This window comes from Flavobacterium sp. XS2P24 (genome assembly GCF_030010285.1).
Lineage (GTDB): Bacteria > Bacteroidota > Bacteroidia > Flavobacteriales > Flavobacteriaceae > Flavobacterium > Flavobacterium algoritolerans.
Genome location: NZ_JASCRU010000008.1, coordinates 1 through 57,671 on the forward strand (window position 1 = coordinate 1; position 57,671 = coordinate 57,671).

At 34.4% G+C, this 57,671-nt stretch carries 53 protein-coding genes (1 of these 53 running past the window's edge); 28 read left to right on the plus strand and 25 right to left on the minus strand.

Annotation, left to right across the window (positions count from 1 at the left end; translation table 11 throughout):
• Nucleotides 1-161 precede the first annotated feature (161 nt).
• Complete coding sequence (locus QLS31_RS07745; RefSeq protein ID WP_099714209.1) at nucleotides 162-911, minus strand: uroporphyrinogen-III synthase; 750 nt, start codon at nucleotides 909-911, stop codon at nucleotides 162-164.
• Between the two features lie 12 nt (nucleotides 912-923).
• Complete coding sequence (locus tag QLS31_RS07750) at nucleotides 924-1,595, minus strand: DUF4271 domain-containing protein (RefSeq protein ID WP_282743364.1); 672 nt, start codon at nucleotides 1,593-1,595, stop codon at nucleotides 924-926.
• 104 nt (nucleotides 1,596-1,699) lie between these two features.
• Between QLS31_RS07750 and QLS31_RS07755 the strand changes: the two genes are divergently transcribed.
• From QLS31_RS07755 to QLS31_RS07765, 3 genes are read left to right on the plus strand one after another with little or no spacing between them, the layout of a single operon-like run.
• Nucleotides 1,700-2,425: a polyprenol monophosphomannose synthase gene (locus QLS31_RS07755; RefSeq protein WP_282743462.1), complete on the plus strand. Its 726-nt coding sequence runs from the start codon at nucleotides 1,700-1,702 to the stop codon at nucleotides 2,423-2,425.
• A gap of 12 nt (nucleotides 2,426-2,437) precedes the next feature.
• Nucleotides 2,438-3,778 carry a dihydroorotase gene (locus QLS31_RS07760; protein ID WP_282743365.1) on the plus strand — a complete coding sequence of 447 codons (1,341 nt, stop codon included), beginning with the start codon at nucleotides 2,438-2,440 and terminating at the stop codon, nucleotides 3,776-3,778.
• 10 nt (nucleotides 3,779-3,788) lie between these two features.
• On the plus strand, nucleotides 3,789-4,214 hold the full coding sequence (locus QLS31_RS07765) for a DUF4296 domain-containing protein (RefSeq protein ID WP_282743367.1): 426 nt from the start codon (nucleotides 3,789-3,791) through the stop codon (nucleotides 4,212-4,214).
• A 9-nt stretch (nucleotides 4,215-4,223) separates the two neighbouring features.
• Here the strand turns inward: QLS31_RS07765 and QLS31_RS07770 are convergent, their stop codons facing one another.
• Complete coding sequence (locus QLS31_RS07770; protein ID WP_282743369.1) at nucleotides 4,224-5,225, minus strand: NAD-dependent epimerase/dehydratase family protein; 1,002 nt, start codon at nucleotides 5,223-5,225, stop codon at nucleotides 4,224-4,226.
• Nucleotides 5,226-5,318: 93 nt separating this feature from the next.
• Here QLS31_RS07770 and tyrS point away from each other — a divergent pair, with 93 nt between their 5' ends.
• Complete coding sequence (tyrS, locus tag QLS31_RS07775; protein ID WP_282715113.1) at nucleotides 5,319-6,617, plus strand: tyrosine--tRNA ligase; 1,299 nt, start codon at nucleotides 5,319-5,321, stop codon at nucleotides 6,615-6,617.
• Between the two features lie 59 nt (nucleotides 6,618-6,676).
• Here tyrS and QLS31_RS07780 read toward each other — a convergent pair whose 3' ends face one another.
• The 4 genes from QLS31_RS07780 to QLS31_RS07795 all read right to left on the minus strand — a co-directional run bounded on the left by QLS31_RS07780 (nucleotide 6,677) and on the right by QLS31_RS07795 (nucleotide 12,425).
• On the minus strand, nucleotides 6,677-7,657 hold the full coding sequence (locus tag QLS31_RS07780; RefSeq protein WP_282743371.1) for an acyl transferase: 981 nt from the start codon (nucleotides 7,655-7,657) through the stop codon (nucleotides 6,677-6,679).
• A 149-nt stretch (nucleotides 7,658-7,806) separates the two neighbouring features.
• A complete protein-coding gene (locus QLS31_RS07785; RefSeq protein WP_099714215.1) occupies nucleotides 7,807-8,145 on the minus strand; it encodes a T9SS type A sorting domain-containing protein in 339 nt (112 codons plus the stop codon).
• Nucleotides 8,146-8,250: 105 nt separating this feature from the next.
• Nucleotides 8,251-9,462 (minus strand): hypothetical protein, encoded by a 1,212-nt coding sequence (locus QLS31_RS07790; protein ID WP_282743373.1) that lies wholly within the window; start codon nucleotides 9,460-9,462, stop codon nucleotides 8,251-8,253.
• Nucleotides 9,463-9,644: 182 nt separating this feature from the next.
• Nucleotides 9,645-12,425: a TonB-dependent receptor gene (locus QLS31_RS07795; RefSeq protein WP_282743374.1), complete on the minus strand. Its 2,781-nt coding sequence runs from the start codon at nucleotides 12,423-12,425 to the stop codon at nucleotides 9,645-9,647.
• A gap of 177 nt (nucleotides 12,426-12,602) precedes the next feature.
• Here QLS31_RS07795 and QLS31_RS07800 point away from each other — a divergent pair, with 177 nt between their 5' ends.
• The 8 genes from QLS31_RS07800 to phoU all read left to right on the plus strand — a co-directional run bounded on the left by QLS31_RS07800 (nucleotide 12,603) and on the right by phoU (nucleotide 20,724).
• Entirely contained in the window at nucleotides 12,603-13,286 is a 684-nt protein-coding gene (locus tag QLS31_RS07800) for a response regulator transcription factor (protein WP_099714218.1), read from the plus strand.
• Nucleotides 13,287-14,342, plus strand: coding sequence for an ATP-binding protein (locus QLS31_RS07805; RefSeq protein WP_282743375.1), 1,056 nt, complete (start codon nucleotides 13,287-13,289; stop codon nucleotides 14,340-14,342).
• A 225-nt stretch (nucleotides 14,343-14,567) separates the two neighbouring features.
• The gene (locus QLS31_RS07810; RefSeq protein ID WP_282743377.1) at nucleotides 14,568-15,917 is read left to right on the plus strand and encodes a porin; all 1,350 of its coding nucleotides are present in this window, start codon (nucleotides 14,568-14,570) and stop codon (nucleotides 15,915-15,917) included.
• 136 nt (nucleotides 15,918-16,053) lie between these two features.
• Entirely contained in the window at nucleotides 16,054-16,923 is an 870-nt protein-coding gene (locus QLS31_RS07815; RefSeq protein ID WP_282743379.1) for a phosphate ABC transporter substrate-binding protein, read from the plus strand.
• A 207-nt stretch (nucleotides 16,924-17,130) separates the two neighbouring features.
• Nucleotides 17,131-18,339, plus strand: a complete 1,209-nt coding sequence (pstC, locus tag QLS31_RS07820) for a phosphate ABC transporter permease subunit PstC (protein WP_282743381.1) — start codon at nucleotides 17,131-17,133, stop codon at nucleotides 18,337-18,339.
• Between the two features lie 3 nt (nucleotides 18,340-18,342).
• Nucleotides 18,343-19,221: a phosphate ABC transporter permease PstA gene (gene pstA / locus QLS31_RS07825; protein WP_282743382.1), complete on the plus strand. Its 879-nt coding sequence runs from the start codon at nucleotides 18,343-18,345 to the stop codon at nucleotides 19,219-19,221.
• A 1-nt stretch (nucleotide 19,222) separates the two neighbouring features.
• Nucleotides 19,223-19,975 (plus strand): phosphate ABC transporter ATP-binding protein PstB, encoded by a 753-nt coding sequence (pstB, locus tag QLS31_RS07830; RefSeq protein WP_282743385.1) that lies wholly within the window; start codon nucleotides 19,223-19,225, stop codon nucleotides 19,973-19,975.
• A gap of 59 nt (nucleotides 19,976-20,034) precedes the next feature.
• Nucleotides 20,035-20,724 carry a phosphate signaling complex protein PhoU gene (phoU, locus tag QLS31_RS07835; RefSeq protein ID WP_282743386.1) on the plus strand — a complete coding sequence of 230 codons (690 nt, stop codon included), beginning with the start codon at nucleotides 20,035-20,037 and terminating at the stop codon, nucleotides 20,722-20,724.
• A 137-nt stretch (nucleotides 20,725-20,861) separates the two neighbouring features.
• Here the strand turns inward: phoU and QLS31_RS07840 are convergent, their stop codons facing one another.
• From QLS31_RS07840 to QLS31_RS07860, 5 genes are all read right to left on the minus strand, one after another.
• Nucleotides 20,862-21,932, minus strand: a complete 1,071-nt coding sequence (locus QLS31_RS07840) for a glycosyltransferase (protein ID WP_282743387.1) — start codon at nucleotides 21,930-21,932, stop codon at nucleotides 20,862-20,864.
• Between the two features lie 199 nt (nucleotides 21,933-22,131).
• Complete coding sequence (locus tag QLS31_RS07845; protein ID WP_282743388.1) at nucleotides 22,132-22,821, minus strand: hypothetical protein; 690 nt, start codon at nucleotides 22,819-22,821, stop codon at nucleotides 22,132-22,134.
• A gap of 92 nt (nucleotides 22,822-22,913) precedes the next feature.
• A complete protein-coding gene (locus tag QLS31_RS07850) occupies nucleotides 22,914-26,357 on the minus strand; it encodes a hypothetical protein (protein ID WP_282743389.1) in 3,444 nt (1,147 codons plus the stop codon).
• A gap of 194 nt (nucleotides 26,358-26,551) precedes the next feature.
• On the minus strand, nucleotides 26,552-27,808 hold the full coding sequence (locus QLS31_RS07855; RefSeq protein WP_282743390.1) for an aspartate kinase: 1,257 nt from the start codon (nucleotides 27,806-27,808) through the stop codon (nucleotides 26,552-26,554).
• A 29-nt stretch (nucleotides 27,809-27,837) separates the two neighbouring features.
• Entirely contained in the window at nucleotides 27,838-28,317 is a 480-nt protein-coding gene (locus QLS31_RS07860; RefSeq protein WP_282710934.1) for a GNAT family N-acetyltransferase, read from the minus strand.
• Nucleotides 28,318-28,487: 170 nt separating this feature from the next.
• Between QLS31_RS07860 and fbp the strand changes: the two genes are divergently transcribed.
• A complete protein-coding gene (fbp, locus tag QLS31_RS07865; RefSeq protein WP_099714225.1) occupies nucleotides 28,488-29,507 on the plus strand; it encodes a class 1 fructose-bisphosphatase in 1,020 nt (339 codons plus the stop codon).
• 59 nt (nucleotides 29,508-29,566) lie between these two features.
• Here fbp and QLS31_RS07870 read toward each other — a convergent pair whose 3' ends face one another.
• Nucleotides 29,567-29,998, minus strand: a complete 432-nt coding sequence (locus QLS31_RS07870) for a TerB family tellurite resistance protein (protein WP_099714226.1) — start codon at nucleotides 29,996-29,998, stop codon at nucleotides 29,567-29,569.
• Between the two features lie 179 nt (nucleotides 29,999-30,177).
• On the opposite strand from QLS31_RS07870, the gene QLS31_RS07875 reads away from it, so the two are divergent.
• From QLS31_RS07875 to QLS31_RS07885, 3 genes are read left to right on the plus strand one after another with little or no spacing between them, the layout of a single operon-like run.
• The gene (locus QLS31_RS07875; protein WP_282710932.1) at nucleotides 30,178-30,771 is read left to right on the plus strand and encodes a HupE/UreJ family protein; all 594 of its coding nucleotides are present in this window, start codon (nucleotides 30,178-30,180) and stop codon (nucleotides 30,769-30,771) included.
• A 3-nt stretch (nucleotides 30,772-30,774) separates the two neighbouring features.
• Nucleotides 30,775-31,206 carry a dCMP deaminase family protein gene (locus QLS31_RS07880; protein WP_099714228.1) on the plus strand — a complete coding sequence of 144 codons (432 nt, stop codon included), beginning with the start codon at nucleotides 30,775-30,777 and terminating at the stop codon, nucleotides 31,204-31,206.
• A gap of 13 nt (nucleotides 31,207-31,219) precedes the next feature.
• Nucleotides 31,220-32,791, plus strand: a complete 1,572-nt coding sequence (locus tag QLS31_RS07885) for a S41 family peptidase (protein ID WP_282743392.1) — start codon at nucleotides 31,220-31,222, stop codon at nucleotides 32,789-32,791.
• A 29-nt stretch (nucleotides 32,792-32,820) separates the two neighbouring features.
• Here the strand turns inward: QLS31_RS07885 and QLS31_RS07890 are convergent, their stop codons facing one another.
• The 4 genes from QLS31_RS07890 to QLS31_RS07905 all read right to left on the minus strand — a co-directional run bounded on the left by QLS31_RS07890 (nucleotide 32,821) and on the right by QLS31_RS07905 (nucleotide 35,145).
• Nucleotides 32,821-33,570: a lysophospholipid acyltransferase family protein gene (locus QLS31_RS07890; RefSeq protein WP_282743393.1), complete on the minus strand. Its 750-nt coding sequence runs from the start codon at nucleotides 33,568-33,570 to the stop codon at nucleotides 32,821-32,823.
• A 66-nt stretch (nucleotides 33,571-33,636) separates the two neighbouring features.
• On the minus strand, nucleotides 33,637-34,242 hold the full coding sequence (locus tag QLS31_RS07895) for an FAD-dependent oxidoreductase (protein WP_282743394.1): 606 nt from the start codon (nucleotides 34,240-34,242) through the stop codon (nucleotides 33,637-33,639).
• Between the two features lie 2 nt (nucleotides 34,243-34,244).
• Entirely contained in the window at nucleotides 34,245-34,448 is a 204-nt protein-coding gene (locus tag QLS31_RS07900) for a hypothetical protein (RefSeq protein ID WP_099714232.1), read from the minus strand.
• A 118-nt stretch (nucleotides 34,449-34,566) separates the two neighbouring features.
• Nucleotides 34,567-35,145 (minus strand): MarC family protein, encoded by a 579-nt coding sequence (locus QLS31_RS07905; protein ID WP_099714233.1) that lies wholly within the window; start codon nucleotides 35,143-35,145, stop codon nucleotides 34,567-34,569.
• Between the two features lie 270 nt (nucleotides 35,146-35,415).
• Between QLS31_RS07905 and QLS31_RS07910 the strand changes: the two genes are divergently transcribed.
• The 5 genes from QLS31_RS07910 to QLS31_RS07930 all read left to right on the plus strand — a co-directional run bounded on the left by QLS31_RS07910 (nucleotide 35,416) and on the right by QLS31_RS07930 (nucleotide 42,094).
• A complete protein-coding gene (locus tag QLS31_RS07910; protein ID WP_282743395.1) occupies nucleotides 35,416-35,982 on the plus strand; it encodes a DUF3109 family protein in 567 nt (188 codons plus the stop codon).
• Between the two features lie 263 nt (nucleotides 35,983-36,245).
• Complete coding sequence (locus QLS31_RS07915; protein ID WP_121342926.1) at nucleotides 36,246-37,223, plus strand: ribonucleotide-diphosphate reductase subunit beta; 978 nt, start codon at nucleotides 36,246-36,248, stop codon at nucleotides 37,221-37,223.
• A gap of 179 nt (nucleotides 37,224-37,402) precedes the next feature.
• Entirely contained in the window at nucleotides 37,403-39,817 is a 2,415-nt protein-coding gene (locus QLS31_RS07920) for a ribonucleoside-diphosphate reductase subunit alpha (protein WP_099716250.1), read from the plus strand.
• A 322-nt stretch (nucleotides 39,818-40,139) separates the two neighbouring features.
• Nucleotides 40,140-40,631 carry an RDD family protein gene (locus QLS31_RS07925; RefSeq protein ID WP_282743399.1) on the plus strand — a complete coding sequence of 164 codons (492 nt, stop codon included), beginning with the start codon at nucleotides 40,140-40,142 and terminating at the stop codon, nucleotides 40,629-40,631.
• A gap of 116 nt (nucleotides 40,632-40,747) precedes the next feature.
• Complete coding sequence (locus QLS31_RS07930; protein WP_282710919.1) at nucleotides 40,748-42,094, plus strand: deoxyguanosinetriphosphate triphosphohydrolase; 1,347 nt, start codon at nucleotides 40,748-40,750, stop codon at nucleotides 42,092-42,094.
• Nucleotides 42,095-42,097: 3 nt separating this feature from the next.
• Here the strand turns inward: QLS31_RS07930 and QLS31_RS07935 are convergent, their stop codons facing one another.
• The 3 genes from QLS31_RS07935 to QLS31_RS07945 all read right to left on the minus strand — a co-directional run bounded on the left by QLS31_RS07935 (nucleotide 42,098) and on the right by QLS31_RS07945 (nucleotide 45,988).
• The gene (locus QLS31_RS07935) at nucleotides 42,098-43,132 is read right to left on the minus strand and encodes a DUF3078 domain-containing protein (RefSeq protein ID WP_282743401.1); all 1,035 of its coding nucleotides are present in this window, start codon (nucleotides 43,130-43,132) and stop codon (nucleotides 42,098-42,100) included.
• 38 nt (nucleotides 43,133-43,170) lie between these two features.
• Nucleotides 43,171-44,952, minus strand: a complete 1,782-nt coding sequence (locus QLS31_RS07940) for a 1-deoxy-D-xylulose-5-phosphate synthase (RefSeq protein WP_282743402.1) — start codon at nucleotides 44,950-44,952, stop codon at nucleotides 43,171-43,173.
• 184 nt (nucleotides 44,953-45,136) lie between these two features.
• Nucleotides 45,137-45,988, minus strand: coding sequence for an energy transducer TonB (locus tag QLS31_RS07945; RefSeq protein ID WP_282743404.1), 852 nt, complete (start codon nucleotides 45,986-45,988; stop codon nucleotides 45,137-45,139).
• A 59-nt stretch (nucleotides 45,989-46,047) separates the two neighbouring features.
• Here QLS31_RS07945 and QLS31_RS07950 point away from each other — a divergent pair, with 59 nt between their 5' ends.
• The gene (locus tag QLS31_RS07950; RefSeq protein WP_113664969.1) at nucleotides 46,048-46,491 is read left to right on the plus strand and encodes a nucleoside deaminase; all 444 of its coding nucleotides are present in this window, start codon (nucleotides 46,048-46,050) and stop codon (nucleotides 46,489-46,491) included.
• A 193-nt stretch (nucleotides 46,492-46,684) separates the two neighbouring features.
• On the opposite strand, the gene QLS31_RS07955 is transcribed toward QLS31_RS07950, so the two are convergent.
• Complete coding sequence (locus QLS31_RS07955; protein WP_282743406.1) at nucleotides 46,685-48,229, minus strand: ribonuclease E/G; 1,545 nt, start codon at nucleotides 48,227-48,229, stop codon at nucleotides 46,685-46,687.
• Between the two features lie 316 nt (nucleotides 48,230-48,545).
• On the minus strand, nucleotides 48,546-48,836 hold the full coding sequence (locus QLS31_RS07960; protein ID WP_066080765.1) for an HU family DNA-binding protein: 291 nt from the start codon (nucleotides 48,834-48,836) through the stop codon (nucleotides 48,546-48,548).
• A 133-nt stretch (nucleotides 48,837-48,969) separates the two neighbouring features.
• Here QLS31_RS07960 and mutY point away from each other — a divergent pair, with 133 nt between their 5' ends.
• From mutY to gldD, 4 genes are read left to right on the plus strand one after another with little or no spacing between them, the layout of a single operon-like run.
• Nucleotides 48,970-50,007, plus strand: a complete 1,038-nt coding sequence (mutY, locus tag QLS31_RS07965) for an A/G-specific adenine glycosylase (protein ID WP_282743408.1) — start codon at nucleotides 48,970-48,972, stop codon at nucleotides 50,005-50,007.
• Nucleotides 50,008-50,052: 45 nt separating this feature from the next.
• Nucleotides 50,053-50,493, plus strand: coding sequence for a single-stranded DNA-binding protein (gene ssb, locus QLS31_RS07970; protein WP_099714247.1), 441 nt, complete (start codon nucleotides 50,053-50,055; stop codon nucleotides 50,491-50,493).
• A 23-nt stretch (nucleotides 50,494-50,516) separates the two neighbouring features.
• Complete coding sequence (locus QLS31_RS07975; RefSeq protein ID WP_282743409.1) at nucleotides 50,517-51,812, plus strand: gliding motility-associated protein GldE; 1,296 nt, start codon at nucleotides 50,517-50,519, stop codon at nucleotides 51,810-51,812.
• A gap of 6 nt (nucleotides 51,813-51,818) precedes the next feature.
• A complete protein-coding gene (gene gldD, locus QLS31_RS07980; protein ID WP_121342914.1) occupies nucleotides 51,819-52,382 on the plus strand; it encodes a gliding motility lipoprotein GldD in 564 nt (187 codons plus the stop codon).
• A 62-nt stretch (nucleotides 52,383-52,444) separates the two neighbouring features.
• Here gldD and QLS31_RS07985 read toward each other — a convergent pair whose 3' ends face one another.
• The gene (locus QLS31_RS07985) at nucleotides 52,445-52,822 is read right to left on the minus strand and encodes a heavy metal-associated domain-containing protein (RefSeq protein WP_282743411.1); all 378 of its coding nucleotides are present in this window, start codon (nucleotides 52,820-52,822) and stop codon (nucleotides 52,445-52,447) included.
• A 109-nt stretch (nucleotides 52,823-52,931) separates the two neighbouring features.
• Between QLS31_RS07985 and QLS31_RS07990 the strand changes: the two genes are divergently transcribed.
• Nucleotides 52,932-53,798: a DMT family transporter gene (locus QLS31_RS07990; RefSeq protein ID WP_282743414.1), complete on the plus strand. Its 867-nt coding sequence runs from the start codon at nucleotides 52,932-52,934 to the stop codon at nucleotides 53,796-53,798.
• A gap of 127 nt (nucleotides 53,799-53,925) precedes the next feature.
• Here QLS31_RS07990 and QLS31_RS07995 read toward each other — a convergent pair whose 3' ends face one another.
• Nucleotides 53,926-55,974, minus strand: a complete 2,049-nt coding sequence (locus tag QLS31_RS07995) for a pitrilysin family protein (protein WP_282743417.1) — start codon at nucleotides 55,972-55,974, stop codon at nucleotides 53,926-53,928.
• 13 nt (nucleotides 55,975-55,987) lie between these two features.
• The gene (locus tag QLS31_RS08000) at nucleotides 55,988-57,313 is read right to left on the minus strand and encodes a pitrilysin family protein (protein ID WP_282743418.1); all 1,326 of its coding nucleotides are present in this window, start codon (nucleotides 57,311-57,313) and stop codon (nucleotides 55,988-55,990) included.
• A 233-nt stretch (nucleotides 57,314-57,546) separates the two neighbouring features.
• On the opposite strand from QLS31_RS08000, the gene rplU reads away from it, so the two are divergent.
• On the plus strand, nucleotides 57,547-57,671 hold the start of the coding sequence (gene rplU, locus QLS31_RS08005) for a 50S ribosomal protein L21 (protein ID WP_282743419.1). It continues 511 nt past the right edge of the window; 125 of the gene's 636 nt are visible here — the first part of the coding sequence; it begins with the start codon at nucleotides 57,547-57,549; its stop codon lies off the right edge, out of view.

The window sequence follows — 57,671 nt, forward strand, 5'->3', positions numbered from 1 at the left end:
TGTGAAATGTTGTTTTAAAACTAATTCTACACATTCTAACTTAAATGCATAATCATACTTTACTTTTTTTTCCATAAAAATGCCCCAAATAGTGTCTAACTTTTTGGGGCATGTTCACGGATTGCGAATGGCTTTTTTATTTTATTTTGAAAAGTAATTTTTTATTTTCCTTTATTAGCTTCAATAATGTATTTTTCCAAAGCCATTGTCATAGAAGGTGTTGCTGGTGTTGGTGCAAGAATATCTACTCTTAATCCATGGTCCAACGCTTCTTTTTGAGTAGTGCTTCCAAAAACTGCAATTCGAGTATTGTTTTGTTCGAAATCTGGGAAATTCATAAACAATGATTTTATTCCGGTTGGGCTAAAGAAAGCCAAAACATCATAATATACATCGGCTAAATCAGATAAATCACTCATTACCGTTCTGTAAAAAACAGCTGGAGTCCAGTCTACTTTTAATGCGTTTAGCGTTATTGGCGCATCGGCATTCAATTGGTCTGAAGCAGGCAATAAGAATTTTTCGTCTTTGTATTTTTTTATCAGCGGAGATAAATCAGCAAAATCTTTTGGTCCAACGTAGATTTTACGTTTTCTATACACTACGTATTTTTGCAGGTAAAAAGCAATAGCTTCTGATTGGCAGAAATATTTTAATCCTTCTGGAACTTTATAACGCATTTCATCAGCCACTCTGAAAAAATGATCTACGGCATTTTTACTCGTTAAAATAATTGCGGTGTAATGATTAAGATCGATTTTTTGAAGTCTAATCTCTTTTGCATTAACTCCTTCTACATGAATAAAAGGTCTGAAATCAATTTTTACTTTATGCTTTTGTTGAAGTTCAAAGTAAGGGGAATTCTCCACTTTAGGCTCAGGCTGTGACACCAAAATTGTTTTCACTTTCATATTTAACGGTTTCTAAGCACTCCCTTTTGTAAACCAATAATACATAAAATAATAGGGTGCTATTTCAAGAGCGCAAAGATATAAAATAAAATAAAACAACTTACCGAATATTATATTTTGATAATTTTTTATTGAAATCAAATAAGTTAAAATATTAATTATCAATATTATAGCAATAATTAGCAATGGAATATTTCTTGAAAATGAGTCGTAATAAAACAAAATAATATTCAACGGCAGTATGATTAGTCCAATATAGGTTCTATAAGTTACCTTTTGGAGGTTAAACTGCTCCATAAATTCTTCAATATTGAAGGATGTGGCTATTATTTTCTCAATCAAATATTTAGATAAAACAAAGAAAGTTAGGAAGGTAAAAATTTGAATGTAAAGGATCCAATCTGTCTTTGAAGCATGGCCAAAATAACTTAGCGAAATTTGGATGAAGAAAGCAAGTGAAATGACTTGGACAAAAAACAAGGAAATGGTAAAACCGCTTTTTAGGTGGCTGCTGTCTCTGTACACTTTGTTGTATTTATTGGAAAAAATTAAATTAGCAAAATCACCAAATCTGTTTTCGAAAACAGATTTTGTAACAGCAATAATAGCAAATGACAGAACAAAAAGCACGGTTGCCCAGTCTTTGCTCTCAGTTATTCTTGGATGAAGTATATTTTCGATCATAACGATGCAAAATTACTAATTTTTATATCATTCTTTTTATTATAATTTTATTAAGGATGAAATGGCATAAAAAGTTTACTTTTGCGGTGAAATTAGTCAAAAATATGAATGATTGTATTGTTATAATTCCTACCTATAACGAAATTGAAAATATAGAAAGCATTATTCGATCGGTGTTTTCGCAGCATAAATCTTTTCATGTTCTTATTATTGATGATAATTCACCGGATCATACTGCTGATAAGGTTGTTTTACTTCAGTCTGAATTTGGAGGGAGATTGTTTTTGGAAAAAAGAGAAAAAAAATCGGGTCTAGGAACGGCTTATGTTCATGGATTTAGATGGGCATTAGCGCATCAATATGATTTCATTTTTGAAATGGATGCTGATTTCTCCCATAATCCAAATGATTTAGAGAAATTATACAATGCGTGTCATTTTGGCGATGCTGATTTAGCGATTGGTTCGCGTTATGTTACCGGAGTAAATGTGGTAAACTGGCCGTTGAGCCGTGTATTGATGTCTTATTTTGCATCAGTTTATGTACGAATGATTACCGGAATGAAAATTCATGATGCTACAGCAGGTTTTGTTTGTTACAAAAGACAAGTGCTCGAAGAGATCAATTTAGATAAAATAAAATTTGTTGGATATGCTTTTCAAATTGAAATGAAATACAGAACGTATTGTAAAAAATTTCAAATTGCTGAGGTTCCCATCATTTTTACCGATAGAACAAGAGGGCAATCAAAAATGAGTAATTCGATAATTATTGAAGCCGTTTTTGGAGTTATTGCACTTAGATTAAAAAGATTAGTCAACACATTATAAGAAAAAGACAGGATGAACAGGGTTTTAATTAAGAATGCCAAAATAGTAAATGAAGGGGTGATTTTTGAGGGCGATGTATTAATTGAAAATGACTTAATTGTTGAGATTTCAGAAAGTATTAGTGCAAAATCCTCTCAATGTAAAATCATTGATGCCGAAGGGAATTATTTGATTCCGGGTGCAATTGATGATCAAGTGCATTTTAGAGAACCAGGACTTACGCACAAAGGAGACATCGAATCAGAATCCAGAGCAGCGGTTGCAGGAGGAATTACTTCATATATCGAACAACCGAATACGGTTCCTAATGCGGTTACCCAAGAAATATTAGAGCAAAAATACGAGTTGGCTGCCGAAAAATCGTATGCGAATTATTCTTTTATGATGGGCGCAACCAACGATAACTTGGAAGAAGTTTTAAAAACAAATCCAAAGAATGTTGCCGGAATAAAAATATTTTTAGGTTCCTCAACAGGGAATATGTTGGTAGATAATGAAGCTACTTTAGAGAAAATATTTTCGAGTACACCCATGCTTATTGCGGTGCATTGTGAAGATGAAGCGACTATCAAAAATAATTTAGAGAAATACAAAGCAGAGTTTGGAGAGGACGTTCCTGTTACGGTTCATCACCTTATCAGAAGCGAGGAAGCGTGTTATATTTCGTCTTCCAAAGCGGTTGCGCTGGCTAAAAAAACAGGGGCTCGCTTGCATATTTTTCATCTTTCGACTGCCAAAGAAATGGATTTGTTTACAAACAAAATTCCTTTGGAAAATAAGAAAATCACTGCCGAAGTTTGCGTGCATCATTTATGGTTTACCAATGATGATTATGCTACTAAAGGCAATCTTATAAAATGGAATCCAGCTGTAAAAACAGCGAATGACAGAAAAGTACTTTGGGAAGCATTGCTGGATGACAGAATTGATGTGGTCGCAACGGATCACGCGCCACATACTTTAGAAGAAAAAAAACAATCGTATTTGAATGCGCCTTCTGGTGGGCCATTAGTGCAACATGCTGTTGTAGCTATGTTTGAAGCGCATCACCAAGGAAAAATAAGCATTGAAAAAATTGTGGAGAAAATGTGCCACAATCCTGCGAAAATTTTCAAAATAGAAAAACGTGGTTTTATCAAAGAAGGCTACTATGCGGATTTGGTAATTGTAAATTCAGGTTTGCCTTGGAGCGTAAAAAAAGAAAATATTTTGGCTAAATGTGGTTGGTCTCCATTTGAAGGTTTTACGTTTAAATCCAGAATTACCCATACTTTTGTAAACGGGCAATTGGTTTATACTGCTTTTAAAGTAAAAGATATTCGTGCAGGAAAACGTTTATTATTTGATAGATAAAATTTTGTAAATGAGAAAAATCATAGCATTTTTAACGATTGTAGCACTGTTTGTAAGCTGTAAAGAAGAAGTGGTGAACAAGCCGAAACGACTTATAGAGAAAGACGTTATGGTGAATATTATGTATGATTTATCTATTTTGGAAGCCATAAGAAATCAAAATCCGGCGTCTTTGGATACCTTTAAAATAAATTCGAGAGACTATATTTTTAAAAAATATAAAATTGACAGTGTTCAATTTGCTAAAAGCAATGTTTATTATGCCTCTGATTATAATGAATACAAGAGCATGTTTGAACAAATGGGAAAGCGATTGGAAGCAAATACAAAGAGTGTGGATTCTTTGGTCAAATTGAAAAAAAAGAAAAAGAATCCTATTGTTGACAAAAAGCAAAAACAAGCTGCAATCAGCAGGGATACTACAAAGTTAGACTAAGAAAAGAACTTATAGATTAGAGATTTCTTTGATGTATTGGTGAATATTTATAAAATCAGTTTTCAAGGTGTCTTTAATCTTTTGGTTCGAAAATATAGTTGTCGAGTACGAAGCTTTAGCAGTTGTTTGAGACAGTTTTCTCTTTTGTTGCAACACATTCGAAACAAACCAATCCAATCTCCAAAGCATTTCCATAAAAAAGGGTTTTGCGTGAATTTCAGGTTTTTTAACACCCAATGCATCAGCCATAGAATTCAGAATGTCACGGAAAACACTATTTTCGGCAATCAAGGTGAAGCGTTCATTTTTAATTTCGCTTTGCATTAATTGATGTGCCATTCTAACAACATCACTAACGGCAACAAATCCTGTTGAACCCAGCGTGTAAAATTTTAATCCGTTTTTTACTTTCGTAAAAAGTTGTCCACTTCCTTGCTCTCTAAAACCGGGGCCGAGAATAACGCCTGGATTTACAATTATTACCGATAATCCTTCTTGTTGCCCACGCCAAATTTCCATTTCGGCACCATATTTAGAAATGGCATAATCATTATGTGGTTTTTCTGGATTCCATTCGGTTTCCTCGGTAATGAATTTTTCATGAGGCAGTAAATCGCCCAAAGTAGCAATAGAACTTACAAAACACAGTTTTTTTATTTCATAAGCAATGCAGAAATTCACAATATTCGCGGTGCCTTCAATGTTTGTTTTTCGCAATGCATCTTCATCTTTTGGGTCAAAAGAAATTAAAGCGGCACAATGATACACGGTGTCAATATTTTGAAAGGCGATTTCTAACGAAGGAACTTCGGTAATATCAGCGGGAACCCATTCAATTTGGTCGAACAGCGATTCCTTTTTATAGGTAGCGAATAGGGATTTGGTTTTCTTCATCGAAGCGAGACTTCGATAAATGGCGCGTACTTTTTCACTCCCGATACTTCGGGATTCAATTAAATGAAGTAATAAATGTGCGCCTACTAAACCAGTTCCTCCTGTAACTAAAATCATTTTGTAAAGATAATTAGATTGTTCGATTTTTAGACCGATAGATTTTCAAATTATGCAATTAAAGCTATCTTTGTGAAAATTGATTTTTATAAAATGAAAAATATTATTTCCGAATTACAATGGCGCGGTCTAGTTCACGACATTATGCCTGGAACTGAAGAGCAACTTCTAAAAGAAATGACAACGACTTATATAGGATTTGATCCAACATCGGATTCCTTACATATTGGAAGCTTAGTGCCTATAATACTTTTGGTTCACTTGAAAAATTTTGGACATAAACCTATCGCATTAGTTGGTGGAGCTACAGGAATGATTGGTGATCCATCAGGAAAATCGGATGAGAGAAATCTCTTGGATGAAGCGACTTTGAATCATAATGTAGAGGGAATAAAAAGTGTTTTATCTCGTTTTTTAGATTTTAATTCGAATGAAATAAATGCGCCAGTTCTGGTAAATAATTACGATTGGATGAAGAATTTGTCATTCATTAATTTTGCTCGTGATGTGGGTAAACGAATCACAGTGAATTACATGATGGCCAAAGATTCTGTAAAGAAAAGATTGTCGGGTGAAGGCGAAGGAATGTCTTTTACGGAATTTACGTACCAATTAATTCAAGGGTATGATTTTTACCATCTGCACAAAGAATACAATTGTTTGTTGCAAATGGGGGGTTCTGACCAATGGGGGAATATTACAACAGGAACAGAATTAGTTCGTCGTATGAATGTAGGTGAAGAGGCTAAAGCATACGCAATGACTTGTCCTTTGATAACAAAAGCGGATGGTTCTAAATTTGGAAAATCCGAAGGAGGAAATGTTTGGTTAACCGCTGATAAAACTTCGGTTTATAAATTTTACCAGTTTTGGTTGAATACGACCGATGTTGATGCAGAAAAATACATTAAGATTTTTACTTTCTTAGATGCGGCAACAATAGATGCGTTAATAGAAGAGCATAAAACGGCTCCACATTTAAGAGCTTTACAAAGAAAATTGGCCGAAGAGCTTACGGTTTTTGTTCATTCAAAAGAAGATTTAGAAAATGCGATAAAAGCATCGAATATTTTGTTTGGGAATTCGACTTCGGATGATTTGAAACAATTGGGTGAAGCAACTTTCTTAGATGTTTTTGATGGTGTTCCTCAAGCGGAAATCAGCAGAACCGAAATCGAAGCAGGAATTGATATCGTTACTGTTTTGAATGAAAAAACAGGTTTTATGAAATCGAATGGAGAAGCAAGACGCGCTTTGACAGCTAATTCTATTTCAGTGAATAAAGAAAAAGTTGCCGAGGATTTTGTGCTTTCAACAAAAGATTTAATCAATAATCAGTTTGTATTGTTGCAAAGTGGAAAGAAAAATTATTTTGTGGTGAGAGTGGTTTAATAGCTTATTTGTTTATTCGTTGATTTGGTTAACCGAATCAACAAATTACCAAATAGACTTTAAAGAACCATCAAGTTACAACCTCTAATATCAGAATTATCAAAACGTCCCAATACCTCGAAAGAGTTGTTGGGATTTTTTTTGCCCAAATCCTGCGTAGCAATAAACGAACAAGAATTAATGTTGGCCAAATCAATCACGTTGATTCCGCCTGTTTTTCCGTCTTGAATGTAGGTTAAAGCATCTTCTGTGTCACGAACGAGGATTTGTATCCAAGAAGGGTATTCAAATACGCCGTTTCCTAAAGAATAGGCTTGCGAAAGCAATTCGGTCATTCCATATTCAGAATGTATGGCAGAAACGCCAAATCCTTTACACAATTGTTCGTGTAATTCTTCCCGAATCATTTCTTTGCGTTTGCCTTTCATACCGCCAGTTTCCATGATAATGGTATGCTGCAGTTGAAACTCATGTTTTTCAATTAAATCCAATAAAGCAAAAGTAACACCAATCAGAATGACATTTTGACCGGCTTGGTCTAAAGCTATGAGTTTGGCAATCAGTTCGTCATGATTGTGCAGGTAAAAACCACTATCAGGATGATTGGAAAGTTCAATTAAATCCTTGACCATGTAAATTAAGGAAGAACCTTCTCGTTCTAGATAGGATGGAAGCAAGGCTAAAACAACATAATCTTCGATATTGCCATAGAATTCTGAAAATCCTTTGCGGTAGCTTTCTTCATATAAGGTAACATCGGTAACCAGATGTTTGCTGGTAATCATTCCGGTTGTTCCGCTGCTGGTAAAAGTTTCCTGAATTGGATTAGTATTGGAAACCACTTCATGACTCTTAAAGAACTGAATCGGTAAAAAGGGAATCTGCTGTAATGACTTTACTTTATGAGGATCTGTTTTTAAAAATTTACAAAACTCTTGATAGACCAAGTTGTTTTCGTATTGGAAACGAAACACTTTCAAGGCGATTTTCTCAAACTGTTTTTGACTGGAAATAGCAAATATATCGGAGGATGTAATCAAGAATTTTTTTTGCAAAAGTAATCAAAAATTTTAAGGCAAGCTCATTTACAAAAGTGCAATAGTATGTTTTTGGACTCGCCTACATTAGAATTCGGCATAAAAAAAAGCCCCAATAGGAATTGGAGCTTTTGTATTTAAATGTTGACGTATTATCTTATAATTAGTTTTCTGGTCGCAGATGCCTCTTTTTCATTAATCTTTATGATGTAAACACCGGAAGTTAGATTAGAGACATTAAGCTCTCTGGAACTAAGCATTGTTTGAAGCACTTTTTTTCCTAAAACATCAAAGATAATGATTTCTTTATCTAAGTCATTTTTTGAAGTAATGTAGACTTTCCCATTACTCACAGGGTTCGGGTACAAGTTTAAACCTTCGATAACGGCGGTTTCTTGTGTTTTTGGTTGTTGCTTAGTTTCCTGAGCATTAGTGCTCATAGAAAATAAAAAAACCAATAAAAGGGTAGTATAAAAGTAGTTTTTTGCCATCGGATTAGATTGAATAGTAAATATACAAAAAATAATTCAAAAAGCGTACCAAAAAAAACATCCTGAAAACTCAGGATGTTTGATATAAATATATGCGGGTGTTTTTTATAAATTCGATAGTAAATTAACACCATCTACAATAGCCCATGCTCCAGGAGTCAATACTGCTCCAGATGCTGTTGTGCTTGTTGTGAAGTTTGCAGGTAAGAATGAAACTGTAAAAGCTGCACCAGCGCCCCATTGAGCTGTATGAGTGTCTGAAATTTTTACATTTAACATTTTTATTTTACCAGTAAGAACTTGATTTGTGTTTGTAGCAGCATCTTGTATTCTAACGGCAACCGCATTTACTGTTGTAGTTCCTGAAACTGCAGTATTTGTGTATCCTGAAATTACTACATTAGAATATTCTCCGTTTCCTTCTTTTTTGAATTGGATTGCATCTATTTCAAGTGGGTTACCAGCCTCAGTTGCTGTACCGGCAGCTCTTCTTAAAGTAATATTAGATACTTTTGGGAAGAAAGTATTGTTCACACTTTTAGCTTCGATTTCCATTCCAAAATTTCCAGCTCCAGTTTGATAAGCATACCAGTTAGTGTTTGCTTGACCTTGCCATCCATCTTGCCAGTCAAAAGAATCATCTGTGTTTCCGTAAGAAATAAGGTTTTTGGCACTTACTGTTCCTCCGTAAAATTCAAAACCGTCATCAGCTCCTTTGTAAGCAACAAGATTTTCTAATACTGTTCCAGAACCTACTGAATAGAATGAGAAACCATTCATCTCAGAATTTCCGTCAAGGATTTTTTTACCTGCATATTCTACTCGTACATATTTCAAAGAACCACCATTATGAGCAGCATTTGTACCACCGTAAACTATATTTGTTCCGTCTTCAGAAGTTGCAGTTGTAATAGCACTTCCGTCAGCTGCTTTTCCAGAAACGATAGGAGCATCACCAAACATGATTATACCTCCCCAAGAACCTGCAGTTTTAGATTTTTCAGTAAATACAACAGGTTCTGCTGCAGTTCCAGAAATATTTAATTTTCCGCCTTTTTCTACTAATAAAGCATCTGTACCGTCAGCTACATCAGCAGTAATTACTGAACCAGCTTCAAAAGTTAATGTAACATCGCTTTTTACTCTTACTGTACCTTTAATAGTATAAACACCTTTTGTGTAGGTTTTTGTTGCTGTGATATCTCCTGTGATTTCACCCGTTGCAGTTGGTGGAGTTGTTACTACATCGTCATCACTTGAAGTACAACTTGTAAAAACCAAGCTCAATAATGCAAGACTGAATACTAATTTTTTCATTTTTAATGATTTTAAAATTATAAGTTTTTTTTGTTAATTATTTATTTCAAAAGTACTTCCGAGCTTCTGAAATTTAGTTATGTAATTGTTATTAAAGTATTATATAACAATGAATTTGATGTAAAGTTTATGTTACTTACGTAAACAAAAAAAGAGCTATTAAAGCTCTTTTTTTGTTGTTTTTAAAACGTGTATCCTATGTTAAAGGAGAACCCGACACCTTTTTTGAATTCTCTTAAAATTAGCGAGTCTTCTGTAATGTTTAAAGTGCTTTTGCTTCCCAACTCTTTTTTATAACTTGGATTTAAGATGTTGTCTACTCCAAATTTAAGTTCGATACTTTTTGAAATTGAGTTAGTCCAAACAAAATCTAATTTACTGAAAGATTTCTCGTAGATATGATCAATTCCTGAAGAACCTACAGCGAAAATACGGTCTCCATAAACATTATATACTAAGGTCATAGAGTTTTTCCAATCTTTATTAAGGATGAAGTCATACTTTAAATCAGAATTGATTAACCAGTTTGAAGCACCTTGCAGCTTACGATTTGTGCTGTTTTCTAATTCATTCCCTTGTTTCTTAATGTCAATTTTAACATCAGTACTCATCAATGACGTATTGAAACCTAAAGAGAAATTAGAAAGAGATTTACTGATTCTGCTCAATTGGAAAAGCATTTCTATTTCGGCACCATAAATAACCGCTTGCTCTGAGTTTTTGAAAGTTGTGATTTGTCCACCGCTATTTGCAGTTGGTTTGAAAACTCTTTCAATAGGATCGTTAATCATTTTTCCAAATACTCCTACAGCAAATAATTCTTTACTGTTAGGAAACAATTCATATTTGAAATCAACATTATAGTTTTCACTGTCTTTCAAATCTGGGTTTCCACTTTCTGAAGTTCCATCGGCATTGATGTAATTTATTGGTAACAACTCCATCGCAACTGGACGAGTTATTGTTTTTGCCAATGATACTCTCAAATTACTGTTTTCATTCAAAATACGTTTCGCATTTATAGATGGTAAGATATCAAGTTTGTCATCTGTCTTTTTGCGGTAAGCGCTTCCAAAAGGATCACCTTGTTGTCTGTATTTTATGGTACGAGTAGAACTTTCACCTCTAATACCAGCATTCAAATCCCATTTTTCTCCAAGATTCATGAACAAATTGAAGTAACCTGCATTAACAAACTGATTCAATTTTACTTTATAATCTCCGTTAGATTCTTCCTGAACATAAACAATTCCGTTGTTGATATCTTCGTTGATGTTTTGGCTTATAGTACTTAAATCAGCAGTATAGTTTTTCTCCAAATTTCTTCTTCCTGAGAAGAAACGGTATGAAGATTCCATGTCGTTCAGCGAACTGTTGTATCCAATAGATAATTTATTAGAATCTTCCTTATCTCCAAATTTTAAATTATATTCTAAAAGTGAAGAGTAATAGAAGTTTCCTTTTACATCAAGAAATTGACGGTTCAAGTTATTACCACCATAAGACATATTTATTTGGCTGTCACTTACTTTTACACCAGTGATAAATTTTCTGTCAGGTTGTTGAAAAGAAGTTTTCACATAAGAACCTCCAGCTTTTATGCTGTGTTTTCCGTCTTCGGTTAATTTATAATCACCGTACAATTGTGAGTTCCAATAGTTAGATTCTTCGTATTGATTTAATCTAATAAGGTTGTTTGTCTGATTTGCCAAACTGTTTGTGTACCCTAATTGGTCTTGAATTTTGCTTTCAGTCGCTTTAATCAAGAACGTATTGAAGCTTAAATTAAAACGATCTGTCTTGTACTTCAATCCTGCTAAACCAGAAAAAGTAGTTTGGTAGCTGTATTGCGTATTGTATAAATTATTGTCGTAGTTCCCTTGTCCAAGATTGAAAGTTCTGTCAACACCTTCTCTGTATGAGTATTTGTTGTCAAAGTTGAAAGACATGATGTAACTAATGTTTCTTTCGTTTTTAAGATTGAATTTTTGAGCATGTAAAAATCCAATACTAGAATTCAAAGGACTTTTTGTATTGTTAACATCCCATGATTTTTTACCAAATCCATTTTCGTATTCAGCAGGAGAAAGTTTTTGTCCACTTGGAACTGATCCAAAAATACCAGGAAGTGCTCTGTCATTACCAATCAGTCCTAAAGTTCCCTTTGTAGAATTTGCATCATCAGAAAGTAAAAAGTCTTGAAGATTATTGTTAGTCGTATATCCAAAACCAATATTCAATTTAGTAATGTTTTTTGGTTGAGGTGTTTCGATATTAACGGTTGCTCCGGCAAAATCTCCAGAAATGTTAGTATTGAAAGTTTTGTAGATATTTAATACTCCCACAACATCAGTAGGGAATAAATCTAATGGAATGATTTTTTTGAAAGGACTGTTTGATGGTGATTGTAAGTCGTTTATCAATAAGTTATTGTAACGGTCTTCTAATCCTCTGATGAATAAACCTCTTCCGTCAACTTTAGTGATTCCGGTAATTTTTGTCAAACCTTCCTCAACATCGCTAACTCCTTTACGAGCCATTTCTTGAGCACCGATACTTTGTTTAATTACGACCGCTTGTTTTTGGTCTAATAAAAGAGCTGTTTCCTTTTCTCTGCTTGCTGTGTTTCTTACAACAACATCTTTCAGGGTATAGCTACCAGAACCTAGTGCTCTGTTAATAGTTACTGTTTCATCAGCAACCACTGTCACAGGAATTTCTACAGATTCATACCCTACAAAACTAAGTTGTAAAGTATAGCTTCCAGGTAGTATAGTTATGGTATATTTACCATCAATATCAGTATTAGTTCCTATATTTGTTCCTTTAATAAGAACGTTAGCAAAAGGTAAAGACTGATTATTAGCATCTTTGTCTGTTAAGATTCCAGAAATCGTTCCTTTATTCTGTGAAAAAGAAATAACTGTTATTAATAACGTGAAAAATAGTAACTTGAATTTCATTTGGTTTTAATTTTTTTGCAAAGTAACGCCTGAAATGTAAAATGTAAGTTACTGGCTTGTTATGGTTATGTTTTGTTTTGGGTCCTAAAATCACCCCAATATTAAATTATGGTTAACACCATTTGAATATCCCATTTATTATTACATTTACAATTCAAAAACAATTTTTGGCGCTTTATGAAGAAGAAAAACACGAAGATTTTATTAGTAGATGATGAACCGGATATCCTAGAAATAGTAGGGTATAACCTCTCTCAAGAGGGGTATCAAATCGTTACGGCAGCAAATGGTAGAGAGGCAATAGCGAAAGCTAAAAAAGAAATGCCAGACCTTATTATAATGGATGTAATGATGCCGGAAATGGATGGAATGGAAGCTTGCGAAAACATTAGAAAGATTCCTGAACTCAGTAATGTAATCATCACTTTTTTGACTGCCAGAAGTGAAGACTATTCTCAAGTTGCAGGTTTTGATGCCGGTGCAGATGATTACATCACAAAGCCTATTAAACCTAAATTATTAGTCAGTAAAGTAAAAGCATTATTACGCCGATTAAAAGAAAAGGAGCAAAACAGCGAAACACTTAATGTAGGCGGAATCGAAATAAATCGCGAAGAATATAAAATCGTTAAGGATAATATTGAAATTGCATTGCCTAGAAAAGAGTTTGAATTATTCTACCTGCTTGCTTCAAAACCTGGAAAAGTATTCAAACGTGACGAGATTCTCGACAAAGTCTGGGGAAATGAAGTAGTTGTTGGTGGAAGAACAATTGATGTTCACATCAGAAAACTAAGAGAGAAAATAGGAGAAGAATTGTTTAAAACAATAAAAGGAGTAGGCTATAAGTTTGAAGTGTAAATGACAATAAATTTTAAAAAAACATATCGTTTTGCCGTAAAGTCAGCGCTTTACATCACTCTTTTTTCTACAGGATTAGTTGGTTTCCTCACGTATTTATTTTTCACTTTCTCGTATCGCATTTGTTTAATTTTTGCCATTGCGATTGCTGCATTTTCATTTTTGGTCATACAGTATCGAGTAGAGCGATTTATCTATAAAAAAGTTAAAAAAATATACGATGACGTTTCTTTATTAGAGTCAAGTACTTTTAGAAACCAGCCCATTACAACCGATATGGCGACGCTTACACGCGAAGTGAAAAAGTTTGCCACCGATAAAAAGTTAGAAATCGAAACTTTAAAAGTTCGTGAAGAATATAGAAGAGAGTTTCTTGGGAATGTTTCTCATGAGCTCAAAACGCCACTTTTTATGGTTCAAGGATATTTGTCAACCTTGCTCGACGGAGCAATGAGCGATAAAACAATCCGAAAAAAATATTTAGAACGCGCCGAAAAAGGAGTAGAACGATTGATTTATATCGTACAAGATTTAGACATGATTTCTAAACTGGAAATTGGAGATTTGAACTTAGAAATTGCCGAATTTGACATTGTGAAATTAGTTCAAAATGTCTTTGATTTGCTCGAAATGAAAGCTTCTAAGAAAGATATCCTGTTGATGTTTGACATGAAATACAACAAACCGGTCATGGTGGTTGGGGATCAGGAAAAAATACAACAAGTAGTGATGAATCTTGTTGTAAACTCAATCAAATACGGAAAAGTAAAAGGTTCTACTGAGGTAAGTATTGAAGATTTGACTGATGAAAAAGTCATTGTTCGAATCACGGATAATGGAGAAGGAATAGAGAAAAAAAATATCCCAAGACTTTTTGAGCGTTTTTACAGAGTTGATAAGAGCGGAGCAAGAACCGAAGGCGGTTCAGGTTTAGGTTTATCCATTGTAAAACATATTATTGAAGCGCATGATGAGAAAATTTATGTAAATAGTAAATTTGGAATTGGATCTGAATTTTCTTTTACAATTGAAAAAACAAATAAACGCAGTGAGTAAAGTTTAGAGTCAAAATATCATTTTAAAGTTAGGTAATTTTTAATATAACATGAAGGCTTTTATTTGGTACAAAAAAGATATATTTGTAACTATTTAATATACAGGTAATTAATTTTTATTCATAACGATTTATTAACATTAGTTTTTTATTAAATTAACAATTACGTAATGTTTAATTAACATTACGCAATCACCTTTGGGGTACTAAATAAACAACATTTAATCGTGAAAAAAATAGTAATAATTATTGCAAATATATTTGTAGTAAATGTAGCAGTTGCACAAGTTACTCCTGTTTTGGAAAGTTCTAAAAAAACAGAAATCCCTCAACAAACAGTTCCTTTAAGTAAAGAGGAGCTTACTAAATCCATAGTTCATGTTTTGGACTCCATCAAGAAAGTAAAGGATGCGCAGGAAAAAAGTAAGGAGAAAAAAGAACAATGGTATGATAAAATCGGCATAAGAGGTTATGTTCAGGTAAGATACAATGGCTTATTTTCTTCTAATGATAAAGTTTCCTGTGATCAATGTGATAAGTCTTGGGGCACAACTTCAACAGTCATTGATGCAAAATCGAATAACGGTCTTTTTATAAGACGAGCCCGTATCGTATTTTCCGGACAAATACATCCTAATGTATATTTTTACATACAACCGGACTTTGCAAGTTCTCCGACATCTGGAGTTAATAATTTTGCTCAAATTAGAGATGCGTATTTTGATTTGTCATTTGATGCAAAGAAAGAGTTTCGTTTAAGAATTGGACAAAGTAAAGTGCCTTATGGATTTGAAAATTTGCAATCCAGTCAAAACCGTTTGACATTAGATCGTAATGATGGTTTAAATAGTGCTGTGGTAAACGAAAGAGATTTAGGAGTTTTTTTTTACTGGGCTCCAAGTAAAATCAGAGATCGTTTTGCAATGTTGGTAAAAGATGGATACAAAGGTTCTGGAGATTATGGAGTATTTGCATTTGGTGCTTATAATGGACAAACAGCCAACAAGTTAGAAGCAAATAGAAACTTACACGTAGTGACAAGAGTAAGTTATCCTTTTGAGGTTGGAGGTCAAATTATTGAGCCAGGTTTACAGGCCTATACTGGAAAATGGGCTTTTACTAATGAACTTTCAACAGGAGTGACAACGCAGGATAAACTATATACAGTCGACCAAAGGGTTGCAGCTTCTTTCATTCTTTACCCTAAACCATTTGGAGTTCAGGCAGAATATAATTTCGGAAAAGGACCTCGCTATGATAAAACGACTAATACGGTAGAATCTTCGGATTTAGAAGGCGGTTATGTTACCTTAAACTATAAATGGGATTTGCCTAAACAGCAATATATTTATCCTTTTGTCAAATTTCAATATTATGATGGCGGAAAGAAATTTGAGAAAGATGCCAGAAGTTATGTAGTAAGAGATTATGAACTTGGAATTGAATGGCAGCCTATTAAAGCATTTGAATTAGTAGCAGAATGGGTGATTGCTGATAGAACGTTTGAAGACAGCGCGCTTCCAAATAACAGACAACGAGGTAATTTATTGCGATTACAGGCTCAATTCAACTTTTAATAAATTGTTATCATTTATTTTGGATGGATTAAATAATTATTAAAACAAGCTAAATAATAAAGATAGTATAATACTGGCTTAACATATTGTTAATGTAACGCATGTACTTTTGTACAAATTTATAAATAACCATAAAATGACTATCAAAACGAAATTATTCTTAATGTTGCCTTTAATTGGAATGTTAAGTTGCGGTAAAGCAAAAAATGAAGATAAGGGAACTGAAGATAAAGTAACAGCTACAACATCAGTTACAATCAAAGGAAGTGATACTGTTTTGCCATTGGCACAGAAAGAGGCTGAGGAAATGATGAAAACAAATCCCGAAGTTAGTCTTACTATAGTAGGAGGAGGAACCGGAGTTGGTGTTACCGCTCTTTTAGACGGAACCACGGATATTGCAATGGCCTCCAGAGATTTAAAAACAGAAGAAAAATTAAAATTTTCTGAAGCCAAAAAAGAAATCGAAAAAGTTACTGTTGCCTTTGATGCTTTAGCGGTTATTGTTAATCCGGCTAATAAAGTAGGTCAGTTAACACGTGAGCAATTGGAGAAAATTTATACAGGACAAATCAAGAACTGGAAAGAAGTAGGTGGTGAAGATGCGAAAATTGTAGCGTATTCAAGAGAATCTTCTTCAGGAACGTATGAATTCTTTAAAGAAGAAGTAATGGATAAAAAAAATTACGCGTCTGATATCTTGAGTATGCCAGCAACAGGAGCTATTGTTCAAGCAGTAAGTCAAACAAAAGGGGCTATCGGATATGTTGGATTAGCTTACGAAACTAAAGAAGTGAAACAACTTTCTGTTTCGTATGACCAAGGAAAAACCTTTGTTGCGCCTAGCGTAGCTTCGGCTAAAAATAAAAGCTACCCAATTTCAAGACCATTATTCTATATTTTTGATAAGGTAAATGCTGCAAAAGTAAAAGCGGTAGTGGATTTTGCTTTGTCACCAGAAGGACAAAAAATTGTTTCTGAGGTGGGTTACGTGCCATTAAATTAACATAGGTTATTATTAAATCAAAAGGCTGCCTTGTTTAAGGTAGCCTTTTTTAGTTGTTTCATTTTTAGCAACTTGAGTTTGATTAAAGATATGAAGGCAATTTTTCGTACCTTACATACTTAACTTTAAATTAACGCAAGGTTAATATGTAAAATACATTCGTAACATTAGCCTAACGTAATTTTGCTGTAAAATAAATCACCAAGTTTGAAAACAAATTTTAAAAAAATAAAGGAAAAAATAATTGAAACCATATTAATGCTAAGTAGTGCTGCTACTAGCATTACTGTTGTTTTGATTGTCTTTTTTCTATTTATTGAAGGCGCGGGAGTTTTTACCAAAAAACCTATTGAAGAAGGTTTTTTGTTGGCAGTACATTCGACTAATTCAATACAAAAATTAGAACCTTCTCAGGTAAAAGATATTTTCGATCAAAAAATCACCAATTGGCAACAGGTAGGCGGAAAAAGCGAACTCATCGTTTTATTTAGAACCGAAGATATTACGGAATTTTATTCTGAAGCCGAATTAGGTGAAAACTTCGAACATTTTCCTGCGAAAATAGATGAATATATTTCGAAAACGCCCGGCGTAATTGCCTTTTTTTCGGATAAATACAAAGCGAAGAATTTTCATGGGAAAGAATTAGAAATCAACAAAATTAAAATTTTTGAATTTCTTTCCGGAGAGGAATGGTTTCCAACCGCACAACCCATTGCGCAAATGGGAGTTAAGGCATTGATTTATGGTACGTTATGGGTCAGTTTTGGAGCGATACTGTTAGCATTGCCAATTGGCTTGGCGGCAGCTATTTATCTGAGTGAAATAGCCAGAAAAAGAACGCGTAATATTTTAAAACCACTCATCGAGTTGTTGGCGGGAATTCCATCGGTAGTGTATGGTTTTTTCGGATTAGTGGTTATAGTACCTTTAATTCAAAGTGTTTTCGGATTGCCCGTCGGAGAAACAGGATTGGCGGGAAGTATTGTTTTGGCTATTATGGCATTGCCAACGATTATCACCATTTCCGAAGATGCGATGCGAACAACTCCTCGCGCTATGAAAGAAGCCAGCTTGGCTCTAGGAGCGAGTCATTGGCAAACAATATATAAAGTGGTAATTCCCTATTCGGCTTCCGGAATTACTGCAGGAGCCATTTTAGGAATTGGGCGTGCTATTGGTGAAACGATGGCAGTTTTAATGGTAACGGGTAATGCGGCAATAATTCCGCATACACTTTTAGCACCACTAAGAACCATTCCCGCTACCATTGCGGCCGAATTGGGTGAAGCCGCAAATGGCGGGCTGCATTATCAATCGTTATTTGCGCTTGGATGTATTTTATTCCTAATTACTTTTTGCATCAATATGTTGGTGGAATTGGTTACTAATAGAAATTCCCATAAAAAACATTAAAAGATGAATAAAGAAATGCGTTTAGCAAAACAAAAAAGAAGAAGCCAGAAAATTGCTTTTGGGATATTTCAATTTACCAGCTATACCGTTGTAGCGCTGTTATTTGTGATATTATCCTTCATAGTAATAAAAGGTATTAGCGTTATCAGTTGGGAGTTTATTTTAGAAATGCCAAAAGAGGGTATGACTCAAGGCGGAATTTTTCCGGCGATAGTAGGAACACTTTGTTTGGTTTTTGGCAGTATGATTTTCGCCTTCCCTGTGGGTGTTTTGGCCGCTATTTACATGAATGAATATGTGAAAGATGGCTGGATGAAAAAAATTATCAAGCAAATGACAAATAACCTTGCCGGAGTTCCTTCGATTGTCTTTGGGCTTTTTGGGATGGCCTTGTTTGTTAATAAATTGGAATTTGGAGATTCTCTTTTGGCAGGATCGTTGACCTTGGGATTGCTGGTTTTACCAGTGGTAATCAGAACCACCGAAGAATCATTAAAATCGGTTGATGATACTTTTAGACAGGCCAGTTTAGGTTTGGGAGCCAGTAAATGGCAAACCACGAGTAAAGTAGTTTTCCCTATCGCTTTTCCAAATATTATTACTGGGCTAATTCTTTCCGTAGGAAGGGTTTCCGGGGAAACAGCGCCAATTTTATTTACCGTAGCGGCTTATTTTTTGCCAAAATTACCCACTTCAATTTTCGACCAGGCTATGGCGCTGCCCTATCATTTATATGTGATTTCAACCAGTGGGACGAATATAGAAGCATCTCGGGCAATGGCTTATGGAACGGCACTTATTTTAATTATAATTGTATTAATTTCTAATTTATTGGCGAATGCACTTCGTAAATATTTTGGAAAAAAAGTAAAAATGAATTAGTATGCACAAAATTGAATCAAAAAACATCAATTTTTATTACGGAGAAACCCAAGCTTTGCATGACGTTTCGCTATCAATGAAAGAAAATACCGTTACTGCATTAATTGGACCTTCCGGTTGTGGTAAATCGACGTATCTGCGTTTACTAAATCGGATGAATGATTTGATTGATAATACGAATCTAACGGGTACGATTTTGATCGATGGGCAAGATATTTATGCAAAAAACACCAATGTAGATGATTTACGTAAAAATGTCGGGATGGTATTTCAAAAACCAAATCCGTTTCCCAAATCTATTTATGAAAATGTTGCATATGGTTTAAAAGTAAACGGAATTACCGACAAAAAAATCATTGAAGAACGCGTAATTACTTCTATAGAACAAGTAGCGCTTTGGGGAGAAGTGAAAGACAAATTGAAGAAGTCAGCTTTTCAACTTTCAGGAGGACAACAACAACGTTTGTGCATTGCCCGCGCATTAGCGATTCAACCTTCTATATTGTTAATGGATGAGCCTACATCGGCTTTGGATCCAATTTCTACCTCCAAAATTGAAGAACTTATTTATGAATTAAAAAATAAATATACAATAGTTATTGTAACACACAATATGCAGCAAGCAGGACGTGTGAGTGATACCACTGCTTTTTTCTATATGGGTGAATTGATTGAATATGATAAAACAAAAGCTATATTTACAAAACCGTCACAAAAACAAACGGAAGATTATATAACAGGAAGATTTGGATAAGATTGACTTTGATTTGTATTCAGAATCGTTTAATTTAAATTTTTTTAAATCTTTAAAAAATGGGGTCACACATAGAAACAGAACTAGGAAAGCTTAAGGGCATAATAATAAAAATAGAAAATTTAGCCGAAAGTCAGGTGACTGAGGCTGTCAAAGCATTACTTTCAGAATCTGTCGCGGAAGGTAAAGAAGTAAAAAAAACAGAAAATAGGATTGATAAATTGGATGTTAAGATTGATGAGATTTGTCAAAGTATTTTTGCCTTACATCAGCCAGTCGCTTCTGATTTACGTTTTATTATGTCAGCCATGCAGATTAGCAATGAGATAGAAAGAATAGGTGATTTAGCCATAAGCATTATAAAAAAATCTAAAAATATTAAAGACAAACATGACTTAATTGTTAAGTTCAGTATTGCTGATATTGCCAGACAAGTGGAGTCGATTACAATAAAAACAAATGAATGTTTTTTAACTCGTAATGAAAGTACGATTGGTGAGATTTTCATATTGAATAATACCATAAAAAATGAAAGTGACGAAGCCATTCACAACATTATAAATGAAATGAAGATCAATTCTAAAACGGTAGTTTCAGGAACAAATCTTGTGATTGTTTTAAAACATTTGGAACGTATTTCGGAGCATTGTACAAATATTGCAGAGTATGTTTATTTTATTATTAATGCCAAAATTATCAAGCACGAAAAATTTGGAGACAAGAAATTTGACACCGACAATCTGGATTAATTTTTCGAATTTTTTATAAAAGCACACTAATTCTATACTTTGAATGTATGGTAATTAGTGTGCTTTTTGATTAAGGAAGAAACCTAAATTAGGGCTTTTGTATTTGAAGTGTTTTGCAAATTACAGTTGTATGACGATTAATTCTTTTCAAAAACTTGGAATACTATTTTCCAGTCTAATGTAGTGTCTAATCGAGGCAATCCTTTATATTCCTCAATCTCTAGAATATTTTCCATTCTAAAATCATCTTGTGTTGCATAAGGAACCAGACCTTCTTTCTTCATTTTTTTGGCTAAATATTCTTGTTCATATTGCCCGGGTGTTGGAATAAAAAAAGCTTTCTTTCTCAGTTGCGCTAAATCCATGATTGTAGTATAACCCGAACGGCAAAGAACCATTTCACTTTCGTTAAAAGCCTGCTCCAGTTCAGTTGAATTCATGAAGTTGTAATAGGTGACATTTCCAATTATTCTTGTTTTTTGCTCCTTTTCTATATTTCCCTCAATGAAAATTGCATTACCACTGTAGTTAACAATTTCTTCTTTTAAATGTTTTTCTAACATGCCACGTTGAGGTTCAGGACCAGAGAGAATTACTAGTAAATCATATTTTTTTGGTAACAATTTCTTTTGGAGTCTGCTCAAAGGACCAATATATTTTGTTTTGAGATTTGGATTGTCAATATGACCTAATTTGCCGGTTAAATTTGGAGTTCCAGATAGATCGGGAACCCAGCATTCCGTATATTTTTTTATAATTGATTGATGAATTTTACTGGTTATCCAAGTAGTATTTCCGGTCATCACATTCAATTGATGGGTAATAAATACAGAAGGTACTTTTTTGCTGAAAACACCCAATCTATTGTCTGAAATAATACCGTCTATTGCATATTTTTCAATCCAATTTTGAATTATTTTTTTTTCTTCCAGAATGGCTCTAATCATTTTTGGGCCATTCTTTATTAGTTTCCATTTAAAATTGGCGCCATTTTTAGCATATTCAATTTGATAGGATGGGAGTTCCAGAGTTTGTACGTTGGGAAACTCTTTTCGGAGTAATTCAAGAGCAATACCATCAGAGGCAATTATGGGAATATAGTTGTTCTCTTGTAAAGCTCTAATAATTGGAATGCAACGGGTGGCATGACCTAAACCCCAGTTTAAAGGCGCAATCAAAATAGTTTTAGGGGCGGTTTTTATATCCATTTCTAATTGTATCAAATGTTTTTTATAGTTGAAAGATACATAAGTTAAGCCCTTTTTTGTATTTGCAAAATATTACTAAACTATTAAATTATCCAATTATTGAATACTATTTCAGATTATTTTTCTCCTTTTTTTAGACTAAAATAAAGAAAGGCTATCTTTTACAGACAGCCTTTCCGATATGTTTTCTATAAAAAAATTATTCTTGTATGTAGGTTTTATTTCCGTTTGAGTTAATGTAATACTTTCCGCCACGAGGCCCAGTATATACTTTTTTACCATTGTATTCACCTGTTATTTTGTCGGCTACTTTAGGTGCTTTTTCATTGGTTTCCTTGATTTTTTTTACTGATTTGCTGCTTGTAGCTTTTTCTTTTATCGCAGTTTTAGCCGTCGCTGCTTTATCTTTGGCAGTTTCTGCTTTTTTTGTAGCTGTCTTTTTAGATGCTGTTGCTTTTTCTTTAGCTATGGCAGCTTTATCTTTTGCGGTTTCGGCTTTATCTTTGACTACTTTATCTTTAGCAGTTTCCGCTTTTTCTTTAGCTGTAGTCGCTTTGTCTTTTGCAGCTTCCGTTTTGTCTTTTGCTATTTTTTTAGAAGTAGCAGCTTTATCTTTTGCAGTTTCGGCTTTGTCTTTTGTTGTTTTTTCTTTAGCTGTAGTTGCTTTGTCTTTGGCAGCTTCTGCTTTGTCTTTAGCTGTTTTTTTAGTCGTGGCTGCTTTTTCTTTGGCTATAATAGCCTTGTCTTTGGCAGCTTCTGCTTTATCTTTTTTGGCTTTTGCTAATTTTTCGGTTTTAGCTTTTGCAGCTTTCTTTTCAGCAGCAGTTTCTTGTGCCTGCAAGTTTGCTGACAAAATAATTACAAAACATAACAACAGTAATTTTTTCATAATAATTTGATTTTAAATTTTATATAATAAAAATAATAAAAAATAATCATAGTTTATAAATTCAATCAATGAAATTATTCCAAATTTCAGTATTAAAAATAAGCTCTCAATTGAACATTTCCAGTATGAATGGTTTGGCTTGATTCGCTTTTTCGCCCTTGATAATTGAAATTAATGTCTAAAAACTGTGTGATGTTTTTTTGTAAAAGCAATCTCCAGGTTAGGTTCTGTCCAGTTTGTAATCCTTCCAGCATTTGAAATCCAACCGAAGAAAATTCATTTCCTTCAAATTTATTTTGGTAAAAAGAGGCTTCGCCATTCAGCGTTATTTTTTTATCGCTGGCGTAGGAAAAGGAAGTTCCAAAACGGTTTTGTAGTAACGTTTCGAAAACTCCAATTTGGTTTTCTTTGCTTTGCAATTCATAAAAGAGATCCCAGCTGGTGTTTTTAGAGAATAAATAACTGATTTTTGGTGCCAATTGATATCCGTTTATGTCATAATTTTTTTCCGGAAAATTCTCTGATTGAATAGTTGTCTGGATTGTTTTGGCAAAAAAACCGAACAGCCAACTTTTTTTGTACAAATGTCCATACTGCAATTGATGCGAACTGTTGGTGGCTTCTTGCGAACCTATCGATAACAAGTTTTTTGTTTTATTCTGAAGATAAGAATAGGTAACCGAATGGTTTTGTTTTCCCCGATTGTAAAACAAGCTGTTCCTCAAGCTGGAATTCAATCCGAGGACATTTTCATTAGAACCGCTAAACGGGTTTAATTCAAAATTGTCTCCGTCACTTCTCGTTTTTCGGTCAATAATAAATGCGGTTTGATTATAGAAATAAGAAAGTAATTTTTTTAATCCTTTTTCATTTTGCCATTGATTCGGGTTTAAGGTCACGGATTGTGAGAACTTATTTTGATGTGTTTTTATATAGATCCGATTGGGCAAAAACACTCTGATGAATTTTGCCTGATCGATAAACGGAGCGACTTCAAACTCCTGCAATTCCTGAATTCCATTGCCGTTATAATCATTCCAGGTATAAACGCCCTGACCTGCGGAAACCTCCAAATACGTAAATTCCTGTTGCGGAATGGTTCCTGAATTCGTTTCATAAACGGTTGTGCTTTGGATTAATTGATTGAAAAAACGATCCGTGTAAACTATTCTGGAATTTAATGTAGGTTCTCTTTTTCTCGTTGCATCCACAAAATCCAAGATTCTGTAATTGGCATAAATAGATAAATCACTTCTGTTGGTTTGTATCAATTTAGATTTTAACATGAAAGTCTGGGAGGAATTTACCCGCTGCAGCAGCCTCCCGACACTTTGGGATTGCAGGCTGTCATTGGTTCTTCTTAAATAGCCCAATTCTACAAAAACTTTTGTGCTGTCGCCACGACCGGTAAAAAAACCATACTCCGTAAATTTTTGGCTTAGAGCTGAAAACTGATTTGTTGCTTTGTCTTTTTCTTGATTGTCTTCTAAACGCAAGCTGGAGCCAACCCAATTTTTATCGAAATGAAAACGCATTTGGGATTGGTTTCTTAAAAATTTCGACGATAAAACACTTCCATCGCTTTTCAGGAAACTGCCTTGGTTTTGAAAAGTCCATTTTTTTATTCGAAACAAACCATTTAAAATATGTCTGCTACCCGAAAAATTTTCAGAGAAATCCAGTTTTTCAAACTGATACAACAACAGTCCTTTAGTAGTAGATTTTGGTTCTGGATTTAAGTCCAATTGCAAACCGGAAACCAATAAACTTTGATTTCCAATGGCAGTGGTTCCTAAATTCCAGTCTCGGTCAAATTCTATATTGTACAGTCTTTCCACAGATCTGAAATCTTTTTGTATAAATTGATAATTGGCAAAAGCATCAACCTGCCATTTTTTTGAAAAAAGCCGTTGCTTGGCATTGATTTTTCCCGCCAAGCCTTGATTGTTGGCGTCATCAATGGATGAAAATAAATTTTGATCATTGTTGCTCAGGCCAATTTCAAAATCCACAGCCGTTTTTTCGCTGGGTTTGTATTTTCCCAAAAAGGTGGCAACTTGAATTTTTGTTGGCGCAATAAGCTGAATTATGGGTTCATAATTTCCTTGAGGAATACCGTTTATGGGTTCAATATATTCATAAACCCGGGTAATGGTAGCCGAATTTGTCACGATATAATTCCCATTATTTGCTCCGACCAAAGTGAAACGGACGTTGAATAATTCCTGTTGAGCATCATTTGAATATTCGAAAATTTCAACGGCGTTGAATATCGTTTTTCTATACAACACTTTGTTCTCGGAATAGGAATCAGCATAGGATGAAGGCGCTGTCATTAAATCAGGATTGTCTCCGGAATTGACTAATATCTGGGCTTGTTCTTGTGATAAATTTTGTTGTAGTGGTTGGTTTTTCAAGTCGTTTTCCGAGTATAAATAGCCTCCAAAACTCCATTTTTTATTTTCATGCGTGGCACCGGCATACGTTACAAAACGGGTGTAATTCCTATCGGAATATTGATATTCTATGGCAATCCGCATTTCGGAAGTGATGGTAAAAAGTGGCGTAAATACAATTTCACCGGCATTGTAATCTATCGTATAATCATTGTTTTCACCTCGTTTCAGTAAAATACCATTTACATAAACCCGCTCTGAGCCCGAAACTACCAGAACATACAATTCTCCGTTTTGTCCCTTTAATTTGTAAGGACCTTGATTGCCTTCCTGTCCCACAAAATTGCTTTTGGCATATTGTCCTCGAACTAATGCTGCTGATGCAAATACATTCGTTCTGTTTTCTTCGGTTCCAAAGTTGAAATTAGTCGACAGTCCCTGTACTTTTTTATTGAAATTCAAGAATTGGGTTTTCTTGTTTTCCAGAAAAATATCTCCTGCTCGAATGTTCCATTGGTCACTAAATAATTCCATGAAAACATTATCAAACTGATCCAGTTTTTGAGAATAGCCGCCATCCTGCAATGGAATATTACTGTCTTGAATGGAAGCTCTTAAACTTACTTTTTCGGAAATTTTACCAGTAATTTGTAAATCTAAATTAGAATTCAAAACAGCATTTTGATTGTTTCCTATAGTAATACCACGGGTAATGCTTCCGGAAGTATTCAAGCCGTCAAAAGGCACGTTTTTCTTTAGGTTTTTTGCTTCAATTTTATACAAATTCCCATTCCCGGCTTCATTGCTGACGACTCTGCTGGGGTCGTAAATGCGGTATTCCTGGGTTAGTATTTCTGGGAATTTAAGATACTGTACTGTAAGCGAATCGGAGGTAAAAGAGCTGTTTTCCTTTAAAATCAAAGTTCCCTTTTTGAAATTTATTTTAAATAAAGTACTATCGATAAGTTTGCCATTGGCGTCAAGCAATTTGAAAAAACTGGAATTAATACTTTCTTTTTCAATGTAAATAGTGTCGCGGGAAAGAAGGATTTTTTTGGTTTTGTACAGCGAATTAATTTCCTGAGCATGGAGCCCAGAAAAACAGCCTATTACAATCCAAAAAAGTAATTTTTTCAACATAAATACTATAACTCGAAAGTACCAAAAGTAGTATTTATAATTCGATAATTAGAAAATGTGCCAATCAGAAAATCGAGGAATAGACAAATCGACATATTCTGGTTTAGAGTGCTTGATTTTATGCTTTGGAACAACAAAAAAATGGGAATCAAAATTAAATTTCGATTCCCATTTTTAATATTGTTGAAACAGTTTTAAACTTCTTTAGTGATCACTTGCATGGTTTCACGGCTTACTTGTTTCAATAAAACGACTTTATTTTCTTCGACAGTTTGCGCTGCCTTGTCATTGAAATGTCGGATTGTGTATAAGGTTACATTTTCTTCGTAATCCACTTTGAATTTTTTAGATAAAATGGCATTCAATGCTTTAAAATTATCAAATTTATCCTCTACACATACAGAGAAACTAATGGCAGAATTCTGAATTAAGTTTACTTTTATTTTGAATTGGTGAAACAACGCAAAAATCTCACTGATGTTTTCTTCCATGATGAAAGAGAAATCTATTGATGAAAGAGAAATTAAAAGTTGGTTTCTTTTGACAATAAAACAAGGTAAATACGGTTCTAAATCGACACCTTTAGAAACACTTGTCCCTTTTAACAATGGGTTTATAAATGATTTTACATACAAAGGAATTTCCTTTTTTTGTAAAGGTTGCAGCGTTTTTGGGTGAATAACCGTTGCGCCGTAAAAAGCTAATTCAATGGCTTCGCGATACGAAATCTGATTTAATAAACTTGCGTTCTCAAAATATCTTGGGTCGGCATTCATTACTCCGGGAACATCTTTCCAGATGGTTACGCTTTCGGCATTTAGGCAATAGGCAAAAATCGCAGCAGTATAATCTGAACCTTCACGGCCTAGAGTTGTGGTGAAATTATTTTCATCAGAACCCAAGAACCCTTGTGTAATATTTAAGATTTTTCGTTTTACGTTCTTGGCAATGTTTTTCTGTGTCAATTCCCAATCTACTTCCGCATCTCTATAATTTGCGTCTGTTTTTATGAAATTACGAACATCCAGCCATTGCGTTTTTATTCCCATGAAATTCATGAAATGACTAAGAATAGTTGTCGAAATTAATTCGCCATAGCTTACAATTTGGTCGTAAACAAAATTATAATTAGGAGATTTATTATGTGTCAAGAAATATTCTAAATCAGCAAATTGAGTATTTACAGCTGCAAAAACTTCGTTTTTGTCATCTTCAAATAAATCCATCAAAATTTGATTGTGGTATTTTTTTACTTCTTGGACTGATGAATTTAACTCAGCCGATTTGTCGAAATAGTTTTTTATGACAATTTCCAATGCATTCGTCGTTTTTCCCATTGCAGAAACAACTAACAATACATCTTCATAACCCACTTTTTGTAAAACGTCATATACGTTTTTAATTCCTGCGGCATCTTTTACAGAAGCTCCTCCAAATTTGAATACTCTCATACTTTTAAACAAAAATTGTTCTTTATACTTTATTTCAATTTATTCTCTACAAAATGGTTGATTCCTATTTCATCCATTTGCACTACATACCAATCTTTCAACACTTTTGCCCCTGATTTTTCGTAAAATTCAATAGCTGGAGCGTTCCAGTCCAGAACATTCCATTCCACTCTTCGAACCTGATCTTTTTTACCCTGTTTTATAATTTCAGAATACAAAGCATAGCCAAGTCCGGTTCCACGCATTTTGTCTTTTACCACTAAATCTTCTAAATGAATTGTTTTTCCTTTCCAGGTTGAAAAGCGGTAATACCATAATGCGATACCCACAATTTCTGACTCCACTTCGGCAACAAAAACATGAAATAAAGGAACAGGACCAAAACCATCACGAACTAAATCGGCAACAGTTACAAGAACTGCATCCGGCTCCTTTTCAAAATCGGCTAATTCTTGAATAAGGCCTAAAACAGCCTGCATGTCTTCAGGTTTTCCTTTTCTAATATTCATAAATTTTTATTTTAATGATTCAAAAATGCAATAAAATAGCATTTTTACGTACTAATTTTGTGTTTTATTCAGCAAATATACAATACTGTCAAACTAAATAAATAGTATTCAAATTGTTTTCACAAAAAAAACGATATTTGTGACTTCAAAATAACTACATCGATTTCGTAATGGAAGAACGCAACAAAACACTAGGAGAATTTATCATTGAAAACCAAAATGCTTTTCAATATTCGTCAGGCGAATTATCCCGAATCATTAACTCCATCCGATTGGCTGCCAAAGTAGTCAATTATAAAGTAAACAAAGCAGGATTGGTTGATATTGTTGGGGCTGCCGGAGAACAAAACATACAAGGTGAAGATCAGCAAAAACTCGATGTTTATGCCAATGAAATTTTCATTCAAACTTTAATCAATCGTGAAATTGTTTGCGGTATTGCCTCTGAAGAGAATGATGATTTTATCACTGTAGAAGGAAGTGACAACAGCCATAATAACAAATATGTGGTTTTAATGGATCCGCTTGACGGCTCATCAAATATTGATGTGAATGTTTCCGTAGGAACTATATTTTCGGTTTATAGAAGAGTTACTCCAATAGGAACTCCAGTTACCATAGAAGATTTTTTACAACCTGGAATCAATCAAGTTGCGGCAGGATATGTTATTTACGGAACATCGACGATGTTGGTTTATACTACGGGACATGGAGTAAACGGATTTACATTGAATCCGGCCATTGGAACTTTTTATTTATCGCATCCAAAAATGCAATTCCCAACAGACGGTCATATTTATTCCATCAACGAAGGGAATTATGTTCATTTTCCGCAAGGAGTAAAAGATTACATAAAATATTGCCAGTTAGAAGAAGGAGACAGACCGTATACTTCAAGATATATAGGAAGTTTGGTTTCTGATATTCATAGAAATATGATTAAAGGCGGAATTTATTTGTATCCTACAAGTTCCAAAGCACCAAAAGGGAAATTACGTTTGCTCTACGAATGCAATCCGTTAGCTTTTATTGCTGAACAAGCCGGAGGAAAAGCTTCTGATGGATTTAACAGAATCATGGAAATTGAACCAACAGAATTACATGAAAGGGTGCCGTTCTTTTGTGGAAGCTACAACATGGTAGAAAAAGCGGAAGAATTTATGCATAAAGCGAAATTAAGCAAATACTAAAATGCATGTTTAATAAAAAAAGCTCCCAGATTTCTGGGAGCTTTTTTTATACTTTACAATTACTTGTTCATGTTTTGCATTTCGAAAAGGAAAGTATCTAAATCTACTTTTCTATCTACTAATTTAAGTGCTTTATGTATAATATAATCTACATTTTCAGCATTAAAGCCTAGTGCTACTCCAATTTTTCTTAATAATAATTCTTGTGTGTCACCTAATTGATGATCAACGTGAACCATTCTTGCTAAATCAAACAAACGCTCCAGTCTTTGCTCATGTAAATAAGGAGGGTTTATAGGATATTTTAATGGGTTTTCTAAAATTTCTTCATATTCTGCTTGAGAAATTTCTAATCGAACAGCCAGTTTGTCTAAAAATAGTTTTTCTTCCGGAGCAAACTTATCGTCAGCAAGTGCTACACGAACAATAGCTGAAAAATGACCTTTATTTCTTTGTTTGAATTCGCTATCAAATAAATCTGAAAATGACATAATTATTGTTTTTTTATCTTACAAAGATAAATCTATTTTTAAATTAATGATTTTAATTTTTTTATATTTTTTCTTTGAATTTGATCTCTTTTGAATTGCATTTATTTAAATAATCAAATCAATCATTTTCAAAATTAATCGTAAGTTTACAACCCCTTTATCAACCTAATAAATTACCTATGTCAGAATTTTGGATTTACTTTCAAATAGGATTAAAACACGTTTTAGATATTCATGCTTATGATCATGTTTTATTTTTAATAGCATTAGCAATTCCTTTCTCTTTTAAGGATTGGAAGCGAATTGTGCTTTTGGTAACGCTTTTCACCATTGGACATACGGTGGCTTTATTGCTTTCCGTTTTTGGTATAATTGCGATTAAAGTGAATGTTGTTGAATTATTAATTCCAATAACGATATTAATAACGGCGTTGTTTAATCTTTTTACGGCGGGAAAATCAAGCAAAAAAGAAAGTATAAATTTGGTGTTTTTCATCACACTTTTCTTTGGAATAATTCATGGATTGGGCTTTTCAAATTATTTCAAATCGATTCTTGGAGGTGATGCCACTTCTAAAATATTGCCATTGTCAGAGTTTGCATTAGGAATAGAAGCGGCCCAGATTGTAGTGGTTTTTGTGGTTTTGATTTTGTCGTATATTGTTCAAACCGTTTTTAGATTCTCAAAACGCGATTGGACTTTAGTGATGTCGGCATTTATTATAGGGGTAGTGATACCATTGATTGTTGAAAGTGAAATCTGGATTAGATAAAAAATGAACGAAAAAAAATTAAATAAATACGATAAAGCGTATCTTAGAATTGCCAAAGAATGGAGTTTGCTGTCCTATTGTAAACGCAAGCAAGTTGGTGCGATTATTGTGCGAGATAGAATGATAATCTCTGATGGTTATAACGGAACTCCAACTGGTTTTGAAAATTGTTGTGAAGATGATGAAGGACTGACGCGTTGGGATGTTTTACATGCCGAAGCAAATGCGATTCTTAAAGTGGCACGATCTACACAATCGTGTGAAGGCGCAACCTTGTACATTACGCTTTCGCCTTGTAAAGAGTGCAGTAAATTGATTCATCAATCCGGAATAAAAAGAGTAGTGTATCACAATGGATACCGCGATGATTCAGGAATTCAGTTCCTTATAAAAGCAGGAGTAGAAGTAGAACACATCCCAGTTTTAGAAGAATAATTATTGTCTTCGTATGAAATATAACGTAAAATATTTGCCCATTATTATTTTCTCAACACTCGCTCTGGGAGTTGTGCTGGGCGGAATGTTGAATTTTCCTAACGCAGCTGATTTTGCAGACAGAAATAATTCTAGAAGCAAACTCAACAAATTAATTGATTTTATAGATAATGAATATGTCGATGATATCAACACGGATTCTATTGTAAACCTTACCGTAGATAATATTCTGGCGCAACTCGATCCGCATTCAGTTTATATTCCGCCAAGCGATCAGCTAGAAGTGGTAGAAAGCATGAAAGGTAATTTCGTAGGAATAGGCGTGAATTTCTATATGTATAATGATTCAGTTGCAGTTATAAGACCGGTTGAAAATGGCCCTTCGGCAAAAGCTGGAATAAAGGCTGGTGACCGAATTTTGTATGCTGATAAAACAAAATTATTTGGACGAAAATTACCAAGTGACAGTTTGTATTCTAAATTAAAAGGAACAGTAGGTTCTGATATTGAGCTTACTATCTACAGAAAATCGGAAGGTAAAAAACTTAAAGTAAAAATAAAACGGGATGTTATTCCTCTAAAAAGTGTCGATGCCGCTTTACTTTTGAGTGATAAAACCGGTTATATAAAAATAAATAGATTTGCCGAAACTACGTACAGAGAGTTTATGGCGGGTTTAACTAAACTGAAACAACAAGGAGCAAAATCACTTGTAATTGATGTTCGCGATAATGGTGGCGGTTATATGGAAGAAGCAATTGCTATTGCCGATGAATTATTGACAGACAAGCAGTTGATTGTTTTTACTAAAAATAAAAATGGGAATATAGACAAGACATTTGCCACCAAAAAAGGCAGTTTCGAAAACGGAAATGTGTTTGTTTTAATCAATGAAAACAGCGCTTCTGCCAGTGAGATTCTAGCGGGCGCCATTCAGGATAATGACAGAGGAACTATTGTGGGGCGCCGTTCTTTTGGAAAAGGATTGGTGCAACGTGAAATGGATTTTGCCGATGGTTCGGCCGTTCGATTGACTATTGCCAGATATTACACGCCAACGGGGCGTTCGATTCAAAAACCATATTCGAAAGGAAATGAGGCGTATTTTAAAGAATCAGAAGCTCGTTTTGGAAATGGAGAATTGTATGAAAAAGACAGTATAAAAGTTTCGGATACTTTAAAATTCAAAACTAAAAAAGGTAAAATTGTATACGGTGGCGGCGGAATTGTCCCTGATGTTTTTGTACCGCTTGAAGTAGAACATGGAAATGAAAGTACGGCTTATTTATTGCAATCGGGAATTGTGGGCAATTTTGTTTTCGAACAATTAGATAAAAACCGAAGCGCTTTTAAAGGACTTAACTTTGAACAATTCAAAACTAAAATGAATGAAACGGATTTGTATTTTAATTCGTTTCAAAAATTTATTTTCGGAAACGGATTGGATTTAAATTTTGGAAAAAGCAAGTCATTGGTAAAAAGATACTTGGCTGCTGAATTTGCCCGACAATTGTATGGGGAAAGCTATTATTATGAGATTGTATTGAAAGAAGATGCGATGATTAAAGCTGTTTCTAAGAAGTAATTGTGAAGAAAAATATTGTTTAAAAACAACTAATTTTCATTGTCCCAATCTTTCCTGTACCGAATGAGTTCATCGTCTATCATTTTCTTAGATGTGTTTAATAAATAGGTTGCATCTTCAGAATAAATAGGAGGAAAATAAGTCATTTTAATTTCAGTAGTCCATTTTCCAAAGGATTTTAAAAAATGCGGAATGAAAGTGTCGTCTCCAACAAAAGCATCCGTTTTTTCTTTATAATCAATGGCAATTGGAATAACGGCAGATTTAATCTTCGTGGCCATTACAAACGAGCCATAATTGAAATCTACAGTCGTTGGCAAAACATCGGTTGTGCCTTCCGGAAAATTAATGATAGAATATCCTTTGGCCAGAACTTCACGAATATTTTCGGCAGTTTCTTGTCTGCTCTTTTGGCATTTTCTATCTACAAATAAAACACCCGATATTTTACAGATGTAGCCAATCATAGGCCATGACGCAACTTCTTTCTTCCCTACAGGAAAAGCATGTATTTGATTTACAATGACAATTGGGTCAAAATAAGAACGGTGATTGGCTACAATCAGTCCTTGTATCGTGGGTTTTTCTCCATAAATGATGGTGCGAATGCCTAAAATGTAATTGGACACCCGAATTAAAAAATCGCGTAGATGAAGTGCTCTTTTGGAATTCATTTCTTCGCTGCAAAAGAAACTCGTCAAATAGAAAAGAATCGAAAAAAAGGAAACGAATACTATAAAAACAATTAGCCTGGTCAAGCCCAATAATAGTGATAACATAAAAAATATATTGAAAATGTAAACCTACCACTATTTTTCTTGAGATTTTCCAGAATGAAAATCTATTTACCTGATACTGTCGTGTGCATGAGTTTGCACGCCGTCATTCCATAACGTAAGAATATCCGTTGCAACGGCAGCGCCACTACCGGCAGCAATGGCCAGTTGGCTTCTCCAACCCGCTAAAGTTCCTATGGCATAAATTCCTTCAGCCACTTTGTGGTCGCTGTTCTTTAGTTGAATTCGTTGTTTTTCGGGAAGGGATTTTTGATGGGGTTCCACATAATGCATCAATCCATCTATTGCAAAAGAATTTGCGGATCCTATGCCTATGACAATTGTTTTTGTTTGGTAAGAATTCTTGTTTGTGATGACTGTAAATTCAGGAAATTGTCCTTCAATTTTAAGTACTTTTTCCCCTGGAATTTGAGTGATATGGGGATACGCTTTCGAAAGATGTTCGATGCTTTCCTCCAATAATTCAGAGCCTAATTTCCCTGAAGGGATTCCGTAAGCATTATTAAACAGTGCTTCTTGAAGAGATGATGTTTTTTGATGGGTGAAAATGCCAATTCTTTTGTCAGTGACAAAGGATTTGTTTTTTGCAGAACCCAAAACGAGTGCGCATGAAATTCCAGAAACGCCACCGCCAACGATGAGAACATCAAACATTATTACAGTTGGTCGTTTGATTTCTCTTCAATCTTTTTTGCCATTTTAAAAATCAGAAGAATCAAAACGGCACAAAAAGAAGCAGCAATTCCAATAAAAGCAACTACGCTATCTCCTTGAAATGGATTTCTAAAATCCAACAAAGTAACATTAAATATGATTAGTGCTATTGCTAAAAACACCAAGATGTTAGTGAAAATTTTCATAATACGTTTTTGTTTTTGATATAAAAGAAACAGATTTTTTATTTTAGTAACACATGTCAGCTTAAAATCAGATTATCTTTTAAAATTATCTTAGGGGGTAAATTTATGAAAATTTATTTTAGACGAACAAACCTTTAACATTCGCAGCGAATAATTTAACAGCAATCGCAAGAAGTACAACGCCAAAAGTCTTTCGAATGACGCCAAGTCCATTTTCTCCTAGTATTTTTTCAATTTTAGATGATGATTTCAAAACGATATATACCAGAATAATATTCAAAATTATTGCGATAACAATATTTATAGTAGAAAATTGGGAACGTAAAGATAGTAAAGTAGTCATTGTTCCGGCTCCGGCTATCAAAGGAAACGCCAAAGGGACAATAGATGCAGAACTTGCTTCTTCATCGCGGTAGATGCGAATCCCTAAAATCATTTCTAATGCCAGAAAGAATAATACAAATGAACCTGCAACCGCAAAAGAGTTTACATCAATCCCTATTAAATTCAATAATTCTTCTCCCACAAAAAGGAAAACAATCATGATTATACCCGCTACTATTGAAGCTTTTTCAGATTCTATGTGTCCATGTTTTGATCTTAAATCAACAATAATAGGAATGGTTCCCACGATATCAATTACGGCAAAAAGGACCATTCCAACCGTAATTATTTCTCTAAAATCGATTTCAAACATAATTTTTTTGTTTGCAAAGTTAAACTTTTCGGTAGATTTTTGATTAAAATTAAATTTTATTACAACAATTCTGATTCATTTTTTTACTTACTGATTTTCAATTGATTTCTTGTTTGTTTTAATTCTATCTTGTTTAATATTAGTTTGTTAGTGTGCTCAAAGAGTCAGTTGTTTCGTTGGTTTTCCGAAAAGTTAAAGTTGGTTTTTATCTGAAAAATTACAATTTACTTTGACTACCTTTGCACTTTATAATCTCAGTATCCCAAAATAATGTTTCAATTAGGAAAAACCATCGTCTCAGAAGACATACTCGAAAAAGATTTTGTTTGCAATTTGTCAGCCTGTAAAGGGGCTTGTTGTGTTGATGGTGATGCTGGAGCTCCATTGAGCGTTGGGGAAACTAAGATATTAGAAGAAATCTATCCTAAAGTAAAACCATTTTTACGCAAACAAGGAATTGCGGCTATCGAAGCCCAAGGAACTTGGACAAAAGGAACTGATGGTGATCTTGAAACGCCACTGATTGATAATAAAGATTGTGCTTACGTAATGTTTGACGGTAAAACAGCTTTATGCGGTATCGAGCAAGCGTACAATCAAGGCGTAATTGACTGGAAAAAACCTGTTTCTTGTCATTTATATCCTATTCGTGTGAAGGATTTCACGGAGTTTGCTGCCGTTAATTATGACAAATGGGATATTTGTGATCCGGCCTGTTCCTTAGGTCAGGAGCTTGAGGTGCCAGTGTATAAATTTGTCAAAGAAGCTTTGGTTAGAAAGTTTGGTGAGGACTGGTATGCGGAGCTTGAAATAGTTGCACAAGAACTCAAAAAATAAATCTAAAATAAATGCAAATTTTCTTGTTTGCTGTTTTTAAAGCCCTATATTTTACGGTACTTCAACTCTTTTTTTAAATTTTAAAATACTGATTTTTAGTTATTTAAAATCCACATGAAAAATACCTCAATTCTTTTCGTTTGTTAAAAACTATGGCCGATTGTGAATAAGTTTGACTTTTAATTTCGGCAATATTTCACAATCTTTGTAATCCACAGAAAGCATAAAATTTAGTTAAAATCTCAAAAAAACAAACTACTATAATGGCACAACTTGAACCAATTTTACAAGAAAATAAAAATCGTTTCGTGATTTTTCCAATTAAACACCATGATATTTGGGAATTTTATAAAAGTATGGAAGCTAGTTTCTGGACTGCTGAAGAAATCGATTTGTCACAAGATTTAAATGACTGGAATAACAAACTTTCTGATGAGGAACGTTATTTTGTAAAACACATTCTTGCTTTTTTTGCTGCTTCTGACGGAATTGTAAATGAGAATTTAGCTGAAAATTTTGTGAACGAAGTGCAATATGCTGAAGCAAAATTCTTTTACGGTTTTCAAATCATGATGGAAAACATTCACAGTGAAACGTATTCATTATTGATTGATACCTATGTGAAAGACGAAGCGGAGAAAGATGAATTGTTCAATGCTTTAGAAGTTTTTCCGGCGATTAAGAAAAAAGCGGATTGGGCTTTGAAATGGATTGAATCTGATTCGTTTGCGGAACGTTTGATTGCTTTTGCAGCTGTGGAAGGAATCTTCTTTTCGGGAGCGTTTTGTTCTATTTATTGGTTGAAAAAACGTGGATTGATGCCAGGATTGACGTTTTCTAACGAATTGATTTCTCGCGACGAAGGAGTGCACTGTGATTTTGCAGTACACTTGCACAACCACCATTTAGTAAATAAAGTTCCAAAAGAAAGAATTAGAAGCATTATTGTTGATGCTTTGAATATTGAAAGAGAATTTATCACTGAATCCCTTCCTGTGAGTTTAATAGGAATGAATGCAGTGTTAATGACACAATATTTAGAATTTGTTGCGGACAGATTATTAGTTGAATTAGGTTGCGAGAGAGAATACAACACTTCAAATCCTTTTGATTTTATGGATATGATTTCGCTTCAAGGGAAAACAAACTTCTTTGAAAAGAAAGTTGCCGAATATCAAAAAGCAGGTGTTATGAATACCGATGAAGATGCTCAGAAAATTAGTTTTGACGCTGATTTTTAGAAAGTCGTTATCGCATCATCGGGTGTTTTAGCCCCGATGGAAGGGAATATCCTTTCTAGTCCTGAACTTTTTTCAGGACTAGAAAGATTGGAATGACAGCGGGATTAGCTTCCCAAAAAAATGAAACAAATACTCAAAAACGGGAAAGGGATTTTCTGTTTTTTAAAACAATTAAGCGTATGTATGTAGTTAAAAGAGATGGGCACAAAGAGCCTGTAATGTTCGACAAAATCACTGACAGAATTAAAAAACTATGTTATGGTTTGAATGATTTGGTTGATGCCGTGAAAGTGGCAATGCGCGTAATTGAAGGACTTTATGATGGTGTTTCGACATCTGAATTGGATAATCTTGCTGCCGAAACTGCGGCTTCGATGACTATTGCGCATCCTGATTATGCACAATTAGCAGCTCGTATTGCAATCTCAAATTTACATTCGAATACCAAAAAATCATTCTCGGAAACGATGAATGATATGTTTAATTATGTAAATCCAAGAAACGGTCAATATGCGCCGTTGCTTTCTGAGGAAGTACATAAAGTGATTATGGACAATGCGGAGTTTTTAGACTCACATATTATATACAATAGAGATTTCAACTACGATTATTTTGGTTTTAAAACCTTGGAAAGATCGTATTTGCTAAAAATAAACGGTAAAATTGTTGAGCGTCCGCAACACATGTTGATGCGTGTGTCTGTTGGGATTCACTTAGACGATTTGAAATCAGTAATAGAAACCTACGACTTAATGTCGAAAAAGTTCTTTACACATGCAACTCCAACTTTATTTAATGCCGGAACTCCAAAACCTCAAATGTCCTCTTGCTTCCTTTTGGCAATGCAAGACGATAGTATTGATGGGATTTATGACACGTTGAAACAAACGGCTAAAATCTCGCAATCAGCAGGTGGAATTGGACTTTCTATTCACAATGTAAGAGCAACTGGTTCTTATATTCGCGGTACTAACGGAACGTCTAACGGAATTGTTCCTATGTTGCGTGTTTTCAATGATACAGCGCGTTATGTGGATCAAGGAGGAGGAAAACGTAAAGGTAGTTTTGCTATTTATATCGAAACTTGGCATGCGGATATCTTTGAATTCCTAGACTTGAAAAAGAATACTGGAAAAGAAGAAATGCGTGCAAGAGATTTGTTTTTTGCGATGTGGACTTCGGATTTGTTTATGAAAAGAGTACAAGAAGACAGTTATTGGACCTTAATGTGTCCTAATGAATGTCCTGGATTGTATGACGTTTATGGAGACGATTTCGAAAAAATGTACACGGATTACGAAAAAGCCGGAAAAGGTAGAAAAACCATCAAAGCGCATGAATTGTGGGAGAAAATTCTGGAATCGCAAATCGAAACTGGAACACCTTACATGTTGTATAAAGATGCTGCCAACAGAAAATCAAACCAAAAAAATCTAGGTACAATTCGTTCTTCGAATTTGTGTACGGAGATTATGGAATACACTTCGAAAGATGAAATTGCGGTTTGTAACCTGGCTTCACTTTCGTTGCCAATGTTTGTGGAAAACAAAAAATTCAATCACGATTTGTTGTTCACCGTTACCAAACGTGTAACCAGAAACTTGAATAAAGTTATTGACAGAAATTATTATCCGGTAAAAGAAGCTGAAAACTCAAATATGCGTCACAGACCAGTTGGTCTAGGAGTACAAGGACTAGCCGATGCTTTTATTATGTTGCGCTTGCCGTTTACGAGTGACGAAGCTAAAAAAATGAACCAGGATATTTTTGAAACTTTATATTTTGCAGCAGTTACCGCTTCTATGGAAATGGCCAAAGAAGAAGGACCGTATTCTACTTTTGAAGGTTCACCAATGTCACAAGGAGAATTTCAGTTCAATTTGTGGGGAATGAAAGATGAGGAATTATCTGGTCGTTGGGACTGGGCTTCCTTGAGAAAAGAAGTGATGAAACATGGTGTTAGAAACTCATTATTAGTAGCGCCAATGCCAACGGCTTCGACTTCTCAAATCTTGGGTAACAACGAAGCATTCGAACCATATACTTCTAATATTTACACCAGAAGAGTACTTTCGGGTGAGTTTATTGTGGTAAACAAACATTTGTTACACGATTTAGTGGAACGCGGTTTGTGGAACGAAACCTTGAAACAAGAATTAATGCGAAATAACGGTTCAGTTCAAGCGCTTGATATCCCTCAAGACTTGAAAGAATTGTACAAAACCGTTTGGGAAATGTCCATGAAAGACATTATCGATATGTCACGTCAACGTGGTTATTTTGTGGATCAATCACAATCGTTGAACTTATTCATGCAAAATGCCAATTATTCTAAATTGACATCGATGCATTTCTATGCTTGGCAATCCGGATTGAAAACGGGAATGTATTATTTAAGAACAAAAGCTGCGGTGGATGCGATTAAATTTACATTGAACAATGATAAAAAAGCAGATCCAATTGAAGTGAAAGAACAACCAATCGCTGTTCCTGTTGTCGCTGAAGCAGTAGAAATGACGGCTGAAGAATACAGAGCAATGATTGAATTGTCTAAAAATGCCGGTCCAGACGAATGTGAAATGTGTGGATCTTAAAGATTTAAGAATGATGATTGACGATTTTTGATTTTTGATCGAGAATCAGTAATAAATAAACCTGTAGTCATTTTGGTTAAGGAGAAATTTTAAGCAGTTATTGTAATGATAGCTGCTTTTTTTGGAGCTATTTACTTCGTCAGTTCGCTTCGCTCGTGTCCCGCTTTTCGTTGCAATATTTTTATTTTTAAAGAAAAAATAAAAAGGATTTCCACTGTAATTAGTGGCTAAAATATCAGGAAGTTACTTCTTAAATTTGTAAATAATTCACTATATTTGAGGTAGTTATCATTATAAGTAATCATTTTTTATATGAACTACTATGGAAAATAAAAAATTTACTGTTACAGATGATTTATTAGCTTCCAAAAGCCAGCGTCTCCTGAATTTCATTATCGATGTATTGATTATTTATATCATCGAAATCACCATTGGCACCACCATCATTATAATAGGAGATTTGACCCATAGTTATGCTGCGTCGAATTGGGTTTCATCATTGAGCCCAATCGAAAGCTTCTTTTTTGGACTGATTATCCTGTTTTTTTATTACTCAATTACCGAAATGTATTTCTCCAGAACCTTCGCTAAATATTTTACAAAAACACTAGTTGTAAAAAACGACGGTTCAAAACCCAATATGAAAAGCATTATTATACGTACAGTATCGAGATTAATTCCTTTGGAGCCTTTTTCTTTTTTAATGGCTGAGCGAGGATGGCATGATACATTGTCCGTTACGTATGTGGTGAAAAAGCATGAATTTGTAAAAAAAAAGAAATTGCTTGATCCATCGGATGAAATTGTAGTTTAATAATAGTTCCTTTAAAAACGAATACACTGTTGCTTAAGAAAATCTTAAATTAAAATGTATTTTTGGTTCTTTTAAATCTGAAATCAAAATTCGTTAATCTGAAATCATAAATCATAATGAACTGGGAACAACTTTTATCACTAAGACGACAAGGCGACAAAGGCAAAAGATTACGTGTAGAACAAGACGATACCCGTTTGGGTTTTGAAGTTGACTATGACCGTATCATCTTCTCCTCCGCTTTTAGAAGTTTACAGGATAAAACACAGGTTATTCCATTGTCAAAAACTGATTTTGTGCATACCAGATTGACACATAGTTTGGAAGTTTCGGTTGTAGGGCGTTCTTTAGGACGATTAGTCGGTAAAAAAATTATCGAAAAATATCCACACTTAAAAGAAGTTCACGGATATCATATGAATGATTTTGGCGCTATTGTTGCCGCGGCATCCTTGGCGCATGATATTGGAAATCCACCTTTTGGACATTCTGGTGAAAAAGCGATTGGAGAATATTTTTCGATTGGAAAAGGACAGCAATACAAAGATCAGCTTACTGCAAAAGAATGGCAGGATTTAATTGATTTTGAAGGGAATGCCAATGGGTTTTCAGTACTGACGGCTAGTCGCCCCGGAATTGAAGGCGGACTTCGAATTTCCTATGCTACTCTTGGTGCTTTCATGAAGTATCCAAAAGAAAGCTTGCCTAAAAAACCAACTAAAGACATTGCCGATAAAAAATACGGTTTCTTTCAAACCGAAAAAGCTTTTTTTCAAGATGTGGCTTCTGATATGGGTTTGATTCCAAATAAATCCGGAGATAATATAGGTTTCGAAAGACATCCTTTGGCATATTTAGTAGAAGCTGCGGATGATATTTGTTACACCATTATTGATTTTGAAGACGGTATTAATTTAGGATTAGTTTCTGAAGATTTTGCTTTAGAATATTTGATAAAATTGGTAAAAGACAGTATTGACACCTCTAAATACAAAACTTTAGAAACCAAAGAAGATAGAATCAGTTATTTGCGTGCTTTGGCAATTGGTAGTTTAATTAATGATGCTGTGAAAGTTTTTATCGAAAATGAAGCATTAATTATGGATGGTAAATTCCCGTTTGCCATCATGGATAAAAGCAAGTACAAAGCGCAGATGGATGATATCATTAAAATCAGCGTTAAAAATATTTACCAAAGCCGTGAAGTCATCGAGAAAGAAATTGTTGGGTACCAAATTATACAAACCTTATTGGATAAATTCATAACGGCTTTCAATAATAAATTCAACGGAAACGCGTCCAACTATGATTCCTTAATCCTGAAAATGTTGCCTGAGAAACATCATTTGGAAAAAGAGAATCTATATGGTAGATTACTTCATATTTGCCATTATGTGTCACTTTTGACAGATGGGAATGCGCTCGAATTATTTGAAACTATTAATGGTAGAAAGAAGAATTAATTTTTAAAAAATATATTCAATCCCAACACCAATCGCTTGGCGGACCTGAGTTTTTGGACCTTCAGTTACTTGTATTCCAGCAATTTCTCTTTTAGATTTGATATCATCGTCATAGATAACATGTGCTCCAATATTGGCTTTTACATATTGATTCACCACAAGTTCTACTAGAAAGTCACAATCTACATCTATGTTTCCAAAACGATTTACATAATCAGAATATAAGCTTAGACGATTTTCCAGATTGATATTTTTGAAGATTTCTTTTTTGTATTTATTGGTTATTAAAAAACCAAGTTCCATTTTTGATCTTTCTCCTTCGGTGAGTAGATTTCCTTCCAGGTCATAGGTAGCCTTGGTAACACCAAAAGCACCTTGATCTGCCAATCTTTGATCTAAAACTAAGGTTGTTTTAAATGTAAATGGCGAGATATAAAATGTTCTTTTCTTTTCTTTATCAATGTTTTCAGCACCTACTCCCATAAAAATATAAGCTGGAGCAAAAGGTTTTGAGATTGCTTTTTCAGTATTTGGATACGCATAACCATTTGTGAATTGCGTATTAAAATTGAATTTAGCCGAATGATACCAGTTAGAAAGAGTGTCTTTTCTGAAGCCAAATGTGGAGTTTAATTGTATCGCATCTTCTGTTTTTCGTATGTCGATTCCGTCTTGTTTATTCAAACCGTATTTAACGATTAATTCATTCGACCAGTTGTAATTGCTCCTGGCGTAAACTCTATGAAATTTTCCTTTAAACAATCCTGAAATCGAACTTGTTCCCCCTGCACTCCAGTTGACAAAGGCAACTTCAGAGATGTCAAAACCTAAACTGTTTTTTTTACTCCAATGGGATAATGGAAGATAATACGTCAGAGTTTGTATTTTAAATGCTACTTTCAACGGTTTGTTTGCTGTAGAAAGCGTTGTTATAGGTCTAAGTGTGTCAGATAACGGTGTGATTCTTATTTCTTGGGAGAAACTATTAAATGAGATTGTAAAAGTAAGTACAAGGAGTGTGCAGGTTAATAATTTCATTTTGGACTAGTTGTGTTTAAGGTTGCAAAATAATTATTTTAATAACTCGAAAAAAGTATTTCAAGACTTTTAACGTCAATTTTGCAGTATTGTTGTAATTCAGCTACAGTTCCTTGCTCGATAAACTCATCAGGAATGCCTAGAACGGTTACTTTTGAAGTATAATTGTTTTTTGAGGCGAACTCCAGAATCGCACTTCCAAAACCGCCTTTTACGGCACCATCTTCTATAGTAATTATTGTTGCGAATTCTGTAAAAATGGTGTGTAATGCATTTTCGTCTAATGGTTTAACAAATGGAAAGTCGTAATGTGCAATGGTTTCTGGATGCTTTATTTTGGCTATAGCCAAAATGACATTATTGCCAATAGTTCCATTGGATAAAACGGCTACTTTTGAACCTTCTTTTATACAAGCACTTTTTCCAATTTCTATTTTTTTATACGTTCCAAGATGTTGCGTCTGCCAATCGGCAATAACACCGCGCCCTCTTGGATAACGGATAGCGATAGGATGATCTAATCCCAATTGTGCGGTGTATAAAATATTTTGTAATGCTATTTCGTTGCGAGGCGCATAAACAATCATATTAGGAATGCAACGTAAATAAGCCAAATCGAAAACACCGTGATGCGTTGCGCCGTCTTCTCCCACTAAACCGGCTCTATCCAAACAAAAAATTACTGGAAGATTCTGTAAAGCCACATCGTGAATCACCTGATCGTATCCTCTTTGTAAAAAAGTGGAGTAAATGTTGCAAAAAACGACCATTCCTTGAGTTGCCATTCCGGCTGCTAAAGTCACAGCGTGTTGCTCGGCGATTCCTACATCAAAAGCACGTTTTGGAAAAGCCTCCATCATAAATTTCAAGGAGCTTCCAGATGGCATTGCAGGCGTAATTCCTATAATTTTTTCATTTTTTTTGGCTAAATCCAATACGGTCAAGCCAAAAACATCCTGATATTTTGGAGGTAGATTTTCTTCGGATTTGATGTGAATTTCTCCTGTTGCAGCGTCAAATTTTCCGGGTGCATGATATTTTACCTGATTTTCTTCGGCTTGTTGCAGTCCTTTTCCTTTGGTGGTAATGATATGAAGGAATTTTGGTCCTTTGGTTTTTTGTAAACGTTTCAATTCTTTGATGACAGTAAAAATATCATGACCGTCTATTGGACCTGAATAATTAAAATTCAAAGACTTAATCATGTTGTTTTGCCTCGGATTTTTTCCAGCTTTTACGGCAGTGAGGTATTGTTTCAAAGCACCTACACTTGGGTCAATTCCAATAGCATTATCATTAAGAATAACCAATAAATTAGCATCGGTAACCCCGGCGTGATTTAATCCTTCAAAAGCCATTCCTGATACAATGGAAGCATCTCCAATCACCGCAATGTGTTGTTTATTGAAGTCGCCTTTCAAATTAGAGGCAATTGCCATTCCTAAAGCTGCCGAAATGGAAGTAGAGGAGTGGCCTACGCCAAAAGCATCGTAAATACTCTCACTTCTTTTTGGGAAACCGGAAATACCGCCGAGTTGCCTGTTGGTATGAAAATTTTCTCTTCGACCGGTCAGTATTTTATGGCCGTAGGCTTGATGACCTACGTCCCAAATCAATAAATCGTTTGGTGTGTCAAAAACATAATGCAAGGCAATTGTCAATTCGATGATTCCTAAGCTTGCGCCGAGATGACCTTCTTTTACAGCTACAACGTCGATAATAAAACCGCGTAATTCTTGGGCAACTTGAGGAAGTTGCGCTTCGTCAAGCAAGCGTAAATCGGTTGGGTTATTGATGTTTGAAAGTAAATTGTTTTTCATTGTTTTATAAAAAGCAAATTTACGGTTTTAAATTGGAATCTTTTTTTCAATTTAAGACGATTCTAATACCAGTCTTACGATATACAGGTAGTTATTAAATAGGTCAACTAAGTCTAGATTGGCTGCTTTTTGAAACAGCTACGATTAGTTATGGTATAAATATGTTTTGTCAAAACTATTTTGTTTAGATCAAAGAAATAGGTGCAGTGTATAATGTTCGTGTTTTTTTACCATTTTGTTCACCTGGTTTCCATTTAGGACATAATTTCAAAACTCTAATAATTTCACTTTCTAAAGCTTCGTCAATTTCAGATTGGGGTTTGACATAGGTTAATGAGCCGTCTTTATCGACAACGAATGAGATTGAGATTTCGGTAATTTTATTTTTTATATTTTCTGGATGTTTGAACTCTTCTTTAAAAAAAGTATAAAATTTTTCAATCCCGCCATTGTATTCTGGAGGGAATTCGAAACCAATACCTCCATTGTAAATTAAATCTTCAACAGCAGTCTCGTTCTTTGTTGTTTCTTCGCAAGCAATTGTTTGGGGATTTATAAATTTTACATGATTTACGTTGGTTGCTGGTGCTAGAGGTTGAACATGGTTTTGGGTATTGTTTTTTTCTGGCAACATCATGCCAACAGTTATACGAGATGCTTTTGTACTGTCTTTAACCACTTCAACAGCATCAATTTTTTGTTTGTTTCCATTTTTATCGGCACAACTAAACAAAGTGGTTCCCATTGTGATAAACAATGCTAACAAAAACATTTTGTGATACTGAGTTTGAATATAAAGTGCACGACTCGGGATTTGAATGGTAATCGAATCTAATTGCGATTTTCTCATTCTACCACAGATATTCTGGTTTTGATTTTGGATGAAAAAATGCTGCACTTCTTCAGGTAACATTGCAGTAAAATCTACAACAGTTTTAGCGCAACTCATACAAAAACGACCTTGGTCATTTGGAGTCATTTTGTTCCAATCCTCTTGACAAGGTTCCGAAATTGTGATTTTATATTTCCTTACCATACTTTACGTTTCTGATTATAAAACTAACGAAAATTATTTCAAATCCTTACTTTTGCTGTATGATAAACCCATTTACCGACGAATATTTCATGAAAAAAGCTTTGCAGGAAGCTGAAATGGCTTTTGAAAAAGGCGAAATTCCTGTTGGCGCTCTAATTGTCATTGATAATAAGGTCATTGCCAGAAGTCATAATTTAACCGAATTATTACATGACGTTACGGCCCACGCCGAAATGCAATCAATCACTGCTGCTGCTAATTATCTTGGTGGGAAATATTTAATAGGTTGTACACTCTATGTCACACTGGAACCTTGTCAGATGTGTGCCGGCGCTTTGTACTGGAGTCAAATTTCGAAAATTGTGTATGGTGCTAGCGATGAAAATCGCGGTTTTGTAAAAATGGGAACGCAATTGCATCCTAAAACTACCGTTGTTTCTGGAGTTCTGGCAAATGAAGCTTCGGAGTTGATGAAGCGATTTTTTGCGGAGAGAAGGAAGTGATATTATAAACGAATGCCCTAGCCCAGATAGCAGTGAAAATCCTTTTCTTTTTTTCTTTAAAAAAGAAAAGATTGTAATGGATAGCTGGAAATAGCTCTTAAAAACAAATAAATTATAAATTACAGATTGCTTCGAAGAATCTCGCAATGACGCACAAAAAAACCGCCAATCTCACGAAAGGCGGTTTTTATTTTTATTCTATGACAGCATTTTCTTTTTTGTCGTAGAAATGATATTCTAAATACGTGTAAGCATCACGAGGTATAATTTTCACCCATTTTTTATGTTCAAGAAACCATTTTGAACGTAATGATGGAAAACCTTTGGTAAGGTATGCGGCCACAAAAGGATGTACGTTAAGCACAACATCTTTGTGGTTTTTTAATACTCTTTCTAGATCAAAAGCAATTTTATCAATGATTTGAATTGGCGCTTCAATTTCGCCGCTTTCATTGTTTGGATCTTCTTCTCTAGTTTTAATATTTACTTCAGGTCTTACTCTTTGTCTTGTAATTTGAACTAATCCAAATTTACTTGGGGGTAAGATCTTGTGTTTTGCTTTATCATCGCTCATTTCTTCTTTCAAGAAATCGAACAACACTTTACGATTTTCAGGATTTGACATATCGATAAAATCGATTACAATTATACCACCCATATCACGAAGACGTAATTGTCTTGCGATTTCGGCAGCTGCAATCATATTGACTTCCATGGCGGTATCTTCCTGGTTGGTGGCTTTATTAGAACGGTTTCCGCTGTTTACGTCAATGACGTGCAAAGCTTCAGTGTGTTCGATAATAAGATAAGCTCCTTTACTCATGGATACTGTTTTTCCAAAAGAAGTTTTGATTTGTCTCTCTATGTTGTATTTCTCAAAAATAGGTGTGTCTTTTGATTGATAAAACTTAACAATTGATTGTTTGGATGGTGCAATTTCTTGCAAATAATCCTTTGTTTGGTTGTACAACTCTTCGTCATCTATCTGAATACCGCTAAAGGTATCGTTGAAAACGTCTCTTAATATCGAAGAGGCTCTGTTGAGTTCTCCTAATACTTTTGACGGATGATGAGCAGTTGGTAATTTTTTACACATTGCAGTCCATCTGCTGAGCAGGTTCTGCAAATCTTTTTCTAATTCGGCTGTATTTTTGCCTTCGGCTACTGTGCGAACAATAACACCAAATCCTTTTGGTTTGATGGATTGTACTAATCGTTTCAAGCGTTCTTTCTCTTTTTTGTCTTCTATTTTTTGTGAAATAGAAACGCGGTCAGAAAACGGAACCAAAACTATAAATCTTCCGGCAAGAGAAAGCTCAGCGCTAATTCTTGGTCCTTTTGTAGATATAGGTTCTTTGACGACTTGTACTAAAACAGATTGATTGGAACTCAAAACATCAGTAATGGTACCATCTTTGTCTATTTCTTTTTCAAACTGAAAGTTTTTTAGGGAGAAATCTTTTAATTTACCTGCGCTTACAAGTTTTATGAATTTCAGTTGGGAAGATAAGTTAGGACCTAAATCATGATAATGTAAAAAGGCATCTTTTTCGAAGCCTACATTTACAAATGCAGCGTTCAATCCGGCAACTGGTTTCCTGATTTTGGCAATAAAAATATCACCAACCTGGAAGTTGCTTTTTTCTTCTTCTTTGTGTAATTCAATTAGTTTTCCATCTTTTAATAAGGCAAAATCTACGGCTTCAGAACTAGATCTAATGATTAATTCTTTATTCACACTGTAAATTTTTTATCTATTCGCCAAGGCGAACAAATGGATTAAACAATATTTTAACAGGTATTGAACCCGGGGAAAATTAGCTGGCAGTTTGCAGTGGTAAGTACGCAGTTAACTGAATACTAAAAACTGAATACTGATTACTAATTCTCAATTTCAATGAACGTTTAAAAAGAAAAAAGTAGTTTAAAACTACTTTTTCTTTTTGTGACGGTTAGCTCTCGCTCTTTTCTTGCGTTTGTGCGTTGCTACCTTATGTCTCTTTCTTTTTTTACCACTTGGCATATCTTGTAGATTTTATGATTAATTAATATTGTTATTTTGCTTCGTTATTTGTTTTCACTCCTTCTACAAATACTTTTGCAGGTTTGAATGCAGGAATGTTGTGTGCAGGAATTTTTATTGTTGTATTCTTAGAAATATTTCTTCCTGTTTTCTCAGCTCTAGTCTTCACTATAAAACTTCCAAAACCTCTTAAATAAACATTGTCTCCAGTTTCTAATGAATTTTTTACTTCATTCATAAAAGTCTCTACAGTTGCCTGTACATCTCCTTTTTCAAGACCTAATTTTTCTGAAATTTTTGCTACGATATCTGCTTTCGTCATTTTCTTTCCTATTTATAATGTTGTACTATTTTTTTGAGTTTGCAAATATAGGAATTTAAAAAACAATTATTCAAGCTAATTCATTAAATTTTAATCACATAAACTTTTACTTTTGCTAACAAATAATTAAAACATGATTTTTTCTAACTTGCTAATACAATGGTATTTACAAAATAAACGCGATTTGCCATGGAGGAATACCACTAATCCATACCCTATTTGGCTCTCTGAAATCATGTTACAACAGACGCGTGTTGCACAAGGAATGCCTTATTTTTTATCTTTTACAACCGCTTTTCCTACCGTTTTTGATTTGGCGAAAGCCAATGAAGAACAAGTTTTGAAACTTTGGCAGGGATTAGGATATTATTCCAGAGCTCGAAATTTACATAAAACAGCACAGCATATCGCTTTTGATTTATCGGGAGTTTTCCCAGGAACTTATAATGACTTATTGAAATTAAAAGGAGTAGGAGAATATACCGCAGCGGCCATTGCTTCTTTCTCCTATAATGAAGTCGTTCCGGTGGTTGATGGGAACGTGTTTCGGGTTTTATCCCGTTATTTTGATGTTGATACGGATATTGCTCAGGCTTCCGCCAAAAAAGAATTCGCAGCTTTGGCTTTCGAACTCATGCCAAAAGATAATCCGGCAACGTTCAATCAAGCGATTATGGAGTTTGGTGCGTTGCAATGTGTTCCTAAAAGTCCAAATTGCGGCATTTGTGTTTTCAACGAAAGTTGCGCCGCTTTGCAAAAAAACAAAGTCGATCAGTTGCCTGTAAAGTCCAAAAAACTAAAAGTTAGGAACCGATATTTTAATTATTTGGTTCTTGAAGACGAAACGGGAAATACAATTATCCAGAAACGAACGGACAAAGGAATTTGGCACAACTTATATGAATTCCCTTTGATAGAAACCGATGCGACAGAAGATTTTGATAGCGTTGTTGCTATGGTTCAAAAGGATTTTGGCAACCAATACGAAATTATAAGCATGTTAGAATACAACGAAAAAAGCATCATTCATAAATTGTCACACCAGCATTTGCATATCAAGTTTTGGAAAGTATCTGTAAAAGGAACAATTGAAAACGGAATTGATGGAGAAACTTTGAAGACTTTTCCTTTCCCAATTGTGATTCATAATTTTATTGAAAAGGATTTATAGAGTTTCTAAAAAAATGTATCTTTGATAGAAATACCAAATCCTACAATGAACGGAACATTAAATAAAGTTATGCTTATCGGTTTTCTTGGTGATGATGTCAAAATGCATTATTTCGATGGAGGCAATTGTATCGGAAGATTTCAGTTGGCAACAAACGAAGTGTATATAAACAAAACTACCAATGAAAAAATCACTTCTACAGAGTGGCATAATTTGGTAGTACGCAATAAAGCGGCTGAACTTTGTGAAAAATACCTTTCTAAAGGAGATAAAATATATGTGGAAGGGCGCATAAAGTCCCGTCAATGGCAATCAGAGGATGGAAGTACAAAACACACCACCGAAATTCAGGTAACCGAATTCACTTTTCTTTCCACAAAAAAAGACAGTGAAAACAACAAACAAATTCCTGTAGCTGATGTCTCGAAAAACACTAATTTTGACTCGGAAAATAATGTCTTGCCTATTAATGATTTGCCATTTTGATTGTTTAATTAATCTTAACTAGTTTGGACCCAGAGCCCAGTTTATTTTTTTCTTACGCTATTGATGCTAATGTAGTATTTGGCTTTACAGGAATTGCCATTTTGCTGTTTTGTTCAGCATTAATCTCAGGCGCTGAAGTAGCCTTATTTTCGTTGTCACAAAAAGACATCGATGAAACGGTACAAGAAAATAACTCCAAAGGCAAAATTATTTCGGAACTTTTAGAAAAACCAAAAAAACTGGTAGCGACACTTCTTGTTGCTAATAATTTCATCAATATTTCCATAGTATTATTGTTTTCATTTGTTGGAAAAACAATTTTTTCCGGAGTAACAGCACCACTTTTAAAATTTATTCTGGAAGTAGTGACTGCAGCCTTTTTAATTTTATTATTCGGTCAGGTCTTGCCAAAAGTATATGCCAGCAGAAACAGTATAAAATTTGCTAAACTGATTGTCTATCCAATTGCTTTTTTGGACAAATTGCTTTCGCCAATAAGTTTGCCCATGCGCGCAGCCACGATTTATTTGCACAATAAATTAGGAAAGCAAAAAACAAATTTCTCTGTCGATCAATTGTCTCAAGCATTAGAATTAACCGCTTCGGATGAAACTTCTACCGAAGAGCAAAAAATTTTAGAAGGTATTGTAAGCTTTGGAAATACCGATACAAGACAAGTGATGAGCCCCCGAATCGATATTTTTGCTTTAGAAATAGACGAATCTTTTGCCGTTATTTGTCCTAAAATCATAGAAAAAGGATATTCCAGAATTCCCGTGTATCGAGACAATATAGACCAGATAGAGGGCGTTTTGTATGTCAAAGATTTGCTGCCACATATTAATACTAATGAATTTGACTGGAAATCATTGTTGCGGGAACCTTTCTTTGTTCCGGAGAATAAAAAACTGGACAATTTGCTAAAAGATTTCCAGAGTATGAAAAGCCATCTTGCAATTGTAGTCGATGAATATGGAGGAACGTCAGGTTTAGTGTCGCTTGAAGATGTGATCGAAGAAATAGTAGGGGATATCAGTGATGAATTTGACGATGAGAATATTAATTTCTCCCAAATTGACGATAGAAATTACCTTTTTGAAGGAAAAATAAACCTCAAGGATTTTTACAGAATAATTGATGTAGACGAGGAATTATTCGAAATCAAAAAAGGAGAAGCTGAAACCCTGGCTGGGTTTATTCTTGAAATTTTGGGAAATTTTCCAAAAAAAAATCAAAAAATTTCATTCGAAAATTGTCTGTTTACAGTAGAAGCTGTGGATCAAAAAAGGGTGAAACAAATAAAAGTAACAATTGAATAAGTAAAAATGTTAAAAAAAATAATCGCTTTTTCGGCAATAATTGCAGTCTCATTCTTGAGTTTTAGTTGTAAAGATGATGTCTTGCCAAAACCTTCAAGCTATTTGCGATTGGATTATCCGGAAGCCAAATATGTGAATTTTCAAAACGAATGCCCTTTTGCTTTCGAAATGAATTCAGATGCAGTTATTAAAAAAGAGGCCGATTGTAGTTTTACGATTACGTATCCAAAAATGAAAGCGACTATTTATCTTACCTATAAGCCAGTGGCGAAAAACATTAATGAACTGTTGCGTGATGCACAAACATTGACTTATAAACACGTGATAAAAGCGGATGATATATTAGAACAACCGTATTTGAATTCAGACAAAAAAGTCTATGGGATGTTTTATCAAGTAGAGGGAAATGCGGCAACTAATTCCCAGTTTTACGCTACGGACAGCACCAAACATTTTGTAACAGGCTCTGTTTATTTCTATGCAAAACCTAATTATGATTCCATTATGCCAGCAGCAAGTTATATCAAAAATGACATGCAGCGACTGCTGGAAACCTTGAAATGGAAATAGTATTGTATAAAAAAAGCATTCGCCAGTAACGAATGCTTTTTTTGTGAAATGTAAAAGTCAATTTATGACTTCATATTCGAAACTTTATATGTTTTACCGTCAGCGGCGGCTTCGACAACTTTAGTCAATTTTTCTGGAGTTTGAACCGTTTTGTCAAAAGTTACGGTGGCTAATTTTGTATCAAAATCTACCGTTGCTTTTTGAACACCATCCAGTCCGGTTAAATCTTCTTGAATCGTTTTGGCACAACCTATAGCGCAAGTCATTCCTTCTACAGAAAAACTGGCAGTTTGAAGATTGGCAGCTGCGATTTCTTTTTTAACTTTTGGAGCTTCTGTTGTTGCAGTTTCTTTTGAAACGGTATCTGTTGATTTTTCTTTACAGCCTACAAATAAAACACTTGTAAGTACTAGTGTTACGATTGATTTTTTGAAATTCATTATGATGTAAATTTTAAAGATTAAAAGCGTGTTTCTAAGTTGCAAAATTAATTAAAAAAAGGAGGAGTAATTCATAAAATAATTACAATTTTGGGGCAAAATAATCTTTATGGAATCGAAGCAGTTAAAATGGGTGTACTTGATGGTTCTTGCCTTGGTTTGGGGAAGTTCATTTATATTAATAAAAAAAGGGCTTATTGGTTTAACAGCTTTACAATTGGGATCGTTGCGAATCATTTTTGCAGCTGTTTTTTTAGTGCTGATAGGATTTAAAAGTTTATCCAAAATTTCGGCGCACAAATGGAAATATATTGCCTTGACTTCCATGTTCGGGACATTTATACCAGCGTATTTGTTTGCGATTGCCCAGACGGAAATTGACAGTTCCGTGAGTTCTATTTTGAATTCTCTGACTCCTTTGAATACATTGATTTTAGGAGCTTTGGTTTTTGGATTACAATTCAAAAGGAATCAGATTTTTGGAATTCTAATTGGTTTAATAGGAAGTGCTTTGTTGATTTTGAATGGTGCTATTCATCATCCGGAACAAAATTATTATTATGCTATTTTGGTTTTAATAGCGTCAATATGTTATGCTGTCAACGTGAACCTGATTAAGAAATATTTGCATGATTTGAGTCCGTTGAGTATTACTACTGGTAATTTTATGGTGTTGTTTTTTCCGGCATTCATCATCTTGTTTTTCTCTGGTTTCTTTGAAGTGGTACATGATGTAAAAGTGCAGGAGTCCGTTTTGTTTATAATGGTTCTTGGAGTTGTAGGAACTGGAATTGCAAATATTCTGTTCTTTAAACTTATCCAAATGTCCTCACCGGTTTTTGCTACATCAGTAACGTATTTGATTCCTGTTGTTGCTTTTTGTTGGGGATTATTAGACAATGAAATGCTTACTCCTGTTCAGTTTTTTGGTGCCTTTATTATTCTAATCGGAGTGTATTTATCGGCTAAGAAATAGTGTTCAGTATCCAGTGTTCAGTTCGAAAAAGATAGATTCAGGTGAACAACAATATAGATTCGGAAACTTTATAAAACAATAAAGGCTGCCTAAAAAGACAGCCTTTATTCGCTAATTCAAGTTTTGATTATTGAAAATCAGCATCTGAAACACCTTCGTTGATTTTTACATCAGACATTTTAATGTCCAGTTCAAATCCTACATTTTGAATGATGTTAAAAGGAATCTTAACTCCTTTTACATCCTTATAATCTCCATAATTTGTAGTTTGCGTTATGGTTTGACCACCTTGTTCTATTACTTTAGATTCAGCCAGTTTTAATCCAGAAGTCACATCATAATAGAATGTTGTTTTTCCATTTTTTACAGCATAAGCCTCTTTTCCGTTGATTGTTTCAATACCGCCCAATACCAATCCTTCTTTTTTAGAAAGCAATAATTCTTCAAAAGTAGTTGCGCTTGCTTTCATATCAGTAAGCATCGTTCCTTCGATGTTTTGGCGTTGCCCTTGTTGCATTACGTAAGCTCCTTTTTCATTTACCACCTGTTTCATCAGGCTCATGGTTCCCATCGCTAATTCAACCATTAATTTTCCTTTTGCATCTATCTTAGAAGTAAAACTTAAAGGAGAAGGTGCTTGTGGAATAGTAGTTGTTCCGTTCATTACAATCGTTTTTACAGCAGAAACTGCTTTTTCACCACCAATAGCTTTGATGTAATTATCAATAACGCTTTTCGCAGTTACGCCAGCAGGAATGTCTTTTTTGAAAACTGGTTTTTCCAATGGATTACCGTATTTGTCAAAATAAAACATTGGAATTTTTAGTTTTTCCAAAGCAGGAATTACTTCCGATCCTTTTCCGGCAATGATGATTCGTTTATTGTCTAAAAGGAAATATTTGTTGGCTGCACGAAGTATATCATCAGCAGTTACTGCATTGATCGTTTTGATGTAGTTTTCATAAAAATCTTTTGGAAGATCTTCCGTCTCAATATTCAAGGCGTATCGTGCAATTGATTGCGGTTTTTCTACCTGCATAACAAATCTTCCTATGTAGCCGGCTTTAGTGTCACTCAGTAATTCTTCGCTTACTTTTTCGGTACGTATTTTTTTGATTTCTTTGATAAATTCAACTACTGCACTATCAGTAACTACGTTTCTTACCGCCGAAGTCGATCTTAATTTAGTCACATATTTTCCGCTCCCTATTACAGAACTGGCACCGTAAGTCCATGCGTGTTTTTCTCTTAAATTCATATTAAGGTAACTGTTGAAGTCACCACCAAGAATAGAAGTCGCAATTACAGCAGGAAAGAAATCCGGATCACTCATTTTTAAATTCACTGTATTCACTAATGAAATCTCCGATTGTACTGCATTGGGAACATCAACAAAATTGATTTGAGTGAAAGGTACATTCTCCGGTGCTGCGTACGTCAGTTTTGGCGTGCTTCTTTTTTGCCATGACCCGAATAGTTTCTCTACAATTGGTTTTACTTCTTTGTATTTAATGTCTCCAATAATTACCAAATAAGCGTTTTCGGGAACAAAATAATTAGTGTAATTGGCTTGAATGTCTGCAAGAGTTACGTTTTTAATCGTCTCTTCGGTCATGTATTCTCCAGAAGGGTGGTTCTTTCCAAAAGCAAGTGCGTCAACAACTCTGTTTGCAATTGCAGGAACACTTTTTTCCTGAGATTTAAGCCCTTCCAGTAATTTTGCTTTCTCTTTGTCGAATTCTTCTTGAGTGAAATTTGGGTGTAAAGCTCCTTCGGCCATCAATTCCAAAATTCGTTTAGAATATTTAGAAAGAGTGCTTGCGTAAGCGCCTTGAGAATTAAAATTAAGATCAGCTCCCAGAAAATCAATCTCTTCATTGAAAGCATCTTTTGCTAATTTTTTACTTCCGTTTCCTATCATACTGCTCGTTAAGTCATCAACTCCTTTTTTATTGCCTTCGGCATAAGGAGCATTGTCTAATGAAAGACTGAAGCTAACTTTTGGCAGCTTGTGATTTTCAACAATCATAACCTTCAAACCATTTGACATAACAAAAGTTTGTGGTTTTTTGATGTTTACTACTGGCGAAGCTCCAGGTTTTGGTTGTGTGCGATCTTGTGCCTGCATAATTCCTGTTACCAACAAAATGAATAATAATATATTTGTTTTTTTCATGATTTAGAATGTCTTAGTTTTTAGCCTGTTCTGTAGAAGGAATATAATCCAAAAGCAATCTTTGGTTTGGATTCAAATATTTTTTTGCTACGTCTCTAATTTCCTCACGAGTGATAGAATGTAAAAGCTCTATTTCGGTGTTGATTAAATTGATATCGCCGTAAAGCATATAATAGGTTGCTAAATTTTCAGCAATTCCCTCTACATTTGAATTGGCATTCACAAAATTATTGTCAAACTTATTTTGTAATTTTTGGAAGTCTTTCTCCGAAATTAATTCGGTTTGAATTTTTACAATTTCTTCGTCAATTTCTTTTAATACATCAGCAGCTGTATTAGTTCCCATTGGCAAACCATACAAAATATACATTCCGTAGTCTTCCTGACTAAAACCAACGGCACCTATTTGCAATGCCATTTTTTTATCATCAACGATTTTTTTGTACAATTTTGAACTTTTCCCATCACTTAAGTAGGAAGAGATGAAATCCAAAACTCTGGCATCTCTTGTTTTCATTGATGGTGTTCTGTACGAAGCAACTAACATTGGAATCTGGATGTTAGCATCCTGGTACGTTGCTTTTATCGTTTGAGTGATTGGCTCTTCAATAAAAGTTTGTTTCGTTACAGCAGTTCCTTTTTTTATTGGTCCAAAATATTTCTGAATCCATTCTTTGGCCTGATTTTTTTCGAAATCACCGGCAACAACTAAAACAGCGTTATTTGGAATGTAGAATTTTTTATTAAATGCCTGAAATTCCTCTAAGGTTGCAGCATCCAAATCTTTCATTGAACCGATGGTGTTCCAACGATACGGATGTTTCTTGAACATGTTTTCTTTTACAACCGTAAGAATATTTCCGTAAGGGCGATTGTCAAAACTGGTTCTTTTCTCTTCTTTTACAACTTCATTTTGAGTATCAACACCAATTTGGTTTATTACAGGATGCATTAATCTTTCGGATTCCATCCAAAGTGCTAATTCTAAATTATTAGAAGGAAATACTTCGTAATAATACGTTCTGTCATCCGAAGTGTTCGCATTGTTCGTTCCTCCGTTTGAACTTACAATTTTCATCCATTCACCACGTTTGATGTTTTCAGTTCCTTCAAATAATAAATGTTCAAAGAAATGGGCAAAACCAGTTCTGTCCGGTTTCTCGTCTTTGGAGCCCACATGATACATTACAGAAGTTACAACTACAGGAGCAGAAGGATCGTTATGTAAAATGACATGCATGCCATTGTCTAAATTATATTCTTCGAAAACTACTTTTTGAGCCGAAGCTACTCCACCAAGCATGAGCGCTGTACTTAAGGCCATTATTGATTTTTTCATAATTAGATTAATAATTTTTATTTTCTATTAGTAACGGAAAAAGTGGTATTGTTACATCAAAAATACTACGGAATAAAACTTTAACAACTGTTCATTTAAGTTTTTTATCATACAGCTTCAAAAGTATGATAAATCAGGGTGTTAGGTGCAGTAAATATTTTTTGTTTTACTAATTGCAGGTTAAATATTTAATTGTATATTTGCAACCTTAAAAATTATTAAAACAATTCAGTATGTATGCAATCGTAGAGATAGCAGGGCAACAGTTCAAAGTAAGCAAAGACTTAAAGGTTTATGTTCACCGTTTGACTAATGAAGAAGGTTCAAAAGTTTCTTTTGACAAAGTTCTTTTATTAGA

Coding starts and splice junctions, on each gene's coding strand:
- mutY (WP_282743408.1), top strand. CDS start 48,970: ATGATTTTTTCTAACTTGCTAATACAATGGTATTTACAAAATAAACGC.
- gldD (WP_121342914.1), top strand. CDS start 51,819: ATGTTAAAAAAAATAATCGCTTTTTCGGCAATAATTGCAGTCTCATTC.
- QLS31_RS07995 (WP_282743417.1), bottom strand. CDS start 55,974: ATGAAAAAAACAAATATATTATTATTCATTTTGTTGGTAACAGGAATT.
- QLS31_RS07880 (WP_099714228.1), top strand. CDS start 30,775: ATGAACGAAAAAAAATTAAATAAATACGATAAAGCGTATCTTAGAATT.
- QLS31_RS07765 (WP_282743367.1), top strand. CDS start 3,789: ATGAGAAAAATCATAGCATTTTTAACGATTGTAGCACTGTTTGTAAGC.
- QLS31_RS07745 (WP_099714209.1), bottom strand. CDS start 911: ATGAAAGTGAAAACAATTTTGGTGTCACAGCCTGAGCCTAAAGTGGAG.
- QLS31_RS07790 (WP_282743373.1), bottom strand. CDS start 9,462: ATGAAAAAATTAGTATTCAGTCTTGCATTATTGAGCTTGGTTTTTACA.
- QLS31_RS07770 (WP_282743369.1), bottom strand. CDS start 5,225: ATGATTTTAGTTACAGGAGGAACTGGTTTAGTAGGCGCACATTTATTA.
- QLS31_RS07795 (WP_282743374.1), bottom strand. CDS start 12,425: ATGAAATTCAAGTTACTATTTTTCACGTTATTAATAACAGTTATTTCT.
- QLS31_RS07750 (WP_282743364.1), bottom strand. CDS start 1,595: ATGATCGAAAATATACTTCATCCAAGAATAACTGAGAGCAAAGACTGG.
- QLS31_RS07755 (WP_282743462.1), top strand. CDS start 1,700: ATGAATGATTGTATTGTTATAATTCCTACCTATAACGAAATTGAAAAT.
- QLS31_RS07960 (WP_066080765.1), bottom strand. CDS start 48,836: ATGACGAAAGCAGATATCGTAGCAAAAATTTCAGAAAAATTAGGTCTT.
- QLS31_RS07870 (WP_099714226.1), bottom strand. CDS start 29,998: ATGTCATTTTCAGATTTATTTGATAGCGAATTCAAACAAAGAAATAAA.
- QLS31_RS08000 (WP_282743418.1), bottom strand. CDS start 57,313: ATGAAAAAATCAATAATGGCCTTAAGTACAGCGCTCATGCTTGGTGGA.
- QLS31_RS07915 (WP_121342926.1), top strand. CDS start 36,246: ATGGCACAACTTGAACCAATTTTACAAGAAAATAAAAATCGTTTCGTG.
- tyrS (WP_282715113.1), top strand. CDS start 5,319: ATGAAAAATATTATTTCCGAATTACAATGGCGCGGTCTAGTTCACGAC.
- QLS31_RS07845 (WP_282743388.1), bottom strand. CDS start 22,821: ATGAAAAAATTACTGTTGTTATGTTTTGTAATTATTTTGTCAGCAAAC.
- QLS31_RS07920 (WP_099716250.1), top strand. CDS start 37,403: ATGTATGTAGTTAAAAGAGATGGGCACAAAGAGCCTGTAATGTTCGAC.
- QLS31_RS07785 (WP_099714215.1), bottom strand. CDS start 8,145: ATGGCAAAAAACTACTTTTATACTACCCTTTTATTGGTTTTTTTATTT.
- ssb (WP_099714247.1), top strand. CDS start 50,053: ATGAACGGAACATTAAATAAAGTTATGCTTATCGGTTTTCTTGGTGAT.
- QLS31_RS07905 (WP_099714233.1), bottom strand. CDS start 35,145: ATGTTTGAAATCGATTTTAGAGAAATAATTACGGTTGGAATGGTCCTT.
- QLS31_RS07850 (WP_282743389.1), bottom strand. CDS start 26,357: ATGTTGAAAAAATTACTTTTTTGGATTGTAATAGGCTGTTTTTCTGGG.
- QLS31_RS07840 (WP_282743387.1), bottom strand. CDS start 21,932: ATGGATATAAAAACCGCCCCTAAAACTATTTTGATTGCGCCTTTAAAC.
- QLS31_RS07945 (WP_282743404.1), bottom strand. CDS start 45,988: ATGGTAAGGAAATATAAAATCACAATTTCGGAACCTTGTCAAGAGGAT.
- QLS31_RS07950 (WP_113664969.1), top strand. CDS start 46,048: ATGATAAACCCATTTACCGACGAATATTTCATGAAAAAAGCTTTGCAG.
- pstA (WP_282743382.1), top strand. CDS start 18,343: ATGAATAAAGAAATGCGTTTAGCAAAACAAAAAAGAAGAAGCCAGAAA.
- QLS31_RS07815 (WP_282743379.1), top strand. CDS start 16,054: ATGACTATCAAAACGAAATTATTCTTAATGTTGCCTTTAATTGGAATG.
- QLS31_RS07985 (WP_282743411.1), bottom strand. CDS start 52,822: ATGAATTTCAAAAAATCAATCGTAACACTAGTACTTACAAGTGTTTTA.
- QLS31_RS07900 (WP_099714232.1), bottom strand. CDS start 34,448: ATGAAAATTTTCACTAACATCTTGGTGTTTTTAGCAATAGCACTAATC.
- pstB (WP_282743385.1), top strand. CDS start 19,223: ATGCACAAAATTGAATCAAAAAACATCAATTTTTATTACGGAGAAACC.
- QLS31_RS07895 (WP_282743394.1), bottom strand. CDS start 34,242: ATGTTTGATGTTCTCATCGTTGGCGGTGGCGTTTCTGGAATTTCATGC.
- QLS31_RS07885 (WP_282743392.1), top strand. CDS start 31,220: ATGAAATATAACGTAAAATATTTGCCCATTATTATTTTCTCAACACTC.
- QLS31_RS07875 (WP_282710932.1), top strand. CDS start 30,178: ATGTCAGAATTTTGGATTTACTTTCAAATAGGATTAAAACACGTTTTA.
- QLS31_RS07760 (WP_282743365.1), top strand. CDS start 2,438: ATGAACAGGGTTTTAATTAAGAATGCCAAAATAGTAAATGAAGGGGTG.
- QLS31_RS07910 (WP_282743395.1), top strand. CDS start 35,416: ATGTTTCAATTAGGAAAAACCATCGTCTCAGAAGACATACTCGAAAAA.
- QLS31_RS07890 (WP_282743393.1), bottom strand. CDS start 33,570: ATGTTATCACTATTATTGGGCTTGACCAGGCTAATTGTTTTTATAGTA.
- QLS31_RS07855 (WP_282743390.1), bottom strand. CDS start 27,808: ATGAGAGTATTCAAATTTGGAGGAGCTTCTGTAAAAGATGCCGCAGGA.
- QLS31_RS07860 (WP_282710934.1), bottom strand. CDS start 28,317: ATGAATATTAGAAAAGGAAAACCTGAAGACATGCAGGCTGTTTTAGGC.
- QLS31_RS07925 (WP_282743399.1), top strand. CDS start 40,140: ATGGAAAATAAAAAATTTACTGTTACAGATGATTTATTAGCTTCCAAA.
- phoU (WP_282743386.1), top strand. CDS start 20,035: ATGGGGTCACACATAGAAACAGAACTAGGAAAGCTTAAGGGCATAATA.
- QLS31_RS07935 (WP_282743401.1), bottom strand. CDS start 43,132: ATGAAATTATTAACCTGCACACTCCTTGTACTTACTTTTACAATCTCA.
- QLS31_RS07990 (WP_282743414.1), top strand. CDS start 52,932: ATGGAATCGAAGCAGTTAAAATGGGTGTACTTGATGGTTCTTGCCTTG.
- QLS31_RS07800 (WP_099714218.1), top strand. CDS start 12,603: ATGAAGAAGAAAAACACGAAGATTTTATTAGTAGATGATGAACCGGAT.
- fbp (WP_099714225.1), top strand. CDS start 28,488: ATGGAAGAACGCAACAAAACACTAGGAGAATTTATCATTGAAAACCAA.
- QLS31_RS07940 (WP_282743402.1), bottom strand. CDS start 44,952: ATGAAAAACAATTTACTTTCAAACATCAATAACCCAACCGATTTACGC.
- QLS31_RS07930 (WP_282710919.1), top strand. CDS start 40,748: ATGAACTGGGAACAACTTTTATCACTAAGACGACAAGGCGACAAAGGC.
- QLS31_RS07805 (WP_282743375.1), top strand. CDS start 13,287: ATGACAATAAATTTTAAAAAAACATATCGTTTTGCCGTAAAGTCAGCG.